A 56,498-nucleotide genomic window follows, 5' to 3' on the forward strand; every position below is an offset into this window, starting at 1 on the left:
GCATCAGCGCTGCGACGGCGACCGACGACTTGGTCCAACCAGGATATGGATGCTTCTTCATAAAACCCCCTTCTGTCTGCCTCGATCGTCTGCGGTGGGTGTTGACGTTCGTCCCTGCTCGTCTGACGGCGCCGCTGTTGGCGGTCTGCCGGTTGCGGGCGGGGTGGCGGCCCCGCCCGGAACCTCAATGTCCGATCACTGGTGGATGACCTGGACGGTGGTGAACTCGGCCAGGCCGAGGGTCCCGAATTCGATGCCGATGCCCGACTGCTTGACGCCGCCGAACGGCGCGTCGGGGCGGACCATCGCGTGGCTGTTGATCCAGGCGCTGCCGCATTCGAGCCGGCTGGCGATCGCGACCGCCTTGTCGGCGTCGCTCGACCAGACCGATCCGCCCAGGCCGTTCGGATTGTCGTTGGCGCGCGCGACCGCATCGTCGACATCGCTGTAGCGGATGATCGGCAGCGCCGGGCCGAACTGCTCCTCGTCGACGATCGCCATGCCCTCCTTGACGTCGGCGAGCAGCGTGACCGGGTAGAACAGACCGTCGCCCTCGATCGGCGCACCGCCGCACAGGACGCGCGCACCGCTGGCCCTGGCGGCCTCGACCAGCATCTTCACGCGCTCGAACTGCATCTTGTTCTGGACGGTGCCGAGCTGGCTGTCGGCGGCCATGCCGTCGCCGGTCTTCACCGCCGAGGCATAGGCGAGCAGCTTTTCGCACAGCTCGTCATAGATCGAGTCATGGACGTAGAGGCGCTTGATCGCGGCGCAGGTCTGGCCGTTGTTGATGAAGGCGCCCCAAAAGATCTTCTCAATCGTGGCGTCGTCGAGCGCGACGTCGGGCAGGACGATCGCGGCGTCGTTGCCACCCAGCTCGAGCGTCAGCCGCTTGAGCGAGTCCGCTGCGCTCGCCATCACATGCTTGCCGGTGCGGGTCGATCCGGTGAAGACGATCTTGTCGATGCCGGGGTGCGCGGACATCGCCCGGCCGATCTCGTCGGCCCCGGCGACTGCGTTGAGCACGCCCGGCGGCAGCGCCTCCTGCAGCAGCTCGACCATCCTGAGCGTCGCGATCGGCGTATAGGGCGACGGCTTGAGCACCACCGTGTTGCCGGCGCGCAGCGCGGGCATGATGTGCCAGATCGCGATCATCACCGGGAAGTTCCACGGGGTGATCGACCCGACCACGCCGATGGGCTTGCGATAGAGCGCGACCCGACCCTTGTCGTCGTCCTGGATATATTCGACCGGCAGGTCGAGCCCCGCGGTGAACCGGGTCCAGGCGGCAGCGCCGCCGACTTCCCACTGCGAGCCGAGGCCTCCCAGCGGCTTGCCCTGCTCGCGCGTGACCAGTTCGGCCAGTTCACCGATATTCGCCTCGATGATGTCGGCGAGCCGGTTGACCGCGGCCTTGCGCTCGGCATCGGGAGTCGCCGCCCAGCCGGGGAAGGCGCGCCGCGCCGCGTCGACCGCGCGATCGAGATCGGCGGGGGTGCCCGCCGGGCAGCGCGCGAAGACGCGGCCGTCAGCCGGATTGATCACGTCCAGGTGGCTGTCCGTGGGAACCGGTTTGCCGTCGATGATGAGAGGATAGGCCTGCGTCATTTCCACCGTCTTTTCCAAAGCTGAACCATCGCGCCCGGAATCGTCCGGACACACCTCTCCCGTGGCCGGAAACACGCCGAACGGCGCGCGACCCATTGGAGAATTCGAAAACTAACCCGTAAATCTTCGACTTAAACTTATGCTTCTACTCGCCCCAACGGGCGCAACGCGGTCTACCGGGTCCAGGAACACGCACATATCCGGCAGGGCTTCGCTATCCGATGCGATCGTTTCCCGCGCCGATCCCGCCTCATCCTCTCTTCTGATATAAAATCGAATTTCTTCGACTATCTGCAAAACGGGGGGGCTTGTCAACAGGGCGAAAAGCATGGAAACGGGGCCATGATCACAACCGCGAAAAGCAGGCCGCCGGCGCGCAAGGCGACTCAGGCCCGGGGCCGTGCCCGGCGGGTGGAGCTGCTGGAGGCGGCCCGGGCGATGCTCGGCACGCAGAACCTGCATCAGATCGGCATGATTGCGGTCGCCGAGACCGCCGGCATCCCGGCCTCCTCGGCTTATCATTTCTTCCCCGAGATCGGCGACCTGTGGAAGGAGCTGGCGCGCATCCTCGCTGCCGCGCAGGCCGAGCTCGACCAGCGCATCCCGCACAGCGAGGAATGGGAGACGGTGGTCGAGCGTTCGCTCGAATGCCATCAGCGCGCGTTCAATGCCGACCGCGCCGCGCGGCAGCTGATGCTCGGCCCGCACACTCCGCCCGAGATCAAGCACGCGGGCTGCAAGGAGAATTTCCGCTTCGGCACCGCGCTATGGCAGGCGATGCGGCGGCAGTTCCTGTTGCCCGGCCTCGCCGACTCGCGCGAGCTGTTCTTCAAGGCGCTGCTGATCGCCGACGTCTTCTTCTCGCTGTCGGTGGCCGAGCAGGACCGGGTAAGCGACGAGGCACTGGCCGAGGCGAAGCTGGCGACGATCGCCTATCTGCGCGCCTATCTGCCGACCCGCCTCGCCCGGATCGAGGAAGGCGGCGAGATTCCGCCGGTGCCCGCGACCGAAGCCTGGGGCGCGCTGAGCCCGGCCGAGCAGGGCTGATCCGCACCGCTCCCGCCATTCCCGCGAGAGCGGGAATATGGAAAAATGAAATCGGCGGGATCAGCCCGCGGCCACGCCCGCCCGCTCCAGCAGCGCCTGCGCCTGCTTCAGATGCGGGCGGTCGATCATCTTGCCGTCGAGCTTGAGAGCGCCCGCGCCGGGATTGGCCGCGAACGTCGCGATCACCGCGCGGGCATGGGCGATCTCCGCTTCGCTGGGGCTGAAGCCGGCGTTGATGATCGCCACCTGCGACGGATGGATCGCCATCATGCCGGTGAAGCCATCGCGCCGGCCGCGCGCCACATAGGCTTCCAGCCCTGCGGTGTCGGCGATGTTGGGATAGACCGTCTCGATCGCCGCGACCCCGGCCGCGTGCGCACCGAACAGGGTCAGCGCGCGGACCATCTCATAGGGCTGGGTATAGCTGCCGTCGGGATTCCGCGCGGTCGCCGCGCCGATCGCGGCGGGCAGGTCCTCGGCGCCCCAGGTAAGGCCGGCAAGACGGTCGGCGGCCTCGCCATAGCTGCCGAGCCCGAACACCGCCGACGGGGTCTCGCTGGCGATGGGCAGGATCGGCGGACAGTCGCGGCCGGCGATCTCGATCAATTGCCAGACCGAGGCGGCGCCCTGCGACTTGGGCAGGACCAGGCCGTCAGGCCGGGCGCCGATCACTGCCGCGAGATCGGCGCGGACATGCTCGGAATCGAGCGGATTGATCCGAACGAAGCTGCGGACCGGTCGCTCGCCGTTCAGCCATTCGACGATCGCCGCGCGCGCCGCCGGCTTGTTCTCCGGCGCGACCGAATCCTCGAGGTCGAGGATCAGCGCATCGGCACCGCTCGCGGCCGCCTTGGGAAAACGTTCGGGCCTGTCGCCCGGCACGAAGAGCAGGGATCGGATCGTCATGCGGTCGCCTTGCTACGCCCGGGCGCGCTTGGCAAGCGGCTTGGCAGGGCCATTCAAGGCGCCGGCTCCTCAGACGATCCCGGGCCTAGCGCAGCCCCGCGTTGATCTTGGCGAGCGCGGCCACCGGCGGCACCAGCTCCTCGTCCGACAGCGCGTTGAGCGGCTGCTTAACCGTGCCGAGCGCGTCGTGCAGTTCCTCCGCCTCCGGGTCGACATAGAGCAGGCCGGTGACGATCTCCCCCGCCGCATGGGCATGCTGGAGATAGGAGATCGCGCCGGCATGGTCGGTCGGATCGTAATCCTCGGCGACCTTGCGGAGCAGCAGCACCGATCCGTCATGCTGGGTCACCTCGGTCAGCGACCCGGGCTCGTAGCTGGCGGTCACCGCCATCCGCGCCATCAGCACGTCGAGCCGGTTCACCGCCTCGTTATGCTCGCGCACCCAGTCGAAGCTCTTGGTCGACCCCTTGTGGTTGTTGAACGCGATGCAGGGGCTGAGCACATCGATGAACGCCGCACCCTTGTGGGTCAGCGCCGCCTTGATCAGCGGGACGAGCTGGTCCTTGTCACCCGAGAAGCTGCGCGCGACGAAGGTCGCGCCAAGTTGGAGCGCGAGGCCGACCATGTCGATCCCGCTGTCCGAGTTGACGACGCCCTTCTTCGATTTGCTGCCCTTGTCGGCGGTCGCCGAGAACTGCCCCTTGGTGAGGCCGTAGACGCCGTTGTTCTCGACGATGTAGGTCATGTTGACCCCGCGCCGCATCGCGTGCGCGAACTGGCCGAGGCCGATCGAGGCGCTGTCGCCGTCACCCGACACGCCCAGATAGATCAGCGAGCGATTGGCGAGGTTGGCGCCGGTCAGCACCGAAGGCATGCGGCCGTGGACGGTGTTGAAGCCGTGGCTGGCACCGAGGAAATAGTCGGGCGTCTTCGACGAGCAGCCGATCCCCGACAGCTTGGCGAGCCGGTGCGGCTCGAGGTCGATCTCGAAACAGGCCTGGACGATCGCGGCACTGATCGAGTCGTGCCCGCAGCCGGCGCAGAGCGTCGACACCTTCCCCTCATAGTCGCGCCGGGTGAAGCCCAGCGCATTGTGCTTGAGCGACGGGTGGTGGAATTGCGGCTTGGCGATGTAGGTCATCTCACCATCTCCCCGGCGCGGGTCTTGGGCACGCCCATGCCCTTGGCCAGCTCGGTCTGGATGAAGCGCGCCGTGATCGGCGAGCCGTCATAGTTGAGCACTTTCACGAGCCGGGCCGGATCGACCCCGCCCTCGTTGATCAGCAGAGTGCGGAGCTGTGCGTCGCGGTTCTGCTCGACGACGAACACCAGGTCGTGCGCGGCGATGAACTCGAAGATCTCGCCCTCGAACGGGAAGGCGCGGATGCGCAGCGCGTCGACCGCGACCCCGTCCGCCTCCAGCCCCGCCAGCGCCTCGTCCATCGCCGGACTGGTCGACCCGTAATAGATCACGCCATAGCTGGTCTTGCGCGCCGCGCGCCGCACGATCGGCGGCGGGACGAGCGACTTGGCGGTCTCGAACTTGCGGAGCAGCCGTTCCATATTGTCGACATAGACCGCCCCCTCCTCGCTGTAGCGGGCATAGGGATCGCGCGAGGTGCCGCGGGTGAAGTAGCTGCCCTTCGATGGATGCGTCGCGGGGAGGGTGCGCCAGGGGATGCCGTCCCCGTCGACGTCCTTGTAGCGGCCGAAGTCGGCCCCGGCCTCCAGCATCTCGGCCGTCATGATCTTGCCGCGGTCGAGGACGCGCTCCTCGTCCCAGCGGAAGGGCTCGATCAGCCATTCGTTCATGCCCATGTCGAGGTCGAGCATGACGAAGATCATCGTCTGCAGCCGGTCCGCGAGGTCGAAGGCGAGCGCGCCGAACTCGAAGCACTCGTTCGGCCCCTCGGGCAGCAGCAGGACGTGCTTGGTGTCGCCATGGCTGGCATAGGCGGCCGACAATATGTCCGACTGCTGGGTGCGGGTCGGCATGCCGGTCGACGGGCCGCCGCGCTGCACGTCGAAGATCACGCCCGGAATCTCGGCGAAATAGCTGAGGCCGATGAACTCCTGCATCAGCGAGACGCCAGGTCCCGAAGTGCAGGTGAAGGCCCGCGCGCCGTTCCAGCCCGCGCCGGTGACCATGCCGATCGAGGCGATCTCATCCTCCGCCTGGACGATCGCATAGCGCGCCTCGCCCGTCTCCGGATCGTGGCGGAGTTTGCGGCAATAGGCGGTGAACGCCTCGGCCAGCGAGGTCGACGGGGTGATCGGATACCAGGCGCAGACGGTGGCGCCGCCATAGACGGCGCCGAGCCCCGCCGCCGTGTTGCCGTCGACGAAGATGCGGTCGCCCACCTTGTCGGTGCGGCGCAGCTTGAGGCCGAGCGGCTTGAGATGGTCGCGGGCATGATCGAAGCCGATCTGCAGCGCCTCGATATTGGCGGGGATCAGCGCCGGCTTGGCGGCATATTCCTCGGCGAGCAGCGCCTCCACCACCTCGCGCTCGATGCCGAGCAGAAAGGTGAGCGCGCCCAGATAGATGATGTTCTTGAGGATCTTGCGCTTCGACGGCTCGGCATAAGCGGCGTTGCACAGGGCTGTCAGCGGCAGACCGACGACGTTGACGTCGTCGCGGAACTTCGACGACGGCATCGGCTTGGTGCTGTCGTAGAAGAGATAGCCGCCGGGCTCGATCTCGGCCACGTCGCGGTCCCAGGTCTGCGGGTTCATCGCGACCATCAGGTCGACCCCGCCGCGCCGGCCGAGCCAGCCCTGTCCGCTGACCCGGATCTCATACCAGGTCGGCAGGCCCTGGATGTTCGACGGGAAGATGTTGCGCGCGCCGACCGGCACGCCCATCCGCAGGATCGCCTTGACGAACAGGCCGTTGGCGGAGGCCGATCCCGATCCGTTGACGTTGGCGAACTTGACGACGAAGTCGTTGACGGCAGTGATCGGGCGGGTCATCGCGCGCATCCTCCCGCATGGCTCATCTCGACCAGCGTCTTCTGCATGTCCCAGGCTCCGGTCGGGCAGCGTTCGGCACACAGGCCGCAGTGCAGGCAGACGTCCTCGTCCTTCACCAGCACCCGGCCGGTCGGCAGGGTCGAGGAGACGTAGAGCGCCTGGTCGAGGTTGGTCGCCGGCGCCTTGAGCCGCGGCCGCAGATCGGCCTCGTCGCCGTTGACGGTGAAGGTGATGCAGTCGGTCGGACAGATGTCGACGCAGGCGTCGCATTCGATGCACAGCGTCCGGCTGAACACGGTCTGCACGTCGCAGTTGAGGCAGCGCTGCGTCTCCGCCCAGCTACGCGGATCGTCGAAGCCCAGCTCGACCTCGGCCTTCACGTCGCCCAGTGCCTGCGCCAGCGGCAGCAGCGGCACCTTCTGCCGGTCCTCGGGCGAGACGTCGTTGTCGTAGCTCCACTCGTGGATGCCCATCTTCTGCGACGAGACCCGCACGCCGGGCGGCGGCCGCAGTCGCAGGTCGGCGCCCCGGCAATGATGGTCGATCGAGATCGCCGCCTCATGACCGTGCGCGACCGCCCAGATGATGTTCTTCGGCCCGAAGGCGGCGTCTCCCCCGAAGAACACCTTGGGATGGGTCGACTGGAAGGTCGTCTCGTCGACGACCGGCATGCCCCATTTGTCGAATTCGAGGCCGATGTCGCGCTCGATCCAGGGGAAGCTGTTCTCCTGCCCGATCGCGACCAGCACGTCGTCGCATTCGTGATGCTCGTCGGGTTCGCCAGTCGGTTCGAGCCGGCGACGGCCCTGCTCGTCGAACACCGGCGCGACCTTCTCGAAGGTGACGCCGGTCAGCCGGCCGTCCTCATGGGTGAAGGCTTTCGGAACCAGATAGTTGAGGATCGGGATACCTTCATGCTGGGCGTCCTCCTTCTCCCAGGGCGAGGCCTTCATCTCGTCATAGCCGGACCGGACGATGACCTTGACCTCCTCGCCGCCGAGGCGGCGCGAGGTGCGGCAGCAGTCCATCGCGGTGTTGCCGCCGCCCAGCACGATCACCCGCTTGCCGATCCGGTCGACATGGCCGAACGAGACATTGGCGAGCCATTCGATGCCGATATGGACGTTGGCGGCGGCCTCGGCCCGGCCGGGGATGTCGAGGTCGCGGCCACGCGGCGCGCCGGTACCGACGAAGATCGCGTCATAATCCCGGCGCAGCAGTGCCGCGAGGCTGTCGACCCGCCGATTGAGCCGCATCCTCGGGCCGAGCGCGGTGATGAAGCCCATCTCCTCGTCGATCACGCTTTCGGGCAGGCGGAAGCGCGGAATCTGGCTGCGGATCATGCCGCCCGCCTTCGCGTCGGCATCGTAGACGGTGACGTCGTAGCCGAGCGGAGCGAGATCGCGCGCCACCGTCATCGAGGCGGGCCCGGCGCCGATGCAGGCGACCTTCTTGCCGATCCGCTTCTTCGGCGGCTGGGGCATGCGCGCGGCGACGTCGCCCTTGTTGTCGGCGGCGACCCGCTTCAGCCGACAGATCGCCACCGGTTCCTCGTCGACGCGGCCTCGCCGGCATGCCGGCTCGCACGGGCGGTCGCAGGTCCGGCCGAGGATCCCCGGAAAGACGTTCGATTTCCAATTGACCATATAGGCGTCGGCATGACGCCCCTGCGCGATCAGGCGGATATATTCCGGGACGGGAGTATGGGCCGGGCAGGCCCATTGGCAATCGACGACCTTATGGAAATATTCCGGCGCCTCGGTGTTGGTGGGCTCCAACGGGCTCAACTCCTCTCCACGCGCTCCTGCGCGCCGGCGGAAAGGACGCTCCCCCTGTCTCGGGGAGTCGCCCTGTGGCCGCACAGGAGCAACGCCCGGTCTTAACGCGCGGGAACCGCGATCGCCAAGCCCGGATCATGAAAATTATGTGACTTCCGCCCTTTCGGGGTCATATGCGTCGATCATCGACAGGGGCGGAGCCGCGCTCTATCGCTGGTCGGGTGAGATACGACCGCCGGCACCATGCCGCCCGCAGCACCGACAGCTACGTCTTCCACCAGCTGATCCCCTATATCGGCAACAAGCGGAAGCTGCTGCCGCTGATCGGCCGGGCGATCGAGGCGAGCGGGATCGCGCCCGGCGACGGCTTCGTCGACCTGTTCGCGGGCAGCGGCGTGGTCGCCCGCTACGCCAAGGCGCGCGGCTTCCGGGTGATCGCCAATGACTGGGAACCCTATGCCGAGCAGATCAACCGCTGCCATGTCGGCTGCAACGCCGCGCCCGCCTATCGCGGCCTGTCCTATGCGGAGGCGATCGCACGGCTGAACGCGCTGCCGCCGGTCGAAGGCTGGGTGACCGGCCATCTCTGCCCCGACGACGACGAGCGCTACGAGATCGGCCGCGACCGACTGTTCTACATGCGCAAGAACGGAATGCGGATCGACGCGATCCGCGCCGAGATCGAGCGGCTGACCGTCGAGGAGGGGCTCGACGCGGCGCAGACCGCCTGCCTGCTCGCACCGCTGCTCTACCAATGCTGCTACACCAGCAACACGTCGGGCGTTTTCAAGGGCTTCCACGCCGGCTGGGGCGGCAGCAACGGCACCGCGCTCTACCGGATCGGCGCCGACCTGGCGCTCGAACCCGCGATCTTCCACGACAACGGCCAGCCGAACGAGGTCACCCGGCTCGACGCGCAGAGCTTCGGCCGCGAGCATGGACGGAGCTACGACTTCGTCTATGTCGATCCGCCCTACAACCAGCATCCCTATGGATCGAACTATCACGTCCTCAACAGCGTCGCGCTGTGGGACAAGCCGGCGCTCAGCCCGAAGATCAGCGGCCGGGGCGACAAGTCGGCGATCCGGCTCGACTGGCGGACCGAGCGGCGCAGCCCCTACAACAGTGCGCGCCACGCGGCGCAGGCATTCCGCGAGCTGATCGACGGGCTGCCCGCGCGCTGGATCGCGATCAGCTACAGCACCGACGGCAACATCCCGCTGATCGAGATGGCGCGCGCCTGCTGCGAGCGGGGGGCGGTCATCCCCTTCATCCAGCCCTACAAGCGCTATCGGGTCAGCACTCAGCGCTTCTCGCCCAAGCCGCTCAACGCCGAGTTCGTGTTGCTGATCGACACCGCCGCGCGCTCCGGCCGCCCGGCCGAGGCGATCTGCGACGCGATCCTCGCCGAGGAACGCCGCGCGCTCGGCGAGCATCGCGAGGGCGGTGCCTGAACCATATGGGAAGGGCACGCATGTACGCGATAGGCCCCCGATGCTAGGATGAATCCCAAGGGGGAACGGACATGCCGCACCTGCCGGATTTCGAAGCCTGGGCGATCTTCGCCAAGGTTGCCGAGAAGGGCTCGTTCAGCCAAGCGGCCGAGGATCTCGGCCTCGCCAAGACGACCGTGTCGAAGGCGATCAGCCGGCTCGAGGAGCGGATGCGGACCACCCTGCTCCACCGCACCACGCGCAAGCTGTCGCTGACCGAGAGCGGCCGGCTGTCGCTCGACCGCGCGCTCCGGATCATGGCCGACGGCGTCGCGATCGAGGCCGACATCCTCGAGGAGGCGGCGATCCCGCGCGGGCTGATCCGGGTCGCCTGCTCGACCGGCTTCGGCGAGACCGCGCTCGCCCCGATGCTCCCCGCCTTCATGGCGGCCTATCCCGACATCCGGCTCGACATCACCTTCAGCGAGCAGCGCGTCGACATCGTCGCCGAGGGCTATGACCTCGCCATCCAGATCGGCGACAATGCCGAGGACAGCTCGCTCAGGATCAGCCGGCTGCTGACACTGCGCCGCCGGGTGACCGCCGCACCGTCGCTGATCGAGCGCCACGGCCGGCCGCGCCACCCGTCCGACCTCGCCCATTATCCGATGCTGATCCCCTCGCATGTCCCCTGGGGGCGCGAGGTCGACTTCACCGGCCCCGACGGCGAGCATTTCCATGTGCCGGTGTCGGGGGCGCTGCACATGAACAGCACGCTCGGGCTGATGCACGCGCTGCTCGCCGGGGTCGGCGCCTCGGCGGTGCCCGAATATTTCACCTGGGAAGCCACCCGCGACGGCCTGCTGGTCGACCTGTTCCCCGACTGGACGATACCCTCCTCGCCGATCTGCATCGTCACCCCGCCCGGCCGCGCCCGCCCGGCGCGGGTGCGCGTGCTGCTCGAATTCCTGCGCGAACAATTCTCCTCGCTTCCCTGGGCCGAGGGCATCGAGCGGTAGCGCTCTCCCGAGGGTCGAGGTCCTGGAGCGTCGCGCCTTGAATATGGCCCGCTCACCCTGAGCCACTGAGCTTGGCGAAGTGGCTCCTCAGGGTGAGCGGATAAGGTGATCACGATTTAAGGGTCGGGGACTCACACGATCCGGACGTCCACCCGCGCGTCGCCGCGCATAGCCTTCGAATAGGGGCAGCGGGCGTGCGCCGCCGCGACGAGCCGCGCGGCGACGGCATCGTCCAGGCCGGCGAGATCGATCGACAGATCGACCGCCAGCGCCGCGTCCGCATCGTCGGACAGGGAAACCTCGGCGGTGACGTTGCCGTCGGGGGCGATGGCGACGCCCTCCGCGACGGCGGCGCGGCGCAGCGCGGAGAGGAAGCAGGCGGCATAAGCGGCCGCGAAGAGCTGTTCGGGATTGGTGCCGCAGCCGACCGGGTCGGCGGGATCGTCTAGCCGCACCCGAAGCCGCCCGTCGGCGCTTGCCGCGCCGCCCACCCTGCCGCCGATGGCGGTGGCACGGGCCCGGTAGAGGGAGGTCTGCGATCGCATCGATCGGCCACCTTCGAAAAGAGGGGGGTACGCCGCCCGGCCAGGGGGTTCAGGGGGGAATGCCGGGCGGCGCTTGGGGCCATCTAACGATCGGCCCGCGAAACGATTAGCCGGGCAATGGTCACTTCACTGGTGACGGAAAGACAATAATCCTTCCCTAAATCTCGGCCGGCGCGCGCTGGGACCGCCCCTGCAGCCGTAACGATTAGCATCTAATCGCCACCTCTATTGTGCACATTTGGTGGATAATCGCCGCCGATCCCCCCGCCTATCTCCCCAAGGTCCACCGATCCAGGGAAGATGCCATGCCCCGTCCGACCCCGCTCCGCCGCCCGGTGCTGATCGCCGGCCTCGTCGCGATCCTGCTGTCGGGCTGCGCCGCGGTGCCGCAGGTCCGGCCGCAGGTGCAGGCCACCTCCGCCGCTTCGGTCGGGCTCGGCGGCGGCGCGCCGCTGGCACCGGCCGGCGACTGGTGGCACGGCTTCGGCGATCCCCAGCTCGACCGGATCATGGCCGAGGCGCTCGCCGGCAACCCCTCGCTCGACGCGGCGATGGCGCGGCTGGCCCGGGCACAGGCCGGGATCGCCGCCAACAAGGCCGGGCTGCTGCCACAGGTCGGCGTCGACGCCTCGGCGATCCGCCAGCGGCTCAGCGAGAAGTACATCATCCCCCCGCCTTATGGCGGTTCCAACCGCTGGATCGGCGATGCCCAGGCGAAGCTCGATTGGTCGCTCGATCTCGCCGGCCGGCAAAAGGCGCTGGTAGCGCAGGCGGGCGCCTCGGCCGACGCCGCCGCGCTCGACCTCGAAGCGGCGCGCGTGACGCTGTCGGGTGCGGTCGCCCAGACCTATGTCGATCTCGCCCGCGCCACCGAGCAGGCGCGCATCGCCCGGCGCTTCGTCGCCTCGCGCGAGGAGCAGCTGAAGCTTGCCGGCACCCGCAAGCGCACCGATCTGGGTAGCGACTTCGACCTGCGCGCCGCCGAGACGCTGCTCGCCGAGGCGCGCCAGGCCGAAATCCGCGCCGAGGGCGCCCGCCAGCTGATGGTCCACGCGCTCGCCGCGCTCGCCGGCCGCGGCGCCGACTATCATGCCACGATCGCCGACCCGACGATCCGGCTCGACGCCGCGCTGCCGGTGCCGGACGCGCTGCCCGCCGACCTGCTCGGCCGCCGCCCCGACATCCTCGCCGCCCGTGCGCGGATCGAGGTGGCCGAGGCGGGCCGCAAGGTCGCCCGCGCCGATTTCTACCCCGACATCGACCTGAAGGGCTTCATCGGCCTGCAGGCGATCGGCCTCGGCGCGCTGTTCACCGGCGGCGCCGCGACCTATGGCGCCGGCCCGGCGCTGCACCTGCCGATCTTCGAAGGCGGCCGGCTGAAGGCCAATTACAAGGGCGCGGTCGCGGGGATCGACGAAGCGGTCGCCAGCTATAACGGCGCCGTCATCGGCGCGGTCCGCGAGACCGCCGACGCGCTCTCCGCGATCGCCACCAACGCGGCCGACGCCGCCGAACAGCACAAGGTCGTCGCCGGCCTGACCGAGACGGTCCGGCTCGACGAGGTGCGGCTGCGCACCGGGCTCGGCGCGCGGCTCGATGTGCTTGACGCCGGCGACCGGCTGCTCGCCGCCAACCAGCGCGAGGTCGACCTCGCCGCCGACGGCGCCGCCGCCCGCATCCGTCTGCTCGTCGCGCTCGGCGGCAGCTTCGATCCGCACACCCGCCAGAATCTCGCATCGGCCGCCGGCGCCGACACCGCAGGGAGATAAGCCATGAACGCCCACACCCAGATCCAGAAGGACGAAACCGTCGAGCGGCAGCAGGCGCTCCGCACCCGCAAGCGCGGCTTCCTGATGCTCGGCGCGGCGGTGCTGATCGCCGGGGCGGCCTATGGCGGCTACGAGCTGCTCGGGCCGAGCAGCGAGACGACCGACGACGCCTATGTCGCGGGCGACGTGGTGGCGATCACCGCGCGCGAGCCCGGCACGGTGCTGGCGATCAACGCCGACAACACCGAAAGCGTGAAGCAGGGCCAGACGCTGATCGAGTTCGACCCCGCCACCGCCGACGCACAGATGGCCTCGGCCGAGGCGAACCTCGCCCGCGCGGTGCGCTCGGTCCGCTCCGACTTCTCGAAGGTCGACGAGACCGGTGCCGAGATCCTCCAGGCCGAAGCCGAACTGGCCCGCGCCCGCAACGACCTGGCGCGCCGCCGTGCCGCCGCGGCCGAGGGCGCGGTTTCGGGCGAGGAGGTGGCGCACGCGGCCGACAGCGTCCGCACCGCCGCCGCCGCGCTAACCCTCGCCCGCAGCCGGCAGGCGCAGGCGCGCTCGACGGTCGAGGGCACCCGGGTCGAGACCAACCCCGACGTGCTCGCCGCCGTCGCCGCCGTCCGCCGTGCCGCGATCGTCCAGAGGCACATGCACCTGGTTGCGCCGCTCGACGGCGTCGTCGCGCAGCGCACCGTCCAGCTCGGTCAGCAGGTCAATGCCGGAACGCCGCTGATGGCGGTGGTGCCGCTCGAACGGCTGTGGATCGACGCCAATTTCCGCGAGACCCAGCTCGCCGAACTGCGCGTCGGCCAGCCGGTCGAGGTAGAGACCGACATCTATGGCGGTTCGGTCACCTATCATGGCAAGGTGCTCGGCCTTGGCGCGGGCAGCGGCAGCGCCTTCGCGCTGCTCCCGCCCCAGAACGCCAGCGGCAACTGGATCAAGATCGTCCAGCGCGTGCCGGTGCGTATCGCGCTCGATCCGAAGGAGCTTCGCGCCAACCCGCTCCGGATCGGCGTGTCGGCCAAGGTGACGGTCGACACCAGCGATCATCGCGGCGTGCCGGTCGCCCGCGTCGCCGCCCCGCCGGTGCCGCGCCAGGCGAGCCAGGACGGCGGCCCGCGGGTCGAGGCGCGGATCGCGTCGATCATCGCCGCCAACAGCGGCCGGGCATCGGTCCGGTGAGCGCTCCCGCGGCGGCGGAGCCGGCGCCGCTGGGCGGCGTCGCGCTCGGCGCGGCGGCGGTGGCGCTCGCGCTCGGCACCTTCATGCAAGTGCTCGACACGACCATCGCCAACGTCTCGCTGACCACTATCGCCGGCAATCTCGGCGTCAGCTCGGACACCTCGACCTGGGTCATCACCGCCTTCGCGGTCGCCAACGGGGTGACCGTGCCACTGACCGGCTGGCTGATGCGTCGTTTCGGCGTGGTGCGCACCTTCGTCGTCTCGGTGATCCTGTTCACCATCGCCTCCTTGCTGTGCGGCATCGCCTGGAGCCTGCCCTCGCTGATCCTGTTCCGAATCCTGCAGGGCGCGGTGTCGGGGCCGATGATCCCGGGCAGCCAGGCGCTGCTCATCTCGATATTCCCGCCCGAGCGGCGGTCGACCGCGATCGGCATCTGGTCGATGACGACGCTGGTCGGCCCGGTCGCGGGGCCGATCCTGGGCGGCTACATCTCCGACAACTACCACTGGGGCTGGATCTTCCTGATCAACGTGCCGGTCGGCCTCGCCTCGGCCTTCGTCTCCTGGCGCTTCATGAAGAGCCGCGAGACGGCGACCGCGAAGCTGCCGATCGACACGGTCGGGCTCGGCCTGCTCGCCTTCTGGGTCGGCTGCCTCCAGGTGTTCCTCGACCTCGGCAAGAACGAGGACTGGTTCCACTCGCCCTTCATCACGACGATGGCGCTGCTCGCGGCGATCGGCTTCGTCGCCTGGCTGATCTGGGAGCTGACCGAGGAGCGGCCGGCAGTCGACCTGTCGCTGTTCGCCAACCGCAATTTCGCGCTCGGCACGGTAGCGCTGACGCTCGGCTATGCGGTGTTCTTCGGCAACACGCTGCTGCTGCCGCTCTGGCTCCAGCAGCAGCTCGGCTACACCGCGACCTGGGCGGGGCTCGTCTCGGCGCCGAGCGGCATCGTCTCGGTGATCGCGACGCCGTTCGTCGCCCGCCTGTCGGGCAAGGTCGACGCCCGCTGGCTGGCCAGCTTCGCCTTCGTCGCCTTCGCCGTCTCCTATCTGATGCGCAGCGGCTACACGACGCAGACCGACTATTGGCACTTCATGCTGCCGATGCTGGTGCAGGGGTTGGGGATGAGCACCTTCTTCGTATCGATGCTCAGCATCTCGCTCGACGGCGTGTCGGCCGATCGGACACCCTCTGCGACGGGCCTGTCCAACTTCGCCCGCATCACCGGCAGCAGCTTCGCCGCGTCGCTGGTGACGACGATGTGGGATCGGCGGGAGGCTTTGCACCAGAGCCGCCTCGCCGACGCCAGCTCGCCCTTCGACCCCGTGTTCCGCCATGCCGCCGACGCGCTCGGCCAGCTCGGGCTGACCGCGCAGCAGGGCTATGGCGTGCTCACCCGCGAGATGGTCGGCCAGGCCTATCTGCTGTCGTCGAACGACATCTTCCGGGCGAGCGCCTGGGCGATGATGGCGATGATCGCGATCGTCTGGATCGTCCGGAAGCCCGCGCCGCTCACCGGCCCGGTGGCGGCCGACTGAACATCACACCGTCATCCCGGCGGACGACGGGCGGTCCCGGCTGCCGGATCAGGCCGGCGCCAGCGTCGCCAGCACCGCGCGCGCCGCCGCGATGCCGGTGTCGAGCGCACCGTGCGCGGTCGAGAAGTCGCTCGCCGAACAGGCTTCCCCCGCGAAGAAGATGCGATCGTCGACCGGAGCCGCCAACATGGCGCGCCGGTCCGCCATGCCCGGCAACGCATGGCTGTAGCCGCCCTCGATCCACGGCGTCGCGCGCCAGGCCGACCCACCGAGCGGGGTCAGCCGGTCGCGGATGCCGCTGCCGAGCAACGCGGCCAGCTCGTCGATCGCGAAGGCCGCCGCCGCCGCCTGGCCGAACCGCTCGAGCATCGCCGCCGCACGGCCGCCGAAGAAGCCCTCGACGACCGGAAGCCCCATCGGCTGGAGCTGGTAGCTGCCGGTTTCGGCGCTGTGCGGATTGCCGATCAGATGGGCATCGCGCGGAACGTGCTCGGGCCGGTCGACCGCCAGGAAGACCTTGTCGGCCAGGCCGAGTGGCAGCACCGCCGCCGCCTCGTGCTTGTCGTCGAGAGCCGGCCGGAAAGCGAGCGCGCCCGAGGCCAGCACCGAGGTCGGCACGGTGACGATCACCCGCGTGGCGCCGATCGTGCCCGCCGCGGTCTCCAGCCGGAGGACCGGCCCGCCATGGTCGATCATCGTCACCGGGCAGCCGAGCCGGACCGCAATTCCCTCGGGCAGGGCCGCCGCGATCAGTGCGCCATAGCCCTCCCGCACCCGCCAGTTGGCCTCGCTCGCTGCCGCGTCATAGGCGAGATAGTCGCGCACCGAGACCTGCCCGAGATCGGTGCCGTTGACATAGGCCGACAGCGCCTCGGCATAGGCGTTCCATGAACAGCCGGGAAGCAGCGCGTCGGCGGCGCGGTCCGACACGGGCGGATCGGTGCGCAGCCGTTCGACGAAGCCATCGAAGGCGGTGCCCGCCGCCTTCTGCTCCTCCGCCGTAAAGCCGAGATCGCGATATTGCCGGTCCCAGCCCGGATCGGACCGGTCGATCGTGAAGCCCAGTCCCTCGCCGATCACCGCCCAATCGTTGCGCTCGGCCGAATGGAGATAGCCACAGCCGAGGTCGACCGCCCAGTCGCCGAAGCGGATGCTGTGCGCCCGGCCGCCGATCCGGTCGAGCGCGTCGACCAGCAGCAGCTTCAGACCGCGTCCCGCCAGGGTCCGCGCGGCGCCGATGCCGGCGGCGCCCGCCCCGACGATGACGACGTCATGATCCGCATCGCTGTCCATGCCTGCTCAACGCACGAACACGGCTTTGTTCAATCGACCGGATTCAATCGACCACCGGCAGCAGGATCGCGCTGGCCGTGGCACCGCCGGTCAGGATGCTCTGGGTCGCCTTGCGATAGTCGCCCGGCTTCGCCTCGAAGATGTTCGCGACATAGCTTTGCGGGTTGCGGTCGTAGAGCGGGAACCAGCTCGACTGGACCTGCACCATGATGCGATGGCCGGGCATGAAGCTGTGGTTCACGGTCGGCAGCTCGAACCGGTAATTCTCCGCCTTGCCGGGCTCCAGCGCGCGCGGCTTGTCGAAGCCGTCGACATAGCGGCCCCGGAAGATCTCCATGCCGATGCCGAGCTGGTAGCCGGCCAGCCTGGGTTCGGCGCTCATCTCGTCGGGATAGACGTCGATCAGCTTGACCACCCAGTCGCTGTCGGTGCCGCTGGTCGCGGCGAACAGGTCGACCATCGGCCGGCCGAGGATATGGACCGGCGCGGCGAGCGGCTCGGTGACGTAGGTCAGCACGTCGGGCCGCCCATCGGCGAAGCGCTGATCGGCGACCAGCCAGGGCTTCCAGACATCGGCGCTGTCCCAGTCGATCGGGCGCGGCAGGAAGGGCACCGGCTTGGCGGGGTCGGAGACATAGTCGTCCCTGCCGGCTGCGTCGGCCCGGTTCCAGTCGAGCGTCGCCCCGGCCTGGAGATAGAGCGGCTTCAGCTTGGTGTCGAAGATCGCCGCGGTCGCCTGCCAGCGGTTGCGCCCGCTGTCGTAGGTCAGCACCGGCGGGGTCGAGACGCGGGGCGCGCCGCTTTTCAGATACTGGTCGAGGAAGGGCTTCATCACGTCGCGGCGGAATTGCAGCGCGGTGTCGCCGGTGAAGCGCAGCGGGCCGAGCGCGGAGCCGTCATAATTGACCCCACTGTGCCGCCAGGGTCCGACGACGAGGTGGAGCCGCCCATCCTTGTCCTTCGGCTTCAGCGCGCGATAGACCGCCGGCGCGCCATAGCTGTCCTCCTGGTCCCACTGGCCGACGACGAGCATCATCGGCACGGTGAAGGGCCGCGCGGCGAGCAGCCTGTCCACCGCCTGCTCGCGCCAATAATCGTCATAGGCGGGATGCTCGGCCATCTTGCGCGCGACCGGGAAGGCGTCGAGCCCATAGGCGTGGGCATAGTCGCCCGCCGACCCCGCCTTCAGCCACAGCGCATAGCGATCGCCGGTGCCCGACGCGACCGGGTCGCCATCGTCCTTCGACGCCATCTGTCCGGTCAGATAATCATAGCTGTTCTGGCGGAAGGCGCCGTTGTGGAACCAGTCGTCGCCCATCCAGCCGTCCACCATCGGGCTCATCGGCACCACCGCGCGCAGCGCCGGATGCGGATCGATCGTCGCCATCAGCGTGGTGAAACCCGGATAGGAGGAGCCGGTCATCCCGACCCGCCCGTTGCTCTCGGGCAGGTTCTTCACCAGCCAGTCGATCGTGTCCCAGGCGTCGGTGGCGTGGTCGACCTTGGTGTGGTTGAGCGGCCCGCGCAGCGGCCGGTTCATCACATAGTCGCCTTCGGACCCGTTGCGCCCGCGCACGTCCTGGTAGACGCGGATATAGCCGTCGTCGACGAACTCGGCATCGGCGACCGGCAATATCTCCTCGATCTTCTGGCTCGGGTTGCGGCTGGTCGTCTTGGCGGCGTTATAGGGGGTGCGGGTCAGCAGGATCGGCGCGTTGTTGGTGCCCTTGCGCATAACGATCACCGTGAACAGCTTCTTGCCGTCGCGCATCGGGATCATCACCTCGCGCCGGACATAGTCGGCCTGCGGCGTCACCGCGTCGAAGCCCGTGGACGGGATGTCGGGGGTCATCGGCGGCGTCTGGGCGGCCGCGACGGCGGCAAATGCGACAAGCGCCACCGCGCCGAGAATATGTCGCTTGGTCATGAAAGCACTCCGAAGGGGATGTGATGCGACGCTATCCCGATCGTCATCCCGGCGAAAGCCGGGATCTCCCTGCCTTCCTGTGGCCAACGGGACAGAAGGGAAGAGAGATCCTGGCTTTCGCCAGGATGACGATAAGGAAGATAAAGTTGTTCCGCCCGCATGGCGGAGGCGCTACAGGCCGGGCGCATGATCCTCGTCATCGACAATTATGACAGCTTCACCTGGAACCTGGTCCATTATCTGATGGAGCTGGGCGCCGAGGTCGAGGTCGTCCGCAACGACGCGATCGGCGTCGGCCAGGCGATGTCGAGCGGGGCGGAGGCGTTCCTGATCTCGCCCGGTCCCTGCACTCCGAACGAGGCGGGCATCTCGCTCGAGCTGGTCGGCGCCTGCGCGGCGGCGAAGCGACCACTGCTCGGCGTCTGCCTGGGCCATCAGTCGATCGGCCAATATTTCGGTGGCCGGGTGATCCGCGCGCCCGAGCTGATGCATGGCAAGACCAGCCCGATCCTCCACGACGGCACCGGCCTGTTCGAAGGCCTGCCCTCGCCCTTCACCGCGACCCGCTACCATTCGCTGGTCGTGCCGGAGGAAGACATGCCGGCCGAGCTGGTGATCAATGCGCGTACCCCAGACGGGCAGGTGATGGGTGTGCGCCACGCGAGCCTGCCGATCCACGGCGTGCAGTTCCATCCCGAAAGCATCGCCACCGAGCACGGCCATGCGATGCTCGCCAATTTCATGCGCAGTGCCGGCGTCGCGGTGAAGGAGCGCGCCTGACCTTGGCCCGGACGCCCCTGCCCGATCCGCGCGTCCCGCTCGACCAGCACGGGGCCCATGAGGTGTTCGCGGCGATCCTCGACGGCGCCCATGACGAGGAAAGCCTGGTCGCCTTCCTCGACGGGATGAGCGCGCGCGACGAAACCAGCGCCGAGATCGCCGGCGCGGCGGCGGCGATGCGCGAGCGGATGATCCCGGTGGCAGCACCGACCGGCGCGATCGACGTCTGCGGCACCGGCGGCGACGGCGCGCACAGCCTCAACGTATCGACCGCGGTGGCGATCGTCGTCGCGGCGGCGGGGGTGCCGGTCGCCAAGCACGGCAACCGGGCGGCCTCGTCCAAGGCGGGGGCGGCCGACACGCTGGAGGCGCTCGGCCTCGACCTAGACCGCGCGTCCGACCGCGCCGAGGCGAGCCTGAACGAGATCGGCATCTGCTTCCTGTTCGCGCAGAAGCACCATCCCGCGCTCAAGCCGCTCGGCCCGGTGCGCAAGCGGATCGGCCGGCGGACGATCTTCAACCTGACCGGGCCGATCTGCAATCCGGCCGGAGTGCGCCGCCAGCTCATCGGCGTCGCCCGGCCCGACTATCTGTCGACCTATGCCGGCGCGCTCGAACGGCTCGGCTGCGACGCGGCGATGATGGTGTCGGGCGACGAACCGCTCGACGAGCTGTCGATCGGCGGACCGAGCAGCATCATCCGGCTGGGCGCGATCGGCGCCGGGCTCGAACGGTTCGAGCCCGAGGCGGCGGGCCTGGCGCGCCATCCGCTCGATGCGATCCGGGGCGGCGACGCCAGCTATAACGGTGCCGCGCTCGGCCGGCTGCTCGACGGAGAGGCCGGCGCCTATCGCGACGCGGTGCTGCTCAACGCCGCCGCCGCACTGATCGTCGCCGGCCGTGCCGCGGATTGGGCCGAAGGCATCGCCATCGCCGCCGAAGCGATCGACAGCGGACGTGGCCGAGCGCTGCTCGTCCGCTGGATCGGCTTCTAGCAAGCCACCACTCCCGCACGGGCGGGCGTCTTGCGAACCGAACCATCGTCCCGTCATTCCGGCGAAAGCCGGAACCTCCCTCCCTTTCTGTCTTCGCCGATAGCAGGCCCGACTTTCGCCGGGATGACGGGATGGGGTGTAATAGGATTACATGTTGCGAATCATTCTTATTAGCGATAGATAAAGCATGTAGTCGCATCGATGTGGCTCCTCTCCAAGGCGGCGACAGCGGCCGAGGTTTCCACGTCCCTCGGTCTCTATCACCGCGGGGCCCGGCACTGCCGGGCCCCACCTTTCCCCTTTCGATCAGTAGGGTCACTGGCGTACGCGGCGCGACGCCTCGCTCGCGAATGATCACAAATGAATTTGCGATTCATTTTCAATAGCGATAACCACCCTGCCGCAACAACAGGGAAGGACCGCAATGATCGACAAGGACAGGACGGGCAGCAGCTTTCTGGCGCTGGCCTGCATCGGTTTCATCACCAGCGCACCGGCTTCGGCGCAGACGGCGGACAAGGCGCCGGACGGCGAAAGGCGGCTTGGCGGCATGACCGTCAGCGCCACCGCGATCGACGCGGCCTCGCCAAAGGTCGAGCGGCCTGAATCGCCCAAATATACCCGGCCGCTGCTCGACACGCCGCAGACCATCACCGTCATCAACAAGGCGACGATCCAGCAGCAGAACCTGCTGACGCTGCGCGACGTGCTCAGCACCGTGCCGGGCATCACCTTCGGCGCGGGCGAAGGCGGCTTCGGCTATGGCGATCGCATCATCCTGCGCGGCCAGGACGCCAAGAACGACGTCACCGTCGACGGCGTGCGCTCGGGCGCCTTCCTCAACCGCAACGAAGTCTACAATATCGAGCAGGTCGAGGTGACCAACGGCGCCAATTCGGTGATGAACGGCGGCGGCTCGGTCGCGGGCACGATCAACCTGGTGACGAAGCGCCCGCTGGCCGACGACCAGACCATGCTGAGCGCCGGCGTCGGCACCGACGATTACTATCGCGCGACCGTCGACGCCAACCAGCGGCTCAGCGACCTGATCGCGGTGCGGATCAACGCGGTCTATCACGAGAACGACGTGCCCGGCCGCGACGTCGAGGATTACAAGCGCTGGGGCATCGCACCGGCGATCACCATCGGCATCGACGAGCCGACCAGCCTGACCCTCCAGGCCGAGCATCTCGACGACCAGGCGATGCCACAATACGGGCTACGCTATTATGCCAATAATGGCGGTTTCCTCGACGACTTCGACCGTGGCGGCTATTATGGCTTCGCCAATCTCGACCAGCAGAACAGCAAGACCAACGCGCTGCAGGCGATCTTCAGCCATGCGTTCAGCGACAGGGTGAGCATCCGCAACCTCACCCGCTACGAGAAGATCCGCCAGAACACGATCACCAGCCAGCCGAACGGCACCTTCTGCCTGGCGTCGACCGGATTGCAGCCGATGGACATCAACGGCGTCGCCGCCGCCTGCCCGGCCACCGTGCCGGCGGGCTATTATCTGCCGACCGGCGGCCGCGGCGTGCAGCGCTTCATCACCAACGAGACCCACTATACCCAGACCGACCTCAGCGCCAATTTCGACACCGGAGGCATCGGGCATTCGCTGGTGATCGGCGTCTCGGCGCTGTGGGAGGATTATCACCAGAAGCAGGGCACGCTGCCGCGCAACGCCGACGGTTCGACCCCGGCCTTCCCGCTGGTCAGCATCTCCAACCCGGGGACGACCGTCCAGGGCCCGGCCGGCTTCACCTATGGCGACAACAGGTACAACGGCCCGATCAACTTCATCCTGTCGAGCCGCAACTTCGGCACGCAGCGGAGCTATGCCGCCTATCTGTTCGACACGGTGAAGTTCGCCGACTGGTTCGAGATCAACGGCGGCGTCCGCTACGAGGACGTCAAGGGTTCGAACCGGACGCTCAGCTACGTGACCACCGCGGGCGCCGCCAATCTCGGCGACCTCAACACCGCGACCGGCCCGTTCAACTTCGGCGACAAGCTTTTCTCCTACCGCGTCGGCGCGGTGGTGAAGCCGACGCCGAACACCAGCCTCTACGTCGCCTATGGCAATTCGAAGCTGCCGTCCAAGGCCTCGGTCGACGGCGCCTGCTCCGCCGCCAATTGCCGTCTGAAGCCCGAGACGACCGAGAATTACGAGATCGGCGCCAAAGCCGACCTGTTCGACGCCCGGCTGCTGCTGACCGCCGCGATCTTCCGCAACGAGCGCAACTCGATCAAGGTCAACTCGAACGATCCGACCCTGCCCGACCAGACCCTCGACGGCGGCCAGCGGGTGGAAGGCCTGTCGCTCGGCGCGTCGGGCAACATCACCGGCAACTGGACGATCTCGGCCAACTACATGTACCTGAAGTCGAAGATCCTGCAGGGCGTGTCGAACTTCTGCCTCGCCAATCCCGGGGCGGCGGGCTGCGGCAACAGTGCCGCCTTCCCCGATCCGACGCGCGGCTATTCGCTGACCAACACGCCGAAGCATTCGGGCAGCCTGTTCACCACCTACCGCTTCGATTTCGGTCTGGAGCTGGGCTACGGCCTGACGCATCAGGGCAGCTTCCTGCTCAACCAGCCGACGCTCGCGCAGCTCACCGCCGGCAATTATGTCGGCTATCGGGTGCCGAGCTACACGATCCACCGCTTCATGGCGGCCTATCCGATCACGCCGCAGCTCAAGGCGCAGGTGAACGTCCAGAACTTCACCAACGAGAAATATGTGACGACGGTGCGCAACGCGGTCGGCGGCAGCTGGGCGCAGCCCGCCCCGACCCGGTCGGCGGTGTTCAGCCTGAACTATCAGTTCTGATGCAAAGGGGCCCGGCTTCTTCGGCCGGGCCCCTGTTTCCCCAATGTGGCGGAGATCCCGTCCTACAGGACGTGGGCGCCGACCGGCATGACCGGCGTGAAGATGCTGCCCACCGCACCGACGATCGCGCCGACCACGACGAACAGGATGATCGCGGCGATCACCGTGACGATGGTATAGGCGAGCCCCTTCTCCTTCGGCGCCTTCATCAGCACCGGCAACCCCAGATAGAGCAGGTAGAAGCCGTAGAGGCTGAGCAGTGCCGCGATCAGCGCCAGCTGCGGGATGATGGTCAATATGCCGGCAACCCAGCCGGCCGTGTTCGAATAGGCCGCGACCTTGAAAGCCTGCACCGGATTGCGCGTGCCGCCGAAGCTGGGCGCCAGCGCGTCGATGATCATCCCCAGCACATAGATGCTGATCAACGACATCACATAGCTGACGATCGCCGACGACAGCGCGGTGACGATCGGCACGCGGAACGCGACCCCCAACACCGAATAGCCGAACAACGAGCTGCCGATGAAGGTGCAGATCGCCGGGATCGCCGCGAGGACGAGCACGTAATTCTTGTAGATGTCGCCGATCGTGGACGGCTCGCCGTCGATGACGGGCCATTCGGTCTTCGGCGTGACGAGGATGTTCTTGGCCCGTTCGACAAGGCCTGCGCGCGTGGAAGCCATCGACAACCTTCCTTTCAAGGTGTCGCCCGCCCCGCGCTCATGATTGTTCAGCTTGGTGGCCGCCGCAAGCTAATTCGTTACGGCTGCTGCTCGTCGCGCGGATAGGGCCGGGTGATCGCTTCGAGCATATGGCCATCGGGATCGGTGAAATAGACGCCCCGTCCGCCGCCCAGATGGTTGATCGCGCCCGGCCGGGTCCGCGCCGGATCGGCCCAGTGGTCGAGCCCCTTCGCCCGGATGCGGCCAAGCACCGCGTCGAAGGTCGCCTCGTCGACCAGGAAGGCATAGTGCTGCGGCGCGACCCGCCCGTCCTTCTCCATGAAGTCGAGCGACACGCCATTGTCGAGATCGACGACGAGGAAATGGTGGAAGGGAACCGGCGCGGGACGCCCCAGCATCTCCGCCAGGAACCCGGCCGACCGCGCCTTGTCGCTGCACCAGATGATGCTGTGGTTGAGCTCCACCGTCATGGACCGGAGATAGGTACGGCGCGCGGGATTTCCACCTAGAACCATCCCGCCGCCTTGAGCGCCGGCGCCTGCGCCCGGCTGACCGGGGCGGTCAGCCCGCCCGCCAGGCGGGCCTCGCCGGCGCCGCCGCGCCGCCAGCGTATCGCCTCGATCGCGTCGGCGGCGGCCCACCAGCTGCGATGGAGCCGGTGGCCGTGCGCCTGCGCCAGCTCGGCCATCGCGTCGGCGAAGCGCATCGTCAGCAGCTCGACGCCCTCGTCGGTGTGGACGCGCAGATAATGGTCGTGCGCCTCGATCGCGATCAGCCGCGCGGTGCGGCGCCTGGCCGACAGGCGGCGGCGGAAGGCGGCCTCCGCCTCGGGCAGCGGCGGCGCGACCAGCGTCACCGTCTCGACCTCGCGGCGCGGCCGGCGCCAGGCGAGCGCGCGCACCGTCATCACCGGCAGCGATATGACGAAGACATGGCCGAGATTGTGGAGCCAGTGCCCGAAGCTGAGCGGATAGCCGCCGAGCCAGCTCCCGGTCGCGTCGACCAGCAGCGTCACTCCCGGCGTCATCAGGATCGAGACGACGAGCAGCCGCCACCACAGGGGCGCCAGCCGCCGGCCGACCAGTTCGTCGATCGCGATGCCGATCACGCCGCCGCCGATGATGCAGATCAGCCAGTAGAGGAAGCGCGGCCCGCCCGGCAGGTCGTCGGTGGCATAGGGGCCGATCGCGCCCATGAAGAGCCCGACCGCGGCGAGCAGCGCGGCCTCGGCGGCGATCCGGCGCCCGCGCGTCATCCCTGTCGCCATGCCGTCCAACCGGTCCTCCGGAGCCTGGGGCACCGTTCGCGCAGGGCCGGCACCATTCGCGAAAAGCAGCCTAGCCGCGCCGCCCGGAGCCCGCAATCTCACCCGCATCGCTGGGGAAGGAGGGTCGATGATGATCGGTGCGACGACAAGGCGACGAACGACGACGATGCTGCGAGCGGCCGCCGCGCTGCTGAGCGTGGCGGTGGCGCTTGTCTCCTACCGCTATCTGGCCGGGGTCGGGCCGCGGGCGCCGCAGATCCTCGCCAACCTCTTCGCCCGGCCCTGGCTCGCGCTGCATGTCGCGGGCGCGGCGACGGCGCTGCTGCTCGGCCCCGCCCAGTTCGTCGCGGGGCTGCGCGCGGCGGCGCCCCGGCTCCATCGCTGGATCGGGCGGAGCTATGTGCTCGGCTGCCTGCTCGGCGCGGTGGCGGGGCTGGTGCTCGCCTTCGGATCGACCGCCGGGCCGGTCGCGACCTTCGGCTTCGGCACGCTTTCGATCCTATGGATCGTCACCAATGTCGAGGGCTGGCGCGCCGCGCTCCAGCGCCGCTTCGCCGATCATCGCGCCTGGATGATCCGTTCCTTCGCGCTGACCTTCGCGGCGGTGACGCTGCGGCTCTATCTGCCGCTCTTCCCGCTGCTCGGCGTCGATTTCGTCGACGGCTATCGCGCGGTGTCGATCCTGAGCTGGGTGCCCAACCTGATCCTCGCCGAGCTCTACGTCCGCCGGGCGATCCCGGCGGCGGCGATCGTCGCCGCGACGAAGGCCGCCCGCTCCGCCACCGGCGCCAGCGGCAGCGCGACCAGTTCGTAACCGCAATCGGCATAGGCGCGCTCCATCGCCCGCGCCGTCGCCGCCGCTTCCTCGGGCGACTGCTTGCGCTCGGCATCCTGCGCGAAGATGGCGGGCCAGTGCGGGGCGATGAAGACCCGGCGGTTGTAGCGGTAGAGCTCGGCCGCGCGGCGGAGCGGATCGGGTACCGGCAAGCCGCACAGCGTGCGATAGCCGATCACGTCGGGAATCCCGCGATCGAGGATCACGGGCCCGGCGATCGCCCGGGCCTCGCGGTGCGAGCGCAGCTCCCAGCCGAGCATCAGATCGGCGAAGGCCGCCCGGTCGGCCCAGGGCAGCGCATCGCCGCCGATCGCGACCTGATCCTGGATGATCGCGCGGCCCGCCTCCGGCATCGTCGCATGGCCCGCCGACGCCAACGCCGCGATCAGGCTGCTCTTGCCCGATCCCGGGCCGCCGGTGACGATGAACAGATGGTCGGTGGTCATGGGCTCTCCCGTTTACCTATGCTGCGCCTGCCGCTATGCCGCCGGGCGATGAGCAACAAGCTGACCGAAATCTGCGACACCAAGCGCGATCATGTCGCCCGCCGCAAGGCGGAGACATCCTTCGCCGAGCTGACGGCGCGGGCGAAGGCCGCCGACGCGCCGCGCGGCTTCCGCGCCGCGCTCGACCGCAAGGTGGCCGAGGGCGGCTATGGCCTGATCGCGGAGATCAAGAAGGCGTCGCCCTCCAAGGGGCTGATCCGTCCCGATTTCGATCCGCCCGCCCATGCCCGCGCCTATGAAGCGGCGGGGGCGGCCTGCCTGTCGGTGCTCACCGACATGCCCTATTTCCAGGGCCATGACGACTATCTGGTACAGGCGCGCGCCGCCTGCGCGCTGCCGGCGCTGCGCAAGGACTTCATGGTCGATCCCTGGCAGGTGACCGAGGCCCGCGCGCTGGGTGCCGACGCGATCCTGATCATCGTCGCCGCGCTCGACGACGGCCAGATGACCGAGATCGAGGCCGCCGCGATCGAGCATGGCATGGATGCGCTGGTCGAGGTCCACGACATCGCCGAGCTCGAGCGCGCGGTCAAGCTGCGCTCGCGGCTGATCGGCGTCAACAATCGCGACCTGCGCGACTTCACCATCGACTTCGCGCGCACCTACGAACTGGTCGGCCACGCGCCCGAAGGCTGCACCTTCGTGGCCGAGAGCGGGCTCGGCTCCAAGGCCGACCTCGACGCGATGGCGGACCATGGCGTGGGGTGCTTCCTGGTCGGGGAATCGCTGATGCGGCAGGATGACGTCGCCGCCGCGACCCGCAAGCTGCTGACCGGCCAATAACCGATGGCTGCGACGGGCAAGCTCACCCATATCGACGCCGAGGGCGCCGCCCGCATGGTCGACGTCTCGGCCAAGGCGGAGACGAAGCGCGAGGCCGTGGCCGAGGGCCGCATCCTGATCGGCGCGGCGGCGCTCGACGCGATCCGCGCCGGATCGGTCAAGAAGGGCGACGTGCTCGCGGTCGCGCGCGTGGCCGGGATCATGGCGGCGAAGAAGACCGCCGAACTGATCCCCCTCTGCCACCCGCTGCCGATTTCCGGCGTCACCCTCGACCTCGCGATCGAGGCCGACGGCATCCGCGCCACCGCGACCGTCGCCACCACCTACACCACCGGCATCGAGATGGAGGCGCTGACCGCCGTCACCACCGCCCTGCTGACCGTCTATGACATGGCCAAGGCGCTCGACCGGGGCATGCGGATCGAAGGCGTCCGCCTGCTGTCCAAGACCGGCGGCAAGTCGGGCGACTGGAAGGCCGGGGACGCCTGATGGCGCTGATCCCGGTCGCGGAGGCGCAGGCGCGGATGCTCGCGCTGAAAGCGCCGCTGGCGGTCGAGACGGTGCCGCTGCTCGACGCCGCGGGCCGCTTCGCCGCCGGCGACATCCGCGCCCGCCGCACCCAGCCCGCCGCCGACCTGTCGGCGATGGACGGCTATGCGATCCGCTTCGCCGAGCGACCGGGGCCGTGGACCGTGGCCGGCGAAAGCGCGGCGGGCGGCGGGTTCGGCCGTGCGCTGGCGCCGGGCGAGGCGGCACGGATCTTCACCGGCGCGCCGGTTCCCGAGGGCGCCGACGCGATTCTGGTCCAGGAGGAGGCAGCGCGCGACGGCGACCGGCTGACCATGGCGGGCGAGGGACCGCCCCGGATCGGCGCGCACATCCGCCGGCGCGGCGGCGACTTCGCCGAGGGCGGCCTGCTGCTCCCCGCGGGCGCGCCGATCGGCGCGGCGGCCATCGCGCTGGCGGCGAGCGGCGGCCATGGCGCGATCGCCGTCCGTCGCCGGCCGCGCGTCGCGCTGCTGTCGACCGGCAACGAGCTGGTCGCGCCGGGCGAGCCGACCCCGGGCGCGCTGCTCCCCGCCTCCAATGGCCCGATGCTCGCTGCATTGCTGCGCAGCGACGCCTGCATGGTGCACGACCATGGCATCGTCCGCGACGATCTCGACGCGATCGGCGCGGCCTTTCATGCGATGGCGAGGGACTCCGACATCATTGTGACGACGGGCGGCGCTTCGGTCGGCGACCATGACCTGGTGCTGCCCGCGCTCGAGAAGGCGGGCGCCCGGATCGATTTCTGGAAGGTGCGGATGAAACCCGGCAAGCCGGTGATGATCGGCATGCTCGGCGATGCGATCGTGCTCGGCCTGCCCGGCAATCCGGTGTCGGCCTTCGTCACCGCGACGCTGTTCCTCAAGCCGCTGATCGCGCATCTGCTCGGCGCGGCGAACCCGGTGCCGGAGCCCGTCGTCGCGCGGCTCGCCGCGCCGCTGCCGCCGACCCAGGGCCGCGCCGAATATTTCCGCGGGCGCTGGGCCGAGGGGCGGGTGGTGCCGCTGTCGGGACAGGACAGCGCGGGGCTGTCGGCACTGGTCGAGGCGGCGCTGCTGATCGTCCGCCCGCCCGACGCGCCGGGCCTGGACGAGGGCGCGGAGGTGCCGATCTTGCCCATCGCTTGACAGAGTCCGGCCAGTTGCCTAAATGTTCTCCGTCCGTTCCCGACGAGGGCATTTGCCATGCTGACCCGCAAGCAACATGAACTGCTGTGCTTCATCAACGACCGGCTGTTGCAGACCGGCGTGTCCCCTTCGTTCGAGGAGATGAAGGAAGCGCTCGACCTCAAGTCGAAGTCAGGTGTGCACCGCCTGATCAGCGCGCTCGAGGAACGCAATTTCATCCGCCGTCTGCCCAACCGCGCCCGCGCGCTGGAGGTGCTGCGCATGCCCGAGACGGCGACCGCGAAGACCACCGCCGCCCCGTCGGGCAAGGCGAAAGCGGCCGCGCCGGTCGTCCCGCAGGCCGCGAACGAGAATGTGCTGGAGATCCCGCTGCACGGCCGCATCGCCGCCGGCCTGCCGATCGAGGCGCTGGAAGGCCAGAGCAGCCTGTCGGTGCCCGCCGCGCTGCTCGGCCCGGGCGAGCATTATGCGCTCGAGGTGGCCGGGGATTCGATGGTCGAGGCCGGCATTCTCGACGGCGACTATGCGCTGATCCGCCGCGCCGAGACGGCGCGCGACGGCGAGATCGTCGTGGCGCTGATCGCCGATGCCGAGGCGACCCTCAAATATTTCCGCCGCGAGGGCGCGATGATCCGGCTCGATCCGGCCAACCGCGCCTATGACCCGCAGCGCTACAAGCCCGACCAGGTCCGCATCCAGGGCAAGCTCGCCGGCCTGCTGCGGCGGTACTGAGCCCACCCTCCTCTCACCGCCGCCCCTGCGGAGGCAGGGGCCCATGTCTCTCATCAGCCAGATGGCATCTGAGGAGACCACAGACATGGATGCCTGCCTTCAGCCTCTGGCTGAAGTTTATCCCGAGCGCCTGCCTTGCAGGCAGTCGAGGGGCTGGCATGACGGGTGGGCTTGAACGATCCCCTCACATCCGGAAGGTCGACCAGGGATGGCGGCCGACCGCCGCCGCGACGCTGTCGATGGTGCCGCGATCGAGGTCGATGGCGAGGCCGCCGGTCCGCGCCAGCAACGGGCGGTCGATCTTGAGCCAGCGCGGCGTGCAGCCGCGCGGCAGGCGGCGCTCGCTGATCGCGATATCGGCGCCGGCGCAGGCGCGCGACAGCCGCGTCCAATCGAGCCGATAGGCGCTGCGCGTCGCGAGGATACGCCAGCGCCGTCCGCCGCGCCGGATATCGGTGACGCAGAGATCGACCGAGCACCGCGCCTGCATCAGCGCGTCGACCGGCAGCGCTTCGGCGTCGACGCCCGCCGCCTCGCCCAGCACACCGCGGATATAGTCGCCCGCGCGATCGCGAAGCAGTGCGACCCGGCCGTCGCCGAGGACGAAGGCGACATGGCGGCCGTCGCCCGTCACCAGTAGATCAGGCGTCGGCGACAGCAGCGCCCATAGCGCTCCCGCCGCGAAGGGCAGCAGGCCCCAGCGCCGTGTCCGCGTCCGCCACAGCGCCAGCCACAGCCCGCCCGCCGCCATCAGCGCGAAGGCGCCCCACGCCATGGTCGGCAACATCGCGACCGCGCCGGGCGCCGCCGCGACGGTCCGCGCGATCCACAGCAGCAGCGCGAGCGCCTGCGACACCAGCCACCAGACCGGCGCGCCGATCCCGGCGACATCGAGCAACAGCGCCAGGGCCTCCAGCGGCATGATCACGAAGGTGGTGAGCGGGATCGCGATCATGTTGGCGAGCGCGCCGTAGAAGCCCGACTTGTGGAAATGGAACAGCGCGATCGGCGCGAGCGCCGCCTCGATCACCAGCCCCGACAGCAGCAGCACCGCGAGCGCCCGGCCGAACCGCGCCGTCGTCCCTTCGTCGCGCCGCGCGGCGAAGGCGGCGATGCGCGGATGGTCGAGCGTCGCCACCAGCGCGGTCACCGCCGCGAAGCTGAGCTGGAAGCTCGGCCCCGCAAGCGCCTCGGGCCAGAGGAGCAGCACGACCAGCGCCCCGGTCGCGACCAGCCGCAGGGTGAGCGCCTCGCGCCCCATCGCGATCCCCGCCAGCACCAGCAGCGCCGCGACGCACGACCGGATCGTCGGCACCTGTGCGCCCGACAATAATGTATAGGCGATACCTGCCAGCGCCCCGGCGCCCGCCGCGATCAGCAGCAACGGCGCGCGCAGCGCGAGCGCCGGGCTCAGCGCGAGCAGCCGCAGGGTGAGCAGCAGCACCCCGCCGACCACCGCCGAGACGTGCAGCCCCGACACCGACAGCAGGTGGGCGAGCCCCGACCGGCGCAGCGCCTCGGCATCCTCCTCGGTGATCGCGCCCTGGTCACCGGTCGCGAGCGAGGCCGCGATGCCCCCGGCGCTCATCCCCGTCACCCGCGCCTCGATATGCTCCGACAGGCGCGCGCGCCGGTCGGCGAGCCAGTCGAGCGGGCCGGCTCCGCCGTCCGGCGGCGCGATCCGGGGCGGATCGAGCGCCTTGCCCGTCGCGCCGATCCCCTGGAACCAGGCGGCGCGCGCGAAATCATAGGCGCCGGGCACCGCCGGCGGCGCGGGCGGCATCAGCCGGGCACGAACCCGGATGCGCCCGCCGGCGGCGACAGGTCCGGCGAGATCGGCCTGGTCTACGTTGAGCCGGATCCGATGCGGCAGCAGCAGGCCGGCATCGGGCGCGATCGTCAGCCGGGTCAGCTCGCGCGCGGGCATCCGCTCGACCGCCTCGATCCGCCCCGCGACCTCGGTCACCACTGGCCGATCGATACGCGGCGCGGCCACCCAGTCGGCGCGCGCCCAGACCAGCAGCAGCCCGGCGATCGCCGCCAGCGCCCCGACCAGCAGCATACGCCCGGTGCGGCGGCCGGCGCCGATCGCGATCCCGCACAGCGCGATCCCGGCGAGCAACGCCAATGCCGCGAACCAGCCATTCCGATCGGGCAATACCAGCCACAGCGCGATGCCGCCGCCGAGCGCGACCGGCAGCCAGAGCGCGACCTGGTCCCGCTCCGCCTCCAGCCAGGCTTCGAGTCGCGCGGCGATGCCATGGCCGGGCATCGCACGGGCGCCGGACCCAATCGACGGCACCGCCCGGAAAAGCCCGGCTTTCAGCATAGCGACGGGCGCGGGCGGCGATTCGCGGCGCTTGGCCCGTCCGCCGGTTTGACCCGGCGGGAAAATGCTTTACGGGGCGCATCGACATCGCAGGCCATCGGGTCCGATCTTGGAGAAAGCGCGCGTGGGCGCAAGCATGGAAAAGCAGACCGTCGTCACCCGTTTCGCCCCGTCGCCGACGGGCTTCCTGCATATCGGCGGCGCCCGCACCGCCCTTTTCAATTGGCTGTTCGCCCGCCACCATGGCGGGAAATTCCTGCTCCGCATCGAGGATACCGACCGGGCGCGATCGACCCAGGAGGCGATCGACGCGATCCTGGACGGGATGCGCTGGCTGGACCTGGGCTGGGACGGCGAGGTCGTCTACCAGTTCGCCCGCGCCGAGCGTCACGCCGAGGTGGCCCGGGAGCTGCTCGCCAAGGGCCATGCCTATCGCTGCTACGCTACTCCGGAGGAGCTGGCCGAACTGCGCGAGCAGCAGCGCGCCGCCAAGCAGCCACTGCGTTATGACGGCCGCTGGCGCGACCGCGATCCGTCCGAGGCGCCCGAGGGCGCGCCCTTCGTCATCCGGCTGAAGGCGCCGCGCACCGGCGAGGTGACGATCGACGATCAGGTGCAGGGCCCGGTCACCGTCCAGAATGCCGAACTGGACGACATGATCCTGCTCCGCTCGGACGGTACGCCGACCTATATGCTCGCGGTGGTGGTCGACGATCACGACATGGGCGTCACCCATGTGATCCGCGGCGACGACCATCTCAACAACGCCTTCCGCCAGCTCGCGCTGATCCGGGCCATGGGCTGGGAGGAGCCGGTCTATGCGCATATCCCGCTGATCCACGGCGCCGACGGCGCCAAGCTGTCGAAGCGGCACGGCGCGCTCGGCGTCGACGCCTATCGCGACGAGCTGGGCTTCCTGCCCGAGGCGGTGAACAACTATCTGCTGCGGCTCGGCTGGGGCCATGGCGACGACGAGATCATCAGCCGCGACCAGGCGGTGGAGTGGTTCGACCTGGGCGGCGTCGGCCGTTCGCCGTCGCGCTTCGATTTCAAGAAGCTCGAGAATCTCAACGGCCATTATATGCGCGAGGCCGATGACGCCCGGCTGGCCGATCTGATCGCCCCCGGAGTCGCGGCGCGGCTGGGCCGGAAACTCGATTCGGCGGACCGAGACCTTCTGCTCCGCAGCATTCCTTTCCTGAAGGTAAGGGCAAAAGATATCAACGAGTTGACCGATGGTGCGAGCTTTCTGTTTCGCACCCGCCCGCTCGATATGGACGAGAAGGCCGCATCGCTGCTAGACGAACCTGGCAAGGCGTTGCTGGCACAGGCTCGCGAGGCGCTTGCCGCCACGGACGACTGGTCGGCGCCCGCGCTGGAGGCGGGGGTCCGGTCGGTGGCGGAACGCGGGGGGATCGGCCTCGGCAAGGTGGCGCAGCCGCTTCGCGCGGCGCTCACCGGCCGCACCACGTCCCCCGGCATCTTCGATGTCCTGGTCCTCCTCGGCCGCGAGGAGAGCCTGGGACGGCTCGACGATCAGTTGGGGTGATCGGGCAAGGACTGAAAACCGGGATTGCCGCGTGCGGCAAAGGGGCGAACGACAGGAGATTGAACATGGCGGATACTGTGAAACTGGAGATCGGCGGCAAAGCGTCCGAATATCCGGTCCTGTCGGGCACGGTCGGCCCCGATGTCATCGACATCCGCAAGCTCTACGGCGCGACCGGCGCCTTCACCTATGATCCAGGCTTCACCTCGACCGCCTCGTGCCAGTCGGCGCTGACCTATATCGACGGCGACCAGGGCATCCTGCTCCACCGCGGCTATCCGATCGACCAGCTCGCGGAGCAGTCGAGCTTCATGGAAGTCTCCTACCTGCTGCTCAACGGAGAGCTGCCGGGCAAGAAGGAGCTCGAGGACTTCACCTATACGATCAGCCGCCACACGATGCTGCACGAGCAGCTCGCCACCTTCTATCGCGGCTTCCGTCGCGACGCGCACCCGATGGCGATCATGTGCGGCGTGGTCGGCGCGCTGTCGGCCTTCTACCACGACTCGACCGACATCAACGATCCGAAGCAGCGGATGATCGCCAGCCATCGGCTGATCGCCAAGATGCCGACGATCGCGGCGATGGCGTACAAATATTCGGTGGGGCAGCCCTTCCTCTATCCGAAGAACGACCTCAGCTACACCGCCAACTTCCTGCGGATGACCTTCGGCGTCCCGGCCGAGGAGTATGAGCCCGATCCCGTCATCGTCTCGGCGATGGACAAGATCTTCATCCTCCATGCCGACCATGAGCAGAACGCCTCGACCTCGACCGTGCGCCTCGCCGGCTCGTCGGGCGCCAATCCCTTCGCCTGCATCGCGGCGGGCATCGCCTGCCTGTGGGGTCCGGCGCATGGCGGTGCGAACGAAGCCGCGCTCAACATGCTGCGCGAGATCGGCACGCCCGACCGCATCCCGGAATATATCGCCCGCGCCAAGAACAAGGACGATCCCTTCCGCCTGATGGGCTTCGGCCACCGCGTCTACAAGAATTTCGATCCGCGCGCGAAGGTGCTCGGCAAGGCCGCGACCGAGGTGCTCGACAAGCTCGGCATCAACGACCCGGTCCTCGACACCGCCCGCGAGCTCGAGCAGATCGCGCTCAAGGACCAGTATTTCATCGACAAGAAGCTCTACCCGAACGTCGATTTCTATTCGGGCGTGATCCTGTCGGCGATCGGCTTCCCGACCACGATGTTCACCGTCCTCTTCGCGCTCGCCCGCACCGTCGGCTGGGTCGCGCAGTGGAACGAGATGATCTCCGACCCCGAGCAGAAGATCGGCCGCCCGCGCCAGCTCTACAACGGCCCGGCGCAGCGCGACTATGTGCCCGTCGGCCAGCGCTGATCTGATCTAACGGAATGATCAAGGCCGGGGCGAAAGCTCCGGCCTTTTCCCAAGAACCTCACCCCGGCGGAGGCCGGGGTCTCAGGCGGCTCCTGCCTCGACCCCTTCTCCCCTCTCCCGAGACCCCGGCCTCCGCCGGGGTGACGGTGGGAGCTCTTCCCCCGCCGGCAGCGTGAACACGAAGCGCGCGCCCTGCCCCCGGGCACTGTCGACGCCGAGGTCGCCGCCCATCGCGCGGGCGAGGCGGCGGGAGATGTAGAGGCCGAGGCCGCTACCGGTGCCGTCGCGCAGACCGAGCCGCTCGAACCGCTCGAAGATGCGCTCCTGATCGTCCTCGCCGATGCCGTCGCCCGCGTCGGCGACGATCACCGCCGCGATGTCGCCTTCGCGTTCGCAGCGGATCCAGACGCGGCCGCCGGGCGGCGAGTGGCGGATCGCGTTGCTCAGCAGGTTGATCAGCACCTGCAGGACGCGGCGGACGTCGCCCAGCGCGGTCACCGGCTGGCCGGTCGGACCATCGATCGTCACCCCGGCGCCGGCCGCACGCACACCGAGCAATGCCGCCCCGCGCTGCGCCGTCTCGACCAGGTCGACACGGTCGGCTTCGGGCCGGAAATCGGCGCGCTCGATCGTCTGCAGGTCGATCAGGTCGTCGACCAGCGCAAGCAGGTGGCGGCCCGCCCCGGCGATGTCCTCGGCATAGCTGGCATAGTCGCGCCGTACCGGCCCGTCGCCGCGCCCCGAAATGCTGTCGGCATGGGCGATGATCCGGTCGAGCGGCCCGCGCATCGCCTGGCCGAGCTGGTTGCCGAACGCCTCGTCGAGCGGAGCCGGATCGGGCAGGCGGCGCACGCGGTCGACGCGCGTCGGCCGGCGGCTGACGAGCAGCTGGTAGCCGACGAATCCCTCGCTCTCGCCGATGAGCGGGACGCCCGCGATCCGCACCGGGATGCCCGCCCCCAGGCGGAACACCGCATCCTCGTCCTCGAAGCGGTCCGCGCTCGCCGCCGCGGCGACGATGCTCGACACCCCTTCCCCGGCCTCGCTCAGCGCGAACAACGCCTCGATCGGCTGGCCGACCGCACCGGGCAGGTTGGACGGCGGATGGGTGACGCGCAGCATCGCGTCGGTCTCGACGATCCAGTCGGCGGTCGCCCGGCTGAAGTCGCGCCAGCGCAGCGCCTCCAATGCGGGCGGCGGCTGGACGGCGGGCATCTCCTGCCAGCCGGTGATCGCCAGCTCGGTGCCCCCGCTATCGGGCCGCACACGCACCCACAGCTCGACGTCCTGGTCGCCCTGCGCCGCGATCACCCGACGCGACAGGGCGATACCGAGCCGCCGCGCCAACCGTGCGATCGAGGAGAGCTGCGGCACCGCGAGAATCCCGCCCGCCACCCCGCCCGCCCGCTCGTGCAGGCGGAACAGCGGCGGATCGGCCTCGACCAGCCGGCCCCGGTCGTCGACCCGGCCGACGACCGGGCGGAGGCCGTGGGGGGCGTTCATCGCCGCCGGCCGCCTTCGCCGATTTCGATCACGGCGCGGCGGTAATTGGGATCGAGCCGCCAGATCAGCACCGCCTCGGCCGCCTCGCGCGGGCCGAGCGCGTCGAACGCGTCGGCGCGGGCGACGATCGCCTCCTCGTCGGCGCCCTCGGCCGATCCGATCCGCCACAGCATCGTCACTGCCGCTTCGCGCCCGCAGTCGATCGCGCGCAACACCGTGCCGAGCATCATCCCGGACGGATCGGTGATCATCGACCAGACGCCCGCCGAATCGATCCCCGCCCGCCGCGCGACCGCCGCGGTGAACAACGCCAGCCAGCCTTCCTCCAGCGCGTCGACGAGCAGTGCGTCGTCGATCAACCCGGCCGCATCGAGCAGCGCCGCGAGCGCGTCGGCGCGGCCCTCCAGCGTGTCGGCGTCGTCATGCTCGGCGAGCAATGCGCGCACCGCCGCGGCAAGCAACAGGTCGGCCTGGCTGTCGGGCAAGCCATGATGGCGGATCAGATAGTGGCGCAGTGCCGCCGCCACCGCCCAGAGCAGCTTGCGGTGCGGCGCGGGCGGCAGGTCCGTCCGCGCCAGCGCCGGATCGCCGAACGGATCGTAGCGACGGCTCTCGGCGACGAGCAGCGCCATCGTCGCCTCGGCGATCCCGGCGTCGCCGAGGTCGAGCAGTCGCTGCGCCAGATCGGCGACATGATAGGGCGAATCGCGGCCCAGCATCAGCGCCAGCCGATGCTCGTCGACCCGGCGCAGCATCGCGGCGACCAGATCGGCCTCGCGCAGCAGCCTGGTCCGTTCGAGCAGCGGCTGCGCGATCGGCATCGTCGCCGATCCGAGCGCAGCGAGAAGTTCGGGGTGCGGCTCGTCCGCCAGCGAATCGATCAGGCGGATGCGCAGGTCGTCCTCGATCGCGCCGATCAGCGCGCGCATCAGCTGCGCGATCTGGGCGCGATGCTGGTCGGAAAGATCGAGGCCGTCGGACCGGAACAGGTCGCCGGCGGCGCGGCCGACCCGGCTTTCGACGCGATCCAGGGCACGCGCGGCATCGGTGAGCCAGCGCGCCGACGCGGGCCTTCCCATCTCCTGCCGTTCGTCCTCCAGCCCCATCATGCTTCGTGCATATCGAAATGTCGTTAAATCGAAGCTAAACCCTCAGATGTCATAAATACGCGCGCCCTTCCACGCCGTCGCGAATCTTTCGACGAAGGACAGGACGGCATAGGCCGTGAGCGCCGCGAGCATCCAGCGCCAGCCGCCCAGCACCGCAACCGCGGGCGCCAGCCAGACCAGCGCATCGGCGCTCGCCAGCCAGCGCGGCGACGGCGACGGCCGGATCGCCGCGACCATCGTTTCGAGCGCCCCCGTACCGGCCAGCGCCGCGGGCAGCAACGCGGCGACCAGCCACCAGCCCCAGCCGCCTTCGGCCGCCAGCAGCCTGGCAAGCAGCAGCAGCGCCGCCAGCGCCGCTGCGTGGCGGGCGAGCGCGATCAACGCGGTCGGCTCGGCGACGCCGCCCCAGATCCGCGCCATGCGCCGCGCCGCCGAAGCCGTCGCCGCCGCGACGGGCAACAGCAGTGCCGCTCCCCAGAACAGCTTGAAGCCGGCCAGCAGCGCAGCGAACCAGGCGATGCCCACCGCGACTCCGGCGACCAGCCGCTGGTCGATCTGCCGCGCAATCAGCGGACCGATCAACGGCCCCGCCACCAGCCGGTGGAGATAGAGCTCGACCCAATTGCCCTCGCCCGGATCGGCGCGGCGCATCAGCCCGGCCTCGATCGTCCCGATCGCGGCGGGGCCGATCGCCAGCACCGGCGGCGGCAAGGGCCGCTCTCCGCTGGGATCGAGCGCCGGGATGCGTGCGGCATCATCCTGTACCAGCCGGCGCAGCAAGGTCGAGCTCAGGTCCCAGTCGCCGAGCATCCGCGCGGTCGCCTCGAGCATCGCCTTGTCGAGCAGCGCATAGCCGGCCCAGCGCTCGGTGGCGTCGATCCGCTCGAACGCGGCATGGTCCTGGGCATCGGGCAGCGCGAGCAGCGCGGCGCCCTCCATTCCGGCCAGCGCGTCGACCGCGCCCTGTGCGGCGACCGCGCCGTCGGCGACCAGCAGGATCCGCTCGGACGGGTGGAAGCGGTCGATCGCGTCGGCGACGCTGCGCGCGATCTCGATCCGCGCGCCCTGCCGCCGCAGCCGGTCGACCGCCTGGGCGAGCACCGCCGGCACCCGTTCGACCAGCACGACGATGTGCGCCGCCCCCGCCGCGATCGCAAGGCCGGCCTGATGCTCGATCAGGGTCCGGCCGGCGAGCGGCAGGGTGGCGCGGAGTCCGTCGCCAATATCGGTCTGGTCCTGCGCGGCGATCAGCGCGGCGAGCGGCAAAGTTCGGTCCCCCTCGGCAAGGCGACGGGGATAGAGTCAGTCGGGCGATTCTGCAAAGCGGAATGCCGCCGGCATTGTCCTGTTCCGGGGCGGCCGGAGGCGGATGCGCGTCAGCGACAGGCGGCCAGCGCGTCGGCGACAGCGTCGAGAAGCAGCGGATCGGGTCCGACATCGGCAGCGCGGGCAGCTACCGCCATCAGGTCGGTCATGCCGAAGCTCGCGGCCAGGCCCTGCAGCTTCATTGCTTCGTCGCGCCACGCCGCGACCCCGGACGCCTGCGACAGCGCCGCGACATGCTGCGTCGCCGAGGCGAGGAACAGCGCGCGCAATTCCGCGATGACGGCGGCGTCCCCGCCGACCGTTTCGGCCAGCATGCGATCGAGGGCTCCGGGAAGGATGCTCATCGTCGGATAAGGAGACGAGAAGAGTGAAGATTCGGTTAGTCGAGGCTATCGCTCGACTCGCGATTCCTGTAGATGGGAGAGGCATGGGGAAGGCACCGCATCCGCTGGATCGCTGGCGGGCCGCGAACGCGGCCGAGGCGGACGCCGTTCGCGCCGCCGCAGCGACCGAAACGCCCACCGAAGAGACATCCATGGAAGACGGCGCCGACACGGGCGAGCTGCTGCTCGGCGAGCCGCACGACGCGCCGGACGACGGTCCCCCGACACTGCCGGCGCGGCGCGGCGCGGACATAGCGATCGGCGCGGTCCTCGGGCTGATCGGCGCGGGCTGGATCGGTTTCCTCGTCGGCGGCGTGGTGCCGACCAGGCCCGACCTTCCCGCCATCGCCAACAGCATCGCGCTGGCCTGCGGCCCGCTCGCGCTCCTCGCTATCCTCTACATATTGCTCCAGCGCGGCGCGCGGCGCGAGGCGGCCCGCTTCGGCGCCACCGCCCTGTCGATGCGGGTCGAGGCTCGCCGGCTCGAAGAGGCGGTCGCCCGGGTCACCGCCGCGCTCGACGAACGGCGCGACGCACTGAGCAGCCACACCGCCGGCCTGCTCGACGAGGGGCACCGCGCGGCCGAGAAGCTCCAGCAGATCAGCATGGACATGCGCGACGAGACCGACCTCCTCGCGCGCCAGACGGAGCTGCTCCACAACGCCGCCAGCGTCGCCCGGTCGGACATGAGCGGGCTGATGCTGGACCTGCCCCGCTCGCTCGACATGGTCAAGGAGGTGTCCGAGCTGATCGGCTCGATCGGCGGATCGGCGCGCGACCATGCGCAGGGCCTGGCCGACGCGCTGTCGGCGATCATCGCGCGCAGCCATGAGGCGGACGAGATGATCGGCGCGGCCTCGGGCCGGCTTGCCACCCAGATCGGCCGGATCGAGACCCGCACCGAACGCACCACGCGGACGATCGAGGAAACCGCCTCCGCGCTCGGCCATACGATCGACGCGACGCTCGACAAGGCGGCGCTGGCGATCGAGCAGACCCGCACCGGGCTCGACGCCCAGCGCGCCGCGATGGCGGCGATGATCGACCATGGCCGGGCCGCGCTCGACGAGGCGGGCACCGCCGCCGCCGCCTCGATCGCGCAGCGGCTGACCGACATGAGCGGATTGTCCCAGACGTTGTCGCAGCAGCTCGCCCAGCAGGACGAGGACGCGCGCCGTCTGTTCGCCAATCTCGAACATGCGCTGGGCGCGATCGAGAGCCGGTTCGAGGCGCTGGGCGCGACCGGCACCGAGCAGACCGCCGACCTCGCCGAGCTGATCGTCACGCTGAGCGAGCATGCCGACGGTCTCGGTCAGGCAGTGACCAACAGCCTGGCCGGCGCACGCACCCTGACCGACCGCGCCAACGCGCTGCGCATCGCCTTCGACGCGATCATCGGCAATGTCGAGCGCGACCTGCCGCAGGTGATGAGCAAGGTCGAGAGCGAGGCCGCGCGCGGCGACGCGACGATGCGCGCCGTCACCGCCCAGGCCGAGCAGCTCAGCCAGACCGTCGAGCGCGCGACCGACCGATTGGGCTCGGCCGACACGATGATCGACCGCCAGCGCGAGGCGATCGCCGGATTGGGCGACCTCGCCGCCCGCCGCATGGCCGGGATCGCCGCCGAGGGCGACGCGCTACTCGAACGGCAGCGCGCGCTGTCCGACGCGTTCGCCGAGGAGGCCAATGCCCGGCTGGAGGCGCTGCGCGACCATTCGAACGAGCTCGGCCGCCTGATCGGCGAGAGCGAGGCGAACATGCGATCGCTGTCCGAGCTGTCAGGCGGCCGGCTGATCGACGCGATCCTCAAGGTTCGCGAGACCGCGTCGGAGGCGGCGCGCGGCGCGCGCGAGGCGCTCGAATCGATCATCCCCGATGCGAGCGAGAAGCTGGCGCGCAGCGGCGCCGAGGCGATCGAACGCGCCTTCGGCGACCAGATCACCCAGCGCATCCACCTGATCTCCGACACCGCCGAGGCCGCGGTCGCCGCCGCCAATGTGGCGAGCGAGCGGCTGCTGACGCAGATGCTGTCGATCACCGAGGCCGCCGCCTCGATGGAGAAGCGCGTCGCCGATGCCGAGACGCGGCAGGAGCATGTCTCGCAGGAGACGGTGAGCCGCGAGGTCGCGATCCTGATCGAGCATCTCAACTCGGCGGCGATCGACGTCACCAAGCTGCTGTCGCACGATGTGCCCGACGGCGCGTGGAAGGCCTATCTCCACGGCGACCATGGCGCCTTCACCCGCACCGCCGTCCGCCTGCTCCGCCGTGACGAGGCGGCCGGCATCGCCCAGCTCTATGACGGCGACGTCGAGTTCCGCGAGCATGTGAACCGCTATATTCACGATTTCGAGGCGCTGCTGCGGCGCGTGCTCGAAAGCCGCGATGGCGGCGCGCTGGCGATGACGGTGCTGTCGTCCGACATGGGCAAGCTCTACGTCGCGCTCGCCCAGGCGATCGAGCGTCTGCTGATCTGACAGCCGTCGCGGGCGGAAGCGGCATTGCGAGAAGCTCTCCGCCCCACCCTCCAATACCGTCGCCCCTGCGAAGGCAGGGGTCCATGTCTGCCTTCAGTCCTTGGCTGAAGTTTATCCTGAGCGCCTGCGTTGCAGGCGGTCGGGGGGCTGGCATGACGGAAGAGGGGATTGAACCCCCGCCCAAGCTGCGCCACAAACCCGGCCATGGCGGGCGACATCAAACTCCACGACAGTTGGCGCGATCCCCTGGCGGAGGAATTCGCCTCCCCCTATATGGCCGCGCTGCGTGAATTCCTGATGGGTGAGCGTGCGAAGGGCAAGCGCATCTTCCCGGTCGCCAGCGACTGGTTCCGCGCGCTCGACCTCACCCCGCTCGACAAGGTCCGCGTCGTGATCCTCGGGCAGGACCCCTATCACGGCCTCGGCCAGGCGCACGGGCTGTGCTTCAGCGTCCGGCCCGGCGTCGCGCCGCCGCCCAGCCTGGTCAACATCTACAAGGAACTGCACAGCGATCTCGGCATCGCCCGGCCCGCGCACGGCTTCCTCGAACATTGGGCGCGGCAGGGGGTGCTGCTGCTCAATTCGGTGCTGACGGTCGAGATGGGGCTTGCCGCCTCGCACCGCGACCGGGGGTGGGAGAAGTTCACCGACGCGATCATCCGCCTGGTCAACGCCAAGCCCGATCCGGTCGTGTTCATGCTGTGGGGCAGCTATGCCCAGAAGAAGGCGGCGTTCGTCGATTCGACCGACCGGGGCGGCCGCCATCTCGTCCTGAAGGCGCCGCACCCCTCGCCGCTGTCGGCGCATAGCGGTTTCTTCGGCTGCCGGCATTTCTCCAAGGCCAACGCCTTCCTCGCCGAGCACGACATGGCCCCGATCGACTGGGCGCTGCCGCCGGTCGAGGCGGCGGCCTGATCCCGATCCGATGGACCGCATCGACGCCGGGCTGATCGCAGCCTGGCTCGCGGCGCGATCGATGGCGCGGGACCTGCCGGCGCCGGTGCCCGATCGCGGCGGCTGGCGGGTCGACACCGGCCTGCCGAGCGAGGCGCGCCGCCACGTCTTCACCGCCGCCTGTCCCGGTCTGGTCGAACTCGGCGCGACCGTCGCCGAACCGCGGGTGTTACTCAAGCTCGCCGCGACCCATGCCGAACTGGCGGCGCTGCTGCCGCCGCGCTGGCGGCTCGAACCGCTCGCTTTTGTCATGACCTGCGCCGGCGGCTTCGGCGACGGCAGCGAGGCGGAACTGCCCGGCGGCTACCAGCTGTCGGTCGAGCGCGACGGCGACCGGGCCTTCGCGCGGATCGTCGCGCCCGCCGGCGTGCTCGCGGCGAGCGGCCATGCCGCCGAGCGCGACGGCGTCTTCATCTACGACCGGATCGTGACCGATGCCGCGCACCGCCGCCGCGGGCTCGGCCGCGCGCTGATGCTCGCGCTCCAACGCACCCGCCGCTCCCCCGCCGCGCGCCAGGTGCTGACCGCCACCGCCGACGGACGCGCGCTCTATACCTCGCTCGGCTGGCAGGTGCATTGCCCGTGGAGCACGGCGGCGATCCCGGAATAGGCGCTTGCCCATGCCCGCGCCCATGCCGGTGCCTATGCCGCGCGGTCGAGCAGCGGTCCCATCGCGACGATGTCTCCGGCGCTGAAGATCATCTGACCCGGCGTCGCGCCCTCGACCGCGTGGAAGAAGAAGGGCGTCCCGAAGCTGCCGCCCTCGACGAGCTGCGCGGCCATGTCGGCGGCGACCGCCATGACGAGATCGGCCTGCGCGCCGCTGTCCGACGGCACGGTCGCGGTCAGATGATGGTCCATATAGGTCCGGTAGTCGGCAAGCGTCGTCTCCGGCCGATACATGTAATTGAGCTCGCCATAGGGTTCGCCCGGCCAGGGATAGATGACGTAGCGCATCTCGAGCCGGCGGAAGCCCTGCGGGAACTGCTGATGGACGACCTGGCAGACCGTGCAGTCCTTGTTGGTGAACATATAGCAGACGCCATCCGACGCCGCCTCGCGCGCCGGTTCGCGGATACTGGGCAGCATGGCGAGCTGATCCCAGAAAGGAGCCAGTTCCTTCTGGAATCCGGCCTGGGCCGCGATGCCCGGCGTTCCCGCCGCGGCAGCGGCGCGGCGCGCGAGCAACAATCCCGGCATGGCGGCCAGCAGGCTGCGCCTGTTCAGCATGAAGGGTCCCCCGACCTGTGATCGCGAAGCAACCCGCCCCATGTAGCGCTCGCCGGGCTCGGTGAACAGCATCCCCAGGCCCCCCTCACCGTCATTCCCGCGAAGGCGGGAATCCACCAAGCCGCCAGGTCGTGCCTCTGTTGGTTCGGGACTCGTTCTCCGGTGGCTTCCCGCCTTCGCGGGAATGACGAAGAGGAAAAGGGAGAGCGAACCCTACCCCTCCAGCGTCCAGCGCCCGAGCTCGACATGCTCGGTCAGCCCGACGAGGCTGTGGATCAGCACGAAGTCGTGCGCGCGCCAGCTGATCGGCAGGATCGGGCGGCGCTGCCCCTCGGCCTGGCCATAAGCGAGGGTGATGTGCGGCTCGAAGCGGAAGCCGCGATTGGGCCAGATGCCGGCATCGGCGATGGCGAGCTGGAGCTTCTGCTGGAAGGCCTTGAGGACGGGCATCGGCTCGCCCGGCTTGAGGCAGGTGACATGGCCGTTGCCGACCACCTCGGCGAGCGCCACCCGCAGCGCGGGCCCATTCACCTTCGCCGCCGCGCCGCGCAGCGCGTCGACGATCCCCTGGGTCGGCGTCATCGGCAGGTCGAGCGACCAGAGGGTCAGGTGCAGCCGGTGATCAAACACATGGCTCTTGGCCACCCCGATCCCGCCGCGCACATCCGCGATCTCGGCGACCGCTTCCGCGCTTGGCTTCAGCGCGAAGAACAGGCGGTGGAGAATGATCTCGTCGCTATCGTCGAAGGACCGCAGAAGACTCATGATGTTTCTCCTTTGTTCCTATTACCTACAGGAAAATGCATGAGAACGAAAGAGGAACTTTACGCGATACCGGAGAACGGCGCGCGTTCTCCGGTACCCGATGGGAGATCCGATCTGCCTCAGCGCTTGCGGGTACTCTCGTCGGGAAAAGGCCGAGCGAGATTTTCCGCCGTGTCCGCCACCCTCGACGTCGCGAACGCGGCAGCCGACTTCTGCAAGGCGTTGGTACCGTGCCATATCCGGCGCAGCGGATCATAAGGCTCGGCACCGAAGTTGCCATGCACACGGCGATGTGTCGCCTCCGGCAGGATCTTGAAGAATGCAGGGTTGTTACGCCACAATCCTTGAGCGCGGGAATCCGCCTTGGGGATCGGACCCAGCCCCTTCATAGGGATGGTGTGGTGGACCGCATACCCCGGGGGGACTTCGGCGATCCTCCGGATTCGTGCCCTCTGGGTCGCGGCCGACGCCAGCAAAGGGGCCCTGGCCGTTTTTTTGATCGCTCGGATGAGTTTCAGGACCTTGGTTGCGGGCCCGATCGGAGAAAGGTCGGCGGCAAGCATCGCGCCGTTGAAGGCGGCACTGGCATAATCGCCCTCCCTCAGATCCGACACCATGTCGGACGCCGGCCCGACCACGGGCACATAGGGAACCACCTCGCGAGCGGCATCGAGCGCATATTGCGCGTAATCTTCATAGGTCCAGTCATCGGTCGGCACCGGGGCACGCGGCCGCGGCTGCCGGGGTGGCATGCTCATATCATCGCTCCGTCTGGAAAAGGCATGATCCCAGGACAGGCGCACGCATCCTGCGTCGCCAGGGCTGGAATCTCGCTGTCGAAAGAAAACAGGCCGGATGGTGCCGGACTTGTCCACTCGGGAGCGGGTGACCAGGCGCCGATATCTACGGTGCCTGAACCCTTGCACGAAACATGTTACATGTCAAGAACAAAATGAGAACATTTCCGGCGGCAATGGGTCGGCGCTACCGCAGGAGTAGCGTCAACACATTGCCTTCACCTCCAACTGATCCGATCCGGATTGATTATCCATTGGAGGGCTACGTAGCGGCGCTCGGCAATCTCCGCCTCGTTGAGATTCTTGTCGGAAGGATCCCCGGCATACCTCTCCCCAGCCTCTCGTGAGAGGTTGCGATAGCGCTCGGCCATCGCCGCGATATCCCGTGCGGGTTTCAGCTCCGCCGCCAGGAAGCGGTCTATGCTCATATCGCCGGCCGGCGGCACGATCTCGACGACCGTCGATAGGTCGGGGTCTTCGCCGGCGGGCGACATATCAGCCAGACCCAGCGCCCAAAGCAGGGCAATCAGCCGCTCGAGTTCCCATCCGGCCGCAGTTCGTTGCTGCTCCGTCACCCGACGAGTAGTGAAGAGCTCAGCCTCTTCCGGCGACATCGCGACAAGAAGATTCTGTTCCTGAAGCCACTCGACGATCTTCGACCTTTCGACACCGAGCGCCAGCCGAACGATGGCGAACAGAAGCAGAGCCCTGCTTGCAACCTCGGACGCCAGGCGGATCGGTATGCCGGGATCGCCGGAAAGTATCCGACACCCCTGCCCCCGCACCGTGATCTCGAAGCAGGCTTTGCTGAGTTCCGCCATGGTCGACGCCGCCCGGATGGCGGCCAACGCCTCGTCCCCTTCCTCGAAGATATCCCGCGCCTCGACTTCGACACGCGCCCGCGTGGCGATGAAGTCCTCACGCTCAATCTCATGCAGCTCGACCTCGAGCCCGGCCCGTTCGCTATCGGCCCGGCCGAACCGCCACCATTTCTTCCTTGGCGGTTCGCCCGGAACGAGGCCGGAGACAACCCAACGCCGTTCGGCGCTGTCGACGATCTCCAACCCCAGGTGGCGCGCCCCGCTCGCCAGCCAGCCCGTCTTACCGAGCAGCAGTTCCCTGTCCTCGAACGGCATGACGTCGCCGTCCTGCGGGAAACCGAGAACGGGCAGCGTCAAATCCGCCCGCGTCAGGAACACCCCCGTCATATCGCCCTCCCTCGAATCGGAACGCAACGGGAACGTTATCAGCAGGCCAGTGATTTGCAATCTGGAAGCACATCAGTAATGGAATGCACCGGTCGCGGACGGAAATCGAACGAACGTCCGCAGGCGACCGTTCACAACAATCCGGACGCCTGCATGTTTGTTTCGTCCAGGATCGTGGCAAGGTCCGGCGAACGCCACACGGCCTCCTCGTCGTCGCTAGACCCCAGTTCCCACTCCGCGAGCAGGCGGGACTTGACCTCGTCCAGACTGATCGGATCCATTTCCTCGAGCTCGAGGTCGAACGTCACGCAGGGAGTGAACCACTGCCACCGGCGCTTTTCAGGCAAAGGCTCCTGGAGCAGCAGCGACCGGACGATCCACCGTCGCTGACGATTGTCGAACAACTCCATCCCGATCAGCGTTTCGTCGCGAACATATTCCGGGTCGCAACTGAGGAGGTACCCGAGGTCACCAAAACACAGCGCTCCGGCAGCCTTCGTAAACCCGACGAGCGGAAACGCCAAATCCGCCTCGGAAGCCTTGACCGTCGCTCTCTTGGCGCCCGTTGATTTCCGGACGGGACGGGGAACCGGCTTGCGACTTTCTCGTGGTACGCCGTGGCTTCGTCCCGGAGCGGGCGGAAGCTCTTCGAGCATATATTCCACACGCCAATCACGTGGGCTGAAAAGAAGCATGTTCAGAATATGCCAACGCTCCGGTCTGTCGATTTTCCGGATGGATCGGACGATCCATCGACGGCCCGAGGCATCAATGATCTCCATGCCCAGGAGCAGGCCGCTCTTCAATTGATACGAAGTAGCGCGCGTCAGAGCGTGTAAGGTTCGATCGATCCAGCGCCCACCACCGGCAATGATGGTGACGACAGGAAATTCGAATGTGATCTCGCTCGAGTTGATGAGTTTCATACCGCCCCTCTGAACAAAAAGGGAACATGCATGATCACGGCGTAGCGCGCAAGTCGAATGCTCAACTGCTCCAACCCGCGGGAGCGCCATGCTAATGGCGAGAGAGATGCGCGGTCAGCGGCTCTCGGCCGATCCCTTCCCCGTTATGGGGAAGGGACAAGGCGCCGCGACCTCACTCCGCCGCCGGCAGGTAGATCTCCCCGCCCTTCTCGCGAAACACGTCGCTCATCGCGCGCATGCCCGCCTCGGCGTCGCCAGCCGCGATGAACTGGTCGGCCGGGGCGTTCTTCGTCGCGGCGAAGTCGCGGACCTCCTGGGTGATCTTCATCGAGCAGAATTTCGGCCCGCACATCGAGCAGAAATGCGCGGTCTTGGCGCCTTCCGCCGGCAGCGTCTGGTCGTGATACTGCTCGGCCGTGTCGGGATCGAGCGACAGGTTGAACTGGTCGCGCCAGCGGAACTCGAAGCGGGCGCGGCTCAGCGCGTCATCGCGCAGCTTGGCGGCCGGGTGGCCCTTCGCCAGGTCGGCGGCGTGGGCGGCCAGCTTGTAGGTGACCACGCCGACCTTCACGTCGTCGCGGTCGGGCAGGCCGAGATGCTCCTTCGGCGTGACGTAGCAGAGCATCGCCGTGCCGAACCAGCCGATCATCGCCGCGCCGATCGCCGAGGTGATGTGGTCGTAGCCCGGCGCGATGTCGGTGGTCAGCGGCCCGAGCGTGTAGAAGGGCGCCTCCCCGCAGGCTTCGAGCTGCTTGTCCATGTTCGCCTTGATCTTGTGCATCGGCACATGGCCGGGGCCCTCGATCATCACCTGCACGTCATGCTGCCAGGCGATCTGGGTCAGCTCGCCCAGCGTCTTCAATTCGCTGAACTGCGCCTCGTCGTTCGCGTCGGCGATCGATCCGGGGCGCAGGCCGTCGCCCAGCGAGAAGGCGACGTCATAGGCCTTCATGATCTCGCAGATCTCGTCGAACCGCTCGTAGAGGAAGCTCTCGCGGTGGTGCGCCAGGCACCATTTCGCCATGATCGATCCGCCGCGGCTGACGATGCCGGTGACACGCTTCGCCGTCATCGGGATGAAGGGCAGGCGAACGCCGGCATGGATGGTGAAATAGTCGACCCCCTGCTCGGCCTGCTCGATCAGCGTGTCGCGGAAGATCTCCCAGGTCAGGTCCTCGGCGATGCCGCCGACCTTCTCCAGCGCCTGGTAGATCGGCACGGTGCCGATCGGAACCGGCGAGTTGCGCAGGATCCATTCGCGGGTGTCGTGGATGTTGCGGCCGGTCGACAGGTCCATCACCGTGTCGGCGCCCCAGCGGATCGACCACACCATCTTGTCGACCTCGGCCGCGACGTCGGAGGCCACCGCCGAATTGCCGATATTGGCGTTGATCTTCACCAGGAAGTTGCGGCCGATCGCCATCGGCTCCGATTCGGGGTGGTTGATGTTGCTGGGGATGATCGCCCGGCCGCGCGCCACCTCGTCGCGGACGAATTCGGGGGTGACGAAGTCGGGGATCGCGGCGCCGAAATCCTCGCCGTCGCGCAGCAGCTTCTCCTTGAGCGCGGCGCGGCCGACATTCTCGCGGATCGCGACATATTCCATCTCGGGCGTGATGATGCCGCGCCGGGCATAGTGCATCTGGCTGACATTCTGCCCCGCCTTCGCGCGCAGCGGGCGCCGCACCACATTCGGGAAGGGCGTGACGCCACCCGACCGGTCGGGCCCCTTGAGGCCGTTGTCCTCGGGCTTGACCGCGCGGCCCTCATACTCCTCGACGTCGCCGCGGCCGATAATCCAGTCGCGGCGCAGCGCCGGCAGGCCGGCCATGATGTCGATATGGGCGTTGGGATCGGTATAGGGGCCGGAGCAGTCGTAGACGCGGACCGGCGGCTCGCCCGACGACGGCTCCAACGCGATCTCGCGCATCGCGACGCGGACGCCTTGCGGCCCCTCGACATGGATCTTGCGCGATCCCCGGATCGGTCCGGTGGTCACCTTCATCTCGGTGCGCGCGGGAATGTCGGCCATGTCGTCTCTCCATGCGGGGCCCGACGACATGGGGAGGAGAGACCGCTGGCGGCATTCCCTCCCTACGCCGGTGCGAGCCGGATCAGGTTCAGCGGGTCGTGGGCATCGCAGCGCCACCTCTCAGCCCTTATGTCCGGTCCCGGCCGACAAGCGGCCGGGTGGGGGCTCCCCGGGGATGTCAAATATGGTAACGAAAGATCGGCCTGAGCGAAAGAGGCGTCTGCAAGGCTGGCATCGCCGGACGGCTGCTCTATAGGCTGGACGTCATGAGCGGCGTCATGTGCGATCTCGCCATCATCGGCGGCGGCCTTTCGGGCGGATTGATCGCCCTCGCGGCGCGGCGGGCGCGGCCCGATCGCCGCGTCCTGCTGATCGAAGCGGCGCCGACGCTGGGCGGGGCGCACCTCTGGTCCTTCCTCGACAGCGACCTGGAGGCGGAGGACCGGCCGCTGCTCGAACCGCTGGTCAACTATGGCTGGCGCGAATTCGCGGTGATCTTCCCCCTCTACAAGCGGGCGCTGCCCTTCCCCTTCTACAGCATCCGCTCCGACCGGTTCGATGCGGCGCTGCGCGAGGCGATGCCGGCCGAGAGCATCCTGACCGGGCGACGCGCGCTGGGCGTCTCCCCCGACGGGGTGGTGCTGGAGGACGGGACGCTGATCGGCGCGGGCGGCGTGATCGACGCGCGCGGGCCGGGCGACCTGTCGCTGCTCGACCTGCATTACCGCAAGTTCGTCGGCTATGAGCTGACCCTCGACGGCCCACACAGCGTGCGCCGCGCGACGCTGATCGACGCTGCCGCCGATCCGGCCGAGGGCTTTCAATATATGGAGATGCTGCCGATCGAGAGCGACCGGCTGTTCATCGAGGACGTCCGCTACGAAAGCTGGCCCGACATGGACATGGCCGACCATGGCAACCGCATCGTCAACCATGCGGCGCGCTTCGGCTGGCGCATCCGCAGCTCGGCGCGCGGCCAGGCGGGCATCCTGCCGATCGCGCTGGGCGGCGATTTCGCCGACTATTGGCGATCGGGTGGCGAGGGCGTGGCCAAGGCGGGCCTGCGCGCCGGGCTGTTCCACCCGGTCACCGGCAATTCGCTGGCCGATGCGGCGCGGATCGCGCGGCTGGTCGCCGAAGCCGACGACTGGTCGGGCACGGCGCTCCACGCGATGCTCCACGACCATGCCGCCCGCGCCTGGGCGAAGCGCGCTTATTATCGCCGCTTCGCCACGCGGATGCTGCGCGATACCGCGCCTGCGGAAGGCTACAGGATGCTCGAAAGCCTCTATGCGATGGACGCCGACCTGATCGCGCGCTTCCACGCGATGCGCCTCGGCTTCGCCGACCGCATGGCGCTCAGCCTCGGCGAGGGGCCGATGCCGGTCGGGGCGATGTTCCGGCGATGAACCCGATCCGCGCCCTCTGCGTCTTCTGCGGATCGAGCCCCGGCGTCGATCCCGTCCACGCCGCCGCCGCCCGCGCGCTGGGCATCGCGCTGGCGGAGGCGGGGGTCGATCTCGTCTATGGCGGCGGCCGGGTCGGGCTGATGGGCGTGGTCGCCGATTCGGTGCTCGCCGCCGGCGGGCGGGCGACCGGGGTGATCCCCAAGGCGCTCGCCGACCTCGAGGTCGCGCATCTCGGCCTGACGGAACTGCACATCGTCGGGTCGATGCACGAGCGCAAGGCGATGATGGCTGACCGTTCGGACGGCTTCATCGCCCTGTCGGGCGGGATCGGCACCTTCGAGGAGCTGTTCGAGATCTGGACCTGGGGCCAGCTCGGCGACCATGCCAAGCCGGTCGCCCTGTTCAACGTCGCCGGCTTCTACGACAAGCTCGCGGGCTTCCTCGACGATGTCGTCACGGCCGGCTTCCTGCGCCCGGCCCACCGCGCGATGCTGATGGTCGACGACGACCCGGCGGCGCTGGTGCGGCGGATGCGGGACCATCGGGCGCCGCTGGTGGAGAAATGGATCGATCGTGCGGAGCGGTAGTTTGTTTGGCCTCAAGCGCCGGCGGTCGCATCCGCGACCTTGGCTATCCTCGCATAAGCTCGGGCGGCCGTTCGGCCTTGCGGGACGCTGACGCGCCCCGTTCCACCGCAAGATCGCACGTTCGAGGGTGAGGACGAAAGCCGTCTTCCCACTCATTCATTGCGCATCAAGGCGCGGCGGCGCACAAGCCCGCCGGTTTCGTTCCAGGAGCGCCTGAGATGCCTCGTCCGTCCCGCCTGATCCTGCTGCCGCTCCTCGCCGCCGTCGCCGGCTGCGCCACCGTCTCGCCCGAGGCGCGGGTGCGCGGCAAGCTGATCGAGGCCGGCATCCGTCCGCCGGTCGCCGGCTGCATGGCCGAACGGATGGTCGACCGGCTGTCGCTGGTCCAGCTCAAGCGGCTCCAGTCGCTCGGCGGGCTCGGCAATCACGACGTGCGCGGCATGAGCATCGACGAGCTGGTGCATCGCCTGCGCGCGCTGAACGACCCGGAGATCATCTCGGTGGTGCTCAAGGCGGGAATCGGCTGCTCGATCGCGAGCTGATTGCGCGCGCGAAAGATTCTCTATCGCGGCACGGCGCCCGATTCGCCGTTGTTGGGGTTTTCAACGCTTCGCTTTCATGCTTAAGCGCCTGCCGATCCGATCGGCTTTCCAAGGGACGCTCACGCATGAACATCCACGAATATCAGGCCAAGGAACTGCTGGCGAAGTTCGGCGTCGCGGTCCCCGCGGGCCACGCCGCCCTGACCGTCGACGAGGCCGTCGAGGCCGCCAAGAAGCTCCCCGGGCCGATCTGGGTGGTCAAGGCGCAGATCCATGCGGGCGGCCGCGGCAAGGGCAAGTTCAAGGAACTGCCGGCCGACGCCAAGGGAGGCGTCCGCCTGTCCAAGTCGGTCGACGAGGTCAAGGCCAATGCGCAGGAGATGCTGGGCAATACCCTCGTAACCGTGCAGACCGGCGAGGCCGGCAAGCAGGTCAACCGCCTCTATGTGACCGACGGCGCCGACATCAAATCCGAATATTATCTGTCGATGCTGGTCGACCGGAAGACCGGCCGTATCGCCATGATCGTGTCGACCGAGGGCGGCATGGACATCGAGCAGGTCGCCCATGACACGCCCGAGAAGATCCGCACCATCGTGATCGACCCGGCCGAGGGCTTCATGCCGCACCACGGCCGCGCCGTCGCCTTCGCGCTGAAGCTCAAGGGCGATCTCAACAAGCAGGCGGTCAAGCTCGCCGAGCAGCTCTACAACGCCTTCATCGCCACAGACATGTCGATGCTCGAGGTCAATCCGCTGGTCGAGACGACTGACGGCAAGCTGCTTGTTCTCGATGCGAAGGTCAGCTTCGACTCGAACGCACTCTATCGCCACCCCGACATCCTCGCCCTGCGCGACGAGACCGAGGAGGACCCAGCCGAGATCGAGGCGTCTCAATATGATCTCGCCTATATCAAGCTGGACGGCGACATCGGCTGCATGGTCAACGGCGCGGGCCTCGCCATGGCGACGATGGACATCATCAAGCTCAACGGCATGTTCCCGGCCAACTTCCTCGACGTCGGCGGCGGCGCATCGAAGGAGAAGGTGACCGCGGCGTTCAAGATCATCTTGAGCGATCCGGCGGTGAAGGGCATCCTCGTCAACATCTTCGGCGGCATCATGCGCTGCGACATCATCGCCGAGGGCATCATCGCCGCGGCAAAGGAGGTGAATCTGTCGGTCCCGCTGGTCGTCCGCCTCGAAGGCACCAACGTCCAGCAGGGCAAGGACCTGCTCGCCGGTTCGGGCCTGCCGATCGTCGCCGCCGACGACCTGGGCGATGCCGCCCGCAAGATCGTCGCCGAGGTGAAGAAGGCGGCCTGACCCGCCCGTTGCGGCTCGGCCAGATCACGGATGTGTTTTGCAAAATTGTAATTCGCAATTTCGCAATTTCGCATTTGATTTGGCCGGCCGGAGCGGCAATGGCGATCGGGCACTGGCCGTTTCCCTGACCGGATCGGCCACTCATGGATATGGATACGGCCTCCCCAGGGCAGGTGCCAAGGCCAAGGAGTGAAGCTATGAAGGTCCTCGTGCCCGTGAAGCGGGTGATCGATTACAACGTCAAGCCGCGCGTCAAGATGGACGGTTCGGGCGTCGATCTCGCCAACGTCAAGATGTCGATGAACCCGTTCGACGAGATCGCGGTCGAAGAAGCGATCCGCCTGAAGGAAAAGGGCGTCGCGACCGAGATCGTCGCCGTGTCGATCGGCGAAGCCAAGGCCCAGGAAACGCTGCGCACCGCGCTGGCGATGGGCGCCGACCGCGCGATCCTGATCGTCAGCGAGACCGAGGTCGAGCCGCTTGGAGTCGCCAAGCTGCTGGCGAAGGTGGTCGCGGAAGAGGCACCGGGCCTCGTCATCCTCGGCAAGCAGGCGATCGACGACGATTCGAACCAGACCGGCCAGATGCTGGCGGCCCTCACCGGCCGGCCGCAGGGCACCTTCGCCTCGAAGGTCGAGGTCGAGGGCGACACGGTCAAGGTGACCCGCGAGGTCGACGGCGGCCTCGAGACGGTCAGCCTCAAGACGCCCGCGATCATCACCACCGACCTGCGCCTCAACGAGCCGCGCTACGCCTCGCTGCCCAACATCATGAAGGCGAAGTCGAAGCCGCTCGCGCAGAAGACCCCGGCCGATTACGGCGTGGACGTCACCCCGCGCCTCAAGACGCTGAAGGTGTCCGAGCCGCCGAAGCGGCAGGCCGGCATCAAGGTCGCCGACGTCGATGAGCTGGCGGCCAAGCTCAAGGCTCTGGGAGTTGCGGCATGAAGACGCTGGTTTGGGTTGAGCATGAGGGCGGCGCCGTCAAGGACGCCACCCTCTCGGCGGTCACCGCCGCCTCGAAACTGGGCGAAGTCCACCTGCTGGTCGCGGGCGAAGGCGTCGGCGGCGTCGCCGATGCCGCCGCCAAGATCGCCGGCGTCGGCAAGGTCCATGTCGCCGACGGCGCCGCCTATGGCCATGCGCTGCCGGAGAACGTCGCGCCGCTGGTCGTCGATCTGATGGGCAGCCATGACGCCTTCGTCGCGCCGGCCACCGCCAACGGCAAGAACATCGCGCCGCGCGTCGCGGCCCTGCTCGACGTGATGCAGGTCTCCGAAATCCTCTCGGTCGAGAGCGCCGACACCTTCACCCGCCCGACCTATGCCGGCAACGCGATCGCAACCGTGCAGTCGTCGGACGCCAAGAAGGTGATCACCGTCCGCGCCACCGCCTTCGAGAAGGCGGCGCGCGAGGGTGGATCGGGCACGGTCGAGGCGGTGTCGGGTGCCGGCGACGCCGGCCTGTCGAGCTTCGTCGGCGCCGAGATCAGCAAGTCCGAGCGTCCCGAGCTGACCTCGGCCAAGGTGATTGTCTCGGGCGGCCGCGCGCTGCAGAACAGCGAGAACTTCCACACGATCATCGAGCCGCTTGCCGACAAGCTCGGCGCGGCGGTCGGCGCCAGCCGCGCCGCAGTCGACGCGGGCTATGTCCCCAACGACTATCAGGTCGGCCAGACCGGCAAGATCGTCGCTCCGGAAGTCTATGTCGCGGTCGGCATCTCGGGCGCGATCCAGCACCTCGCCGGCATGAAGGACTCGAAGACGATCATCGCGATCAACAAGGACGAGGAGGCCCCGATCTTCCAGGTGGCCGACATCGGCCTGGTCGGCGACCTCTTCAAGGTCGTGCCGGAGCTGACCTCCAAGCTCTGACCCGATCGGACCCGGACAAGCGGAAGGGCGGGCGCCGAGCGGCGACCCGCCCTTTTCTTTTGGCGCTGTCCTCAGATCGTCGCCGGCCACAGCCGCGCGATCGTCCGCACCGATGCCTCGGCCGCCGCGCGGTCGGGGGTCTCATTATCGTCGTTGAAGCCGAAGCGGTCGTCGGGGCCCATGTCCTGCACGACAATGCCGTCGCGGCGGCCGAGGACGCTGACATTGTCGTAGAACAGGCCATAGTCGACGCCGGCCTGGGGCAGCAGCCAGGCGATCTGGCCGCGCACCGGCACCACGCTCTCGTCGCGGAACAGGGCGCGGGCGCCATAGCCGGTGCAGTTGACGATCACCTTCTCCCGCAGCCGGCCGAGATCGGACGGCTCGTGGAACTCGGCGGTCTCGATCCGGCCGCCCGCCATCAGGAAGTCGCTGGTGAGCAGATGGGCAAGCCCGGCGACGTTGAACGTCATCTGGCTGTTGCGCAGCGCATAGCCGGTGACGAAGGGATGGGTACCGGGACCGAATACCTGCGACCGCGGCGAGATGTCGGCGATCAGATCGCCATAATGGGCGAAGCCCGCCACCTCGGTCGCCCGCCCCGCCGCCCGCATCGCGTCGGGCGCCAGGTCCGACAGGGTATAGCGATCGCTCCACAGCACCGGATCGCCGGGCAGGCCGACATAGCTCTGCCAGGTCGCA

49 protein-coding genes and 1 riboswitch (1 of these 50 running past the window's edge) are annotated in these 56,498 nt (G+C 68.7%); of the genes, 25 read left to right on the forward strand and 24 right to left on the reverse strand.

Annotated elements, in window-relative coordinates; genetic code table 11:
* Nucleotides 1–195: 195 nt before the first annotated feature.
* Nucleotides 196–1,608, reverse strand: a complete 1,413-nt coding sequence (locus B5X82_RS11940; RefSeq protein ID WP_079648403.1) for an aldehyde dehydrogenase family protein — start codon at nt 1,606–1,608, stop codon at nt 196–198.
* Between the two features lie 342 nt (nt 1,609–1,950).
* Between B5X82_RS11940 and B5X82_RS11945 the strand changes: the two genes are divergently transcribed.
* Complete coding sequence (locus B5X82_RS11945; RefSeq protein ID WP_079648404.1) at nt 1,951–2,655, forward strand: TetR/AcrR family transcriptional regulator; 705 nt, start codon at nt 1,951–1,953, stop codon at nt 2,653–2,655.
* A gap of 60 nt (nt 2,656–2,715) precedes the next feature.
* On the opposite strand, the gene B5X82_RS11950 is transcribed toward B5X82_RS11945, so the two are convergent.
* The 4 genes from B5X82_RS11950 to B5X82_RS11965 all read right to left on the reverse strand — a co-directional run bounded on the left by B5X82_RS11950 (nt 2,716) and on the right by B5X82_RS11965 (nt 8,321).
* Nucleotides 2,716–3,561 (reverse strand): HpcH/HpaI aldolase/citrate lyase family protein, encoded by an 846-nt coding sequence (locus B5X82_RS11950; protein ID WP_079648405.1) that lies wholly within the window; start codon nt 3,559–3,561, stop codon nt 2,716–2,718.
* Between the two features lie 85 nt (nt 3,562–3,646).
* Nucleotides 3,647–4,702: a 2-oxoacid:ferredoxin oxidoreductase subunit beta gene (locus B5X82_RS11955; protein ID WP_029995368.1), complete on the reverse strand. Its 1,056-nt coding sequence runs from the start codon at nt 4,700–4,702 to the stop codon at nt 3,647–3,649.
* On the reverse strand, nt 4,699–6,534 hold the full coding sequence (locus B5X82_RS11960; protein ID WP_223811091.1) for a 2-oxoacid:acceptor oxidoreductase subunit alpha: 1,836 nt from the start codon (nt 6,532–6,534) through the stop codon (nt 4,699–4,701). The genes B5X82_RS11955 and B5X82_RS11960 overlap by 4 nt, the downstream gene beginning before the upstream one ends.
* Nucleotides 6,531–8,321: an FAD-dependent oxidoreductase gene (locus B5X82_RS11965; protein WP_209045759.1), complete on the reverse strand. Its 1,791-nt coding sequence runs from the start codon at nt 8,319–8,321 to the stop codon at nt 6,531–6,533. Before B5X82_RS11965 ends, B5X82_RS11960 begins: the two co-directional genes overlap by 4 nt.
* A 212-nt stretch (nt 8,322–8,533) precedes the next feature.
* Between B5X82_RS11965 and B5X82_RS11970 the strand changes: the two genes are divergently transcribed.
* Nucleotides 8,534–9,766 (forward strand): DNA adenine methylase, encoded by a 1,233-nt coding sequence (locus tag B5X82_RS11970; protein ID WP_079648408.1) that lies wholly within the window; start codon nt 8,534–8,536, stop codon nt 9,764–9,766.
* Between the two features lie 71 nt (nt 9,767–9,837).
* Nucleotides 9,838–10,764 carry a LysR family transcriptional regulator gene (locus B5X82_RS11975; RefSeq protein ID WP_079648409.1) on the forward strand — a complete coding sequence of 309 codons (927 nt, stop codon included), beginning with the start codon at nt 9,838–9,840 and terminating at the stop codon, nt 10,762–10,764.
* A 131-nt stretch (nt 10,765–10,895) separates the two neighbouring features.
* Here B5X82_RS11975 and B5X82_RS11980 read toward each other — a convergent pair whose 3' ends face one another.
* Nucleotides 10,896–11,309, reverse strand: a complete 414-nt coding sequence (locus B5X82_RS11980; RefSeq protein ID WP_079648410.1) for an Ohr family peroxiredoxin — start codon at nt 11,307–11,309, stop codon at nt 10,896–10,898.
* Between the two features lie 305 nt (nt 11,310–11,614).
* Between B5X82_RS11980 and B5X82_RS11985 the strand changes: the two genes are divergently transcribed.
* Genes B5X82_RS11985 through B5X82_RS11995 form a run of 3 tightly spaced genes read left to right on the forward strand, consistent with a single transcriptional unit; the run spans nt 11,615 to nt 15,810 of the window.
* On the forward strand, nt 11,615–13,078 hold the full coding sequence (locus tag B5X82_RS11985) for an efflux transporter outer membrane subunit (protein ID WP_079648411.1): 1,464 nt from the start codon (nt 11,615–11,617) through the stop codon (nt 13,076–13,078).
* 3 nt (nt 13,079–13,081) lie between these two features.
* Nucleotides 13,082–14,266, forward strand: coding sequence for an HlyD family secretion protein (locus tag B5X82_RS11990; protein ID WP_079648412.1), 1,185 nt, complete (start codon nt 13,082–13,084; stop codon nt 14,264–14,266).
* Nucleotides 14,263–15,810 carry a DHA2 family efflux MFS transporter permease subunit gene (locus tag B5X82_RS11995; RefSeq protein ID WP_079648413.1) on the forward strand — a complete coding sequence of 516 codons (1,548 nt, stop codon included), beginning with the start codon at nt 14,263–14,265 and terminating at the stop codon, nt 15,808–15,810. Before B5X82_RS11990 ends, B5X82_RS11995 begins: the two co-directional genes overlap by 4 nt.
* Before the next feature lie 48 nt (nt 15,811–15,858).
* On the opposite strand, the gene B5X82_RS12000 is transcribed toward B5X82_RS11995, so the two are convergent.
* Both B5X82_RS12000 and B5X82_RS12005 read right to left on the reverse strand, forming a co-directional pair.
* Entirely contained in the window at nt 15,859–17,103 is a 1,245-nt protein-coding gene (locus B5X82_RS12000) for a flavin monoamine oxidase family protein (RefSeq protein WP_079648414.1), read from the reverse strand.
* Between the two features lie 43 nt (nt 17,104–17,146).
* Complete coding sequence (locus tag B5X82_RS12005) at nt 17,147–19,030, reverse strand: CocE/NonD family hydrolase (protein ID WP_079648415.1); 1,884 nt, start codon at nt 19,028–19,030, stop codon at nt 17,147–17,149.
* 186 nt (nt 19,031–19,216) lie between these two features.
* Here B5X82_RS12005 and B5X82_RS12010 point away from each other — a divergent pair, with 186 nt between their 5' ends.
* The 3 genes from B5X82_RS12010 to B5X82_RS12020 all read left to right on the forward strand — a co-directional run bounded on the left by B5X82_RS12010 (nt 19,217) and on the right by B5X82_RS12020 (nt 23,641).
* Nucleotides 19,217–19,810 carry an anthranilate synthase component II gene (locus B5X82_RS12010; protein WP_079648749.1) on the forward strand — a complete coding sequence of 198 codons (594 nt, stop codon included), beginning with the start codon at nt 19,217–19,219 and terminating at the stop codon, nt 19,808–19,810.
* A 2-nt stretch (nt 19,811–19,812) separates the two neighbouring features.
* Entirely contained in the window at nt 19,813–20,805 is a 993-nt protein-coding gene (gene trpD, locus B5X82_RS12015; RefSeq protein WP_176152546.1) for an anthranilate phosphoribosyltransferase, read from the forward strand.
* Between the two features lie 424 nt (nt 20,806–21,229).
* On the forward strand, nt 21,230–23,641 hold the full coding sequence (locus B5X82_RS12020) for a TonB-dependent receptor (protein WP_079648417.1): 2,412 nt from the start codon (nt 21,230–21,232) through the stop codon (nt 23,639–23,641).
* Between the two features lie 62 nt (nt 23,642–23,703).
* Here B5X82_RS12020 and B5X82_RS12025 read toward each other — a convergent pair whose 3' ends face one another.
* From B5X82_RS12025 to B5X82_RS12035, 3 genes are all read right to left on the reverse strand, one after another.
* Complete coding sequence (locus B5X82_RS12025) at nt 23,704–24,324, reverse strand: Yip1 family protein (RefSeq protein WP_139385093.1); 621 nt, start codon at nt 24,322–24,324, stop codon at nt 23,704–23,706.
* Between the two features lie 77 nt (nt 24,325–24,401).
* Nucleotides 24,402–24,839, reverse strand: coding sequence for a VOC family protein (locus B5X82_RS12030; RefSeq protein ID WP_235862679.1), 438 nt, complete (start codon nt 24,837–24,839; stop codon nt 24,402–24,404).
* Complete coding sequence (locus tag B5X82_RS12035) at nt 24,830–25,579, reverse strand: LytTR family DNA-binding domain-containing protein (RefSeq protein ID WP_223811092.1); 750 nt, start codon at nt 25,577–25,579, stop codon at nt 24,830–24,832. Before B5X82_RS12035 ends, B5X82_RS12030 begins: the two co-directional genes overlap by 10 nt.
* A gap of 139 nt (nt 25,580–25,718) precedes the next feature.
* On the opposite strand from B5X82_RS12035, the gene B5X82_RS12040 reads away from it, so the two are divergent.
* On the forward strand, nt 25,719–26,405 hold the full coding sequence (locus tag B5X82_RS12040; protein WP_079648420.1) for a DUF2306 domain-containing protein: 687 nt from the start codon (nt 25,719–25,721) through the stop codon (nt 26,403–26,405).
* Here B5X82_RS12040 and B5X82_RS12045 read toward each other — a convergent pair.
* Complete coding sequence (locus tag B5X82_RS12045; RefSeq protein WP_079648421.1) at nt 26,309–26,872, reverse strand: AAA family ATPase; 564 nt, start codon at nt 26,870–26,872, stop codon at nt 26,309–26,311. The genes B5X82_RS12040 and B5X82_RS12045 overlap by 97 nt on opposite strands.
* A gap of 48 nt (nt 26,873–26,920) precedes the next feature.
* Here B5X82_RS12045 and trpC point away from each other — a divergent pair, with 48 nt between their 5' ends.
* From trpC to lexA, 4 genes are read left to right on the forward strand one after another with little or no spacing between them, the layout of a single operon-like run.
* Nucleotides 26,921–27,715 (forward strand): indole-3-glycerol phosphate synthase TrpC, encoded by a 795-nt coding sequence (gene trpC, locus B5X82_RS12050; RefSeq protein WP_079648751.1) that lies wholly within the window; start codon nt 26,921–26,923, stop codon nt 27,713–27,715.
* A gap of 3 nt (nt 27,716–27,718) precedes the next feature.
* Nucleotides 27,719–28,204 (forward strand): cyclic pyranopterin monophosphate synthase MoaC, encoded by a 486-nt coding sequence (gene moaC, locus B5X82_RS12055; protein WP_079648422.1) that lies wholly within the window; start codon nt 27,719–27,721, stop codon nt 28,202–28,204.
* Nucleotides 28,204–29,391 (forward strand): molybdopterin molybdotransferase MoeA, encoded by a 1,188-nt coding sequence (locus B5X82_RS12060; protein WP_079648423.1) that lies wholly within the window; start codon nt 28,204–28,206, stop codon nt 29,389–29,391. The genes moaC and B5X82_RS12060 overlap by 1 nt, the downstream gene beginning before the upstream one ends.
* Before the next feature lie 57 nt (nt 29,392–29,448).
* Nucleotides 29,449–30,123: a transcriptional repressor LexA gene (gene lexA, locus B5X82_RS12065; protein WP_079648424.1), complete on the forward strand. Its 675-nt coding sequence runs from the start codon at nt 29,449–29,451 to the stop codon at nt 30,121–30,123.
* A 184-nt stretch (nt 30,124–30,307) separates the two neighbouring features.
* Here the strand turns inward: lexA and B5X82_RS12070 are convergent, their stop codons facing one another.
* Nucleotides 30,308–32,395, reverse strand: coding sequence for a ComEC/Rec2 family competence protein (locus B5X82_RS12070; RefSeq protein WP_079648752.1), 2,088 nt, complete (start codon nt 32,393–32,395; stop codon nt 30,308–30,310).
* Between the two features lie 193 nt (nt 32,396–32,588).
* Here B5X82_RS12070 and gltX point away from each other — a divergent pair, with 193 nt between their 5' ends.
* Entirely contained in the window at nt 32,589–34,001 is a 1,413-nt protein-coding gene (gene gltX, locus B5X82_RS12075; RefSeq protein ID WP_139385095.1) for a glutamate--tRNA ligase, read from the forward strand.
* A 65-nt stretch (nt 34,002–34,066) separates the two neighbouring features.
* The gene (gene gltA, locus B5X82_RS12080) at nt 34,067–35,350 is read left to right on the forward strand and encodes a citrate synthase (RefSeq protein WP_079648426.1); all 1,284 of its coding nucleotides are present in this window, start codon (nt 34,067–34,069) and stop codon (nt 35,348–35,350) included.
* Nucleotides 35,351–35,431: 81 nt separating this feature from the next.
* Here the strand turns inward: gltA and B5X82_RS12085 are convergent, their stop codons facing one another.
* The 4 genes from B5X82_RS12085 to B5X82_RS12100 form a co-directional block, all read right to left on the reverse strand.
* Complete coding sequence (locus tag B5X82_RS12085) at nt 35,432–36,853, reverse strand: sensor histidine kinase (protein ID WP_079648427.1); 1,422 nt, start codon at nt 36,851–36,853, stop codon at nt 35,432–35,434.
* On the reverse strand, nt 36,850–37,962 hold the full coding sequence (locus tag B5X82_RS12090) for a DUF2336 domain-containing protein (RefSeq protein WP_079648428.1): 1,113 nt from the start codon (nt 37,960–37,962) through the stop codon (nt 36,850–36,852). Before B5X82_RS12090 ends, B5X82_RS12085 begins: the two co-directional genes overlap by 4 nt.
* A 42-nt stretch (nt 37,963–38,004) precedes the next feature.
* The gene (locus B5X82_RS12095; RefSeq protein ID WP_079648429.1) at nt 38,005–39,228 is read right to left on the reverse strand and encodes a hypothetical protein; all 1,224 of its coding nucleotides are present in this window, start codon (nt 39,226–39,228) and stop codon (nt 38,005–38,007) included.
* A gap of 110 nt (nt 39,229–39,338) precedes the next feature.
* Nucleotides 39,339–39,602 (reverse strand): hypothetical protein, encoded by a 264-nt coding sequence (locus B5X82_RS12100; RefSeq protein WP_223811094.1) that lies wholly within the window; start codon nt 39,600–39,602, stop codon nt 39,339–39,341.
* Between the two features lie 113 nt (nt 39,603–39,715).
* Here B5X82_RS12100 and B5X82_RS12105 point away from each other — a divergent pair, with 113 nt between their 5' ends.
* From B5X82_RS12105 to B5X82_RS12115, 3 genes are all read left to right on the forward strand, one after another.
* Entirely contained in the window at nt 39,716–42,148 is a 2,433-nt protein-coding gene (locus tag B5X82_RS12105) for a coiled-coil domain-containing protein (protein WP_079648431.1), read from the forward strand.
* 204 nt (nt 42,149–42,352) lie between these two features.
* Nucleotides 42,353–43,063, forward strand: a complete 711-nt coding sequence (gene ung / locus B5X82_RS12110; protein ID WP_176152547.1) for a uracil-DNA glycosylase — start codon at nt 42,353–42,355, stop codon at nt 43,061–43,063.
* Between the two features lie 10 nt (nt 43,064–43,073).
* Nucleotides 43,074–43,712, forward strand: a complete 639-nt coding sequence (locus B5X82_RS12115) for a GNAT family N-acetyltransferase (RefSeq protein ID WP_079648433.1) — start codon at nt 43,074–43,076, stop codon at nt 43,710–43,712.
* Between the two features lie 32 nt (nt 43,713–43,744).
* On the opposite strand, the gene B5X82_RS12120 is transcribed toward B5X82_RS12115, so the two are convergent.
* The 6 genes from B5X82_RS12120 to thiC all read right to left on the reverse strand — a co-directional run bounded on the left by B5X82_RS12120 (nt 43,745) and on the right by thiC (nt 50,060).
* A complete protein-coding gene (locus B5X82_RS12120) occupies nt 43,745–44,332 on the reverse strand; it encodes a permease (RefSeq protein ID WP_223811095.1) in 588 nt (195 codons plus the stop codon).
* 213 nt (nt 44,333–44,545) lie between these two features.
* Nucleotides 44,546–45,097, reverse strand: coding sequence for a 2'-5' RNA ligase family protein (locus tag B5X82_RS12125; RefSeq protein WP_079648435.1), 552 nt, complete (start codon nt 45,095–45,097; stop codon nt 44,546–44,548).
* Nucleotides 45,098–45,216: 119 nt separating this feature from the next.
* Nucleotides 45,217–45,855 (reverse strand): hypothetical protein, encoded by a 639-nt coding sequence (locus B5X82_RS12130; protein ID WP_125725509.1) that lies wholly within the window; start codon nt 45,853–45,855, stop codon nt 45,217–45,219.
* 257 nt (nt 45,856–46,112) lie between these two features.
* Nucleotides 46,113–47,102 (reverse strand): DUF4272 domain-containing protein, encoded by a 990-nt coding sequence (locus tag B5X82_RS12135; protein ID WP_079648437.1) that lies wholly within the window; start codon nt 47,100–47,102, stop codon nt 46,113–46,115.
* Nucleotides 47,103–47,233: 131 nt separating this feature from the next.
* Nucleotides 47,234–48,028, reverse strand: a complete 795-nt coding sequence (locus B5X82_RS12140) for a hypothetical protein (RefSeq protein ID WP_079648438.1) — start codon at nt 48,026–48,028, stop codon at nt 47,234–47,236.
* Nucleotides 48,029–48,200: 172 nt separating this feature from the next.
* Nucleotides 48,201–50,060: a phosphomethylpyrimidine synthase ThiC gene (gene thiC / locus B5X82_RS12145; RefSeq protein ID WP_079648439.1), complete on the reverse strand. Its 1,860-nt coding sequence runs from the start codon at nt 50,058–50,060 to the stop codon at nt 48,201–48,203.
* 42 nt (nt 50,061–50,102) lie between these two features.
* A riboswitch (TPP riboswitch) is annotated at nt 50,103–50,242 on the reverse strand.
* An 84-nt stretch (nt 50,243–50,326) separates the two neighbouring features.
* On the opposite strand from thiC, the gene crtY reads away from it, so the two are divergent.
* From crtY to B5X82_RS12175, 6 genes are all read left to right on the forward strand, one after another.
* Nucleotides 50,327–51,469 (forward strand): lycopene beta-cyclase CrtY, encoded by a 1,143-nt coding sequence (gene crtY, locus B5X82_RS12150; RefSeq protein ID WP_079648440.1) that lies wholly within the window; start codon nt 50,327–50,329, stop codon nt 51,467–51,469.
* Nucleotides 51,466–52,056 (forward strand): LOG family protein, encoded by a 591-nt coding sequence (locus B5X82_RS12155; protein ID WP_079648441.1) that lies wholly within the window; start codon nt 51,466–51,468, stop codon nt 52,054–52,056. Before crtY ends, B5X82_RS12155 begins: the two co-directional genes overlap by 4 nt.
* A 218-nt stretch (nt 52,057–52,274) precedes the next feature.
* Nucleotides 52,275–52,598: a hypothetical protein gene (locus B5X82_RS12160; RefSeq protein ID WP_079648442.1), complete on the forward strand. Its 324-nt coding sequence runs from the start codon at nt 52,275–52,277 to the stop codon at nt 52,596–52,598.
* A 125-nt stretch (nt 52,599–52,723) separates the two neighbouring features.
* Entirely contained in the window at nt 52,724–53,923 is a 1,200-nt protein-coding gene (sucC, locus tag B5X82_RS12165; protein WP_079648443.1) for an ADP-forming succinate--CoA ligase subunit beta, read from the forward strand.
* Between the two features lie 197 nt (nt 53,924–54,120).
* A complete protein-coding gene (locus tag B5X82_RS12170; RefSeq protein ID WP_079648444.1) occupies nt 54,121–54,870 on the forward strand; it encodes an electron transfer flavoprotein subunit beta/FixA family protein in 750 nt (249 codons plus the stop codon).
* A complete protein-coding gene (locus tag B5X82_RS12175; RefSeq protein WP_079648445.1) occupies nt 54,867–55,796 on the forward strand; it encodes an electron transfer flavoprotein subunit alpha/FixB family protein in 930 nt (309 codons plus the stop codon). The genes B5X82_RS12170 and B5X82_RS12175 overlap by 4 nt, the downstream gene beginning before the upstream one ends.
* Before the next feature lie 71 nt (nt 55,797–55,867).
* On the opposite strand, the gene B5X82_RS12180 is transcribed toward B5X82_RS12175, so the two are convergent.
* Nucleotides 55,868–56,498, reverse strand: the 3' portion of a protein-coding gene (locus B5X82_RS12180; RefSeq protein WP_079648753.1) for an FAD-dependent oxidoreductase. 542 nt of this gene lie beyond the right edge of the window; the window shows 631 of its 1,173 coding nt (coding positions 543–1,173); the start codon falls outside the window, past its right edge; the stop codon is at nt 55,868–55,870.

The organism is Rhizorhabdus histidinilytica, from assembly GCF_900167915.1.
Taxonomy (GTDB): Bacteria; Pseudomonadota; Alphaproteobacteria; order Sphingomonadales; family Sphingomonadaceae; genus Rhizorhabdus; species Rhizorhabdus histidinilytica.

What these genes read in the sequence shown, in the direction of transcription:
- B5X82_RS12130 (WP_125725509.1), bottom strand. Translation starts at nt 45,855, where the DNA reads ATGAGCATGCCACCCCGGCAGCCGCGGCCGCGTGCCCCGGTGCCGACC.
- B5X82_RS12135 (WP_079648437.1), bottom strand. Translation starts at nt 47,102, where the DNA reads ATGACGGGGGTGTTCCTGACGCGGGCGGATTTGACGCTGCCCGTTCTC.
- B5X82_RS12100 (WP_223811094.1), bottom strand. Translation starts at nt 39,602, where the DNA reads ATGCTGGCCGAAACGGTCGGCGGGGACGCCGCCGTCATCGCGGAATTG.
- crtY (WP_079648440.1), top strand. Translation starts at nt 50,327, where the DNA reads ATGAGCGGCGTCATGTGCGATCTCGCCATCATCGGCGGCGGCCTTTCG.
- B5X82_RS12070 (WP_079648752.1), bottom strand. Translation starts at nt 32,395, where the DNA reads ATGCCCGGCCATGGCATCGCCGCGCGACTCGAAGCCTGGCTGGAGGCG.
- B5X82_RS12120 (WP_223811095.1), bottom strand. Translation starts at nt 44,332, where the DNA reads ATGCTGAACAGGCGCAGCCTGCTGGCCGCCATGCCGGGATTGTTGCTC.
- B5X82_RS12140 (WP_079648438.1), bottom strand. Translation starts at nt 48,028, where the DNA reads ATGAAACTCATCAACTCGAGCGAGATCACATTCGAATTTCCTGTCGTC.
- ung (WP_176152547.1), top strand. Translation starts at nt 42,353, where the DNA reads ATGGCGGGCGACATCAAACTCCACGACAGTTGGCGCGATCCCCTGGCG.
- B5X82_RS12085 (WP_079648427.1), bottom strand. Translation starts at nt 36,853, where the DNA reads ATGAACGCCCCCCACGGCCTCCGCCCGGTCGTCGGCCGGGTCGACGAC.
- B5X82_RS11980 (WP_079648410.1), bottom strand. Translation starts at nt 11,309, where the DNA reads ATGCGATCGCAGACCTCCCTCTACCGGGCCCGTGCCACCGCCATCGGC.
- B5X82_RS11940 (WP_079648403.1), bottom strand. Translation starts at nt 1,608, where the DNA reads ATGACGCAGGCCTATCCTCTCATCATCGACGGCAAACCGGTTCCCACG.
- gltA (WP_079648426.1), top strand. Translation starts at nt 34,067, where the DNA reads ATGGCGGATACTGTGAAACTGGAGATCGGCGGCAAAGCGTCCGAATAT.
- B5X82_RS11990 (WP_079648412.1), top strand. Translation starts at nt 13,082, where the DNA reads ATGAACGCCCACACCCAGATCCAGAAGGACGAAACCGTCGAGCGGCAG.
- B5X82_RS12060 (WP_079648423.1), top strand. Translation starts at nt 28,204, where the DNA reads ATGGCGCTGATCCCGGTCGCGGAGGCGCAGGCGCGGATGCTCGCGCTG.
- moaC (WP_079648422.1), top strand. Translation starts at nt 27,719, where the DNA reads ATGGCTGCGACGGGCAAGCTCACCCATATCGACGCCGAGGGCGCCGCC.
- sucC (WP_079648443.1), top strand. Translation starts at nt 52,724, where the DNA reads ATGAACATCCACGAATATCAGGCCAAGGAACTGCTGGCGAAGTTCGGC.
- B5X82_RS12040 (WP_079648420.1), top strand. Translation starts at nt 25,719, where the DNA reads ATGATGATCGGTGCGACGACAAGGCGACGAACGACGACGATGCTGCGA.
- B5X82_RS12020 (WP_079648417.1), top strand. Translation starts at nt 21,230, where the DNA reads ATGATCGACAAGGACAGGACGGGCAGCAGCTTTCTGGCGCTGGCCTGC.
- B5X82_RS12030 (WP_235862679.1), bottom strand. Translation starts at nt 24,839, where the DNA reads ATGGTTCTAGGTGGAAATCCCGCGCGCCGTACCTATCTCCGGTCCATG.
- B5X82_RS12125 (WP_079648435.1), bottom strand. Translation starts at nt 45,097, where the DNA reads ATGAGTCTTCTGCGGTCCTTCGACGATAGCGACGAGATCATTCTCCAC.
- B5X82_RS12175 (WP_079648445.1), top strand. Translation starts at nt 54,867, where the DNA reads ATGAAGACGCTGGTTTGGGTTGAGCATGAGGGCGGCGCCGTCAAGGAC.
- B5X82_RS11955 (WP_029995368.1), bottom strand. Translation starts at nt 4,702, where the DNA reads ATGACCTACATCGCCAAGCCGCAATTCCACCACCCGTCGCTCAAGCAC.
- B5X82_RS12035 (WP_223811092.1), bottom strand. Translation starts at nt 25,579, where the DNA reads ATGACGCGCGGGCGCCGGATCGCCGCCGAGGCCGCGCTGCTCGCCGCG.
- gltX (WP_139385095.1), top strand. Translation starts at nt 32,589, where the DNA reads ATGGAAAAGCAGACCGTCGTCACCCGTTTCGCCCCGTCGCCGACGGGC.
- B5X82_RS12000 (WP_079648414.1), bottom strand. Translation starts at nt 17,103, where the DNA reads ATGGACAGCGATGCGGATCATGACGTCGTCATCGTCGGGGCGGGCGCC.
- B5X82_RS12170 (WP_079648444.1), top strand. Translation starts at nt 54,121, where the DNA reads ATGAAGGTCCTCGTGCCCGTGAAGCGGGTGATCGATTACAACGTCAAG.
- B5X82_RS12090 (WP_079648428.1), bottom strand. Translation starts at nt 37,962, where the DNA reads ATGATGGGGCTGGAGGACGAACGGCAGGAGATGGGAAGGCCCGCGTCG.
- B5X82_RS11975 (WP_079648409.1), top strand. Translation starts at nt 9,838, where the DNA reads ATGCCGCACCTGCCGGATTTCGAAGCCTGGGCGATCTTCGCCAAGGTT.
- B5X82_RS12160 (WP_079648442.1), top strand. Translation starts at nt 52,275, where the DNA reads ATGCCTCGTCCGTCCCGCCTGATCCTGCTGCCGCTCCTCGCCGCCGTC.
- B5X82_RS12105 (WP_079648431.1), top strand. Translation starts at nt 39,716, where the DNA reads ATGGGGAAGGCACCGCATCCGCTGGATCGCTGGCGGGCCGCGAACGCG.
- B5X82_RS11950 (WP_079648405.1), bottom strand. Translation starts at nt 3,561, where the DNA reads ATGACGATCCGATCCCTGCTCTTCGTGCCGGGCGACAGGCCCGAACGT.
- B5X82_RS12005 (WP_079648415.1), bottom strand. Translation starts at nt 19,030, where the DNA reads ATGACCAAGCGACATATTCTCGGCGCGGTGGCGCTTGTCGCATTTGCC.
- B5X82_RS11960 (WP_223811091.1), bottom strand. Translation starts at nt 6,534, where the DNA reads ATGACCCGCCCGATCACTGCCGTCAACGACTTCGTCGTCAAGTTCGCC.
- B5X82_RS12025 (WP_139385093.1), bottom strand. Translation starts at nt 24,324, where the DNA reads ATGGCTTCCACGCGCGCAGGCCTTGTCGAACGGGCCAAGAACATCCTC.
- thiC (WP_079648439.1), bottom strand. Translation starts at nt 50,060, where the DNA reads ATGGCCGACATTCCCGCGCGCACCGAGATGAAGGTGACCACCGGACCG.
- B5X82_RS12010 (WP_079648749.1), top strand. Translation starts at nt 19,217, where the DNA reads ATGATCCTCGTCATCGACAATTATGACAGCTTCACCTGGAACCTGGTC.
- B5X82_RS12045 (WP_079648421.1), bottom strand. Translation starts at nt 26,872, where the DNA reads ATGACCACCGACCATCTGTTCATCGTCACCGGCGGCCCGGGATCGGGC.
- trpC (WP_079648751.1), top strand. Translation starts at nt 26,921, where the DNA reads ATGAGCAACAAGCTGACCGAAATCTGCGACACCAAGCGCGATCATGTC.
- B5X82_RS11945 (WP_079648404.1), top strand. Translation starts at nt 1,951, where the DNA reads ATGATCACAACCGCGAAAAGCAGGCCGCCGGCGCGCAAGGCGACTCAG.
- lexA (WP_079648424.1), top strand. Translation starts at nt 29,449, where the DNA reads ATGCTGACCCGCAAGCAACATGAACTGCTGTGCTTCATCAACGACCGG.
- B5X82_RS12155 (WP_079648441.1), top strand. Translation starts at nt 51,466, where the DNA reads ATGAACCCGATCCGCGCCCTCTGCGTCTTCTGCGGATCGAGCCCCGGC.
- B5X82_RS12115 (WP_079648433.1), top strand. Translation starts at nt 43,074, where the DNA reads ATGGACCGCATCGACGCCGGGCTGATCGCAGCCTGGCTCGCGGCGCGA.
- B5X82_RS11985 (WP_079648411.1), top strand. Translation starts at nt 11,615, where the DNA reads ATGCCCCGTCCGACCCCGCTCCGCCGCCCGGTGCTGATCGCCGGCCTC.